The sequence below is a fragment of the Kitasatospora sp. NPDC097643 genome, assembly GCF_040302625.1.
Lineage (GTDB): Bacteria > Actinomycetota > Actinomycetes > Streptomycetales > Streptomycetaceae > Kitasatospora.
The window spans coordinates 51,853-97,063 of record NZ_JBEOSA010000031.1 but is presented as its reverse complement, the minus strand read 5'-3'; the positions used below and the strand labels follow the sequence as shown (position 1 = coordinate 97,063).

The following is a 45,211-nucleotide window of genomic DNA, read 5'->3' as shown; positions in this document are numbered from 1 at the left end:
CATCGACCAGGGCGACCTGGTGGCCCTGGTCGGCGCCTCCGGCAGCGGCAAGTCCACCCTGCTCACCATCCTCGCCGGGCGCCGACCGGATCGGCTTCATCACCGGTGCCAGGTGGGTCGAGGAGAGCGTCGGCACCAACGGCATCGCCGTCGCGCTGCCTGGGGGGCCACCTGAAAGGGGGATCAGGCGGGTACGGGGGCAGGCCCGCGGTGGTGGGCGGTCAGGCCGGTCACCAGCTGGTCGCGGATGCGGGCCGGCACCTGGGGGGCGAAGCGGGCCAGGTAGTGCGCCAGGTGCGTCTCGTCGCCGGTGAGGAACGGCAGGTCGAAGACGAGGAGCTTGCGCACCGCGAGCAGCGGCACCGGGGCGCGCAGCGGCCGGAAGGAGTGGTTCCACAGGCCCGGTTCCTCGCACACCGGGTGGAACTGGCCGATCATCAGGCCCTGTTCGACGAACTCGTCCTTGGCCTTGCGTTGCAGCTCGTCCAGCACGGTGGAGTCGGAACGGTCCAGCTGCGGCAGCAGGAGCAGCACGGTCAGCAGCTCCCGCTCGTCCTCCCCGTCCAGGCCGGCCAGCAACTGCTCGTAGTGGCTGCGCAGTTCACCGACGAGGGCCGGCAGGTCGGCGCCGGTGGCACTGCCCGAGCCACCGGCGCCGGCAGCGGCGAAGTCGTCGGCGACGGCGATGTGGAACAGACCGCGGCGCAGCGAGGGCTGGGTGTAGGGGCAGACCGGGCCGCTGCGGCCCAGGTCGGGGTGGGCGGTGGTGAGGAAACGCCGGCTCCAGGCGAGGATCTCGGCGGCCTCGGGGTGGGCGTGGGCCGCTCCGGCGTCGATCTGGTCGGCGGAGTAGACCCGCAGGGCGGCGCTCATCGAGGACCCCGCCACATGGGGTGCAGGCGCGGCCCGCCGCCGGGCAGGGCGATGGCCTCACCGAAGCGGGTGAAGCCGCCGATGTCGGCCAGGTGGGCGCCGCCGCGGGAACTGGCCTCGGTGTAGGCGGCCTGGCCGGAGGCGTCGATCTCGGCCATGACGGCGGCCAGCAGGGCCGCGCCGGCGCCGCTGTGACGGGCGTCGGGGTGCACACCGAGGAACGCCAGGTAGTAGTGCGGACGGTGACGGGGGTGGCGGCGGGCCTGCAAGTGGGTGATGGCGGCCAGGCGGCGCGCGGACTCGGGGTGGGCGGCCGCGTCGATGGCCGCGTCCAGGGCGCGGGCGGCGTGGTCGGCGTCGTCGGCCAAGTGGCTGGGCTGCTCCCACACGCCGGGGGGCAGGAACAATAACGCGGCGTCGACGGCGTCGGTGGTCAGGACGCCCTGGTGGGCGAGGCACTGGTCGACGAAGACGCGGAAGAAGGCGGGCAGGATACGGGCGCGGTAGGTGTCGTCGGGGAAGGCCCAGCGGGTGAGCGCGTCGTCGTGGAAGGCGACGGCCAGGACCTGGGCCAGGGTGGGCGCCTCCTCGGCGCGGGCCGGGCGCACACCAGGGACGGCGGCGGCCGGGGTGGGGGCGGGGGCGTCGGGGCGGACGGCGGCGGTGGTCAACGGGCACGCTCCTTCGTGGGCGTCAAAAGGGGTCAACAAGGGTGAGCAGGGGAGGACAGGGGAGGGCAGGACCGGCGCACGGCCGGCCCGCACAGGCACGCAAGCCGATGCGCCGCAAAGACGGCAGAGCCAAACGGCAGGCAGCAAGCAGCAAACAGCGGGCGCCGGGCGCGGGTTCAGGCCCGCCCGGCGTCGGCCGCGAGGTCGGCCACCCGCGCGTGCAGCAGCGGCAGGTAGTCCTCCGCCTCGGGCTTGATCAGCACGCTGCGCAGCACCCGGGCCCCGTCGGCGTCGGCAAGCGCACCCGCGTGACGGCGGGTGAAGTCGCCCGCGTCCACGCGCAGCAGGCTCAGGTAGACGGGGTCGTCCTCGGCGGCCATACCGCTGCGCAGGACGTGCTCGCTCGCCGCGTCGACGGCGGCCATCGACAGCGGGCCGCACGGGCCGCCCACGGCGGGGAAGTAGGTGACGATGTCCAGCTGCGGGCGCTGGTGGAGGGTCAGCTGCGGACTGTCGTCGATCATGCCCGCCCAGGCCAGCGCCGCGCGCCGCGAGCCGGCCAGCACGGTGCCCAGGCCCGCCGCGGTGAGCGGCAGCAGTTGCAGGGTCAGCCACAGGGCGGCCGCGGACGCACCGGCCCGGGAGCACTCCAGGCTGATCTCGCCCAGGTGCAGCTCGGCGTCGGTGAAGTAGGTGTAGGGCGAGTCGTGGGCGAAGTGGCGGCCGATGGCGGGGTCGGCGAACAGCACCGCGCCGCAGCCGTACGGCTGAAGGCCGTGCTTGTGGGGGTCGACGGTCACCGAGTCGCAGCCGGCGATCGCCCGCCACGGCGCGCTGTCCAGCCCCAGCGCCGCGGCCTGCGCCCCGTCCCTGCCCAGCAGCGCGAAGAACCCGCCGTAGGCGGCGTCCACGTGCACCCGCACCCCGTACTCGCGGGCCACTGCCAGCACCTCGTGCACCGGGTCGACGGCGCCGGTGCCGGTGGTGCCGGCGGTGACGACCACGGTGCCGACCCGCCCGGTACGCAGCAGCTCCTGGAGCGCGTCGACGTCCATGCGCCCCTCGCGGTCGGCGGGCACCGCGTGGCCGGTGACACCCAGCACGTGGCACATGCGGCTGTGCGTGTAGTGGGCCTGCGCGCTGTAGGCGACGCCGCGCCCGGGGTGGCTCTGGCGGGCCACGTACAGCGCCTCCAGGTTGGCGATGGTGCCGCTGCTGGTGAGGTGGCCCACGTGCCGGGGCAGGCCGAACATCCCCGCGAGCTGCGCGACGCACTCGCGTTCCATGTCGCTGGTGGCCGGGCCGCCCTCGTAGGCGTGGTTGTTGGGGTTGAACCGCATCGCCGTCAGGTAGCCGACGATCGCGGCCGGGTGCGGGGGCTTGACCATCTGCCCGGCGTAACGGGGGTGGAAGAACGGGTAGTTGTGTTCCAGGCGCTTGGCGAAGCGCTCGAACGCGGCGGCGAAGTCCGCGTCGTCCACCTGGTGCGAGGGGTGCTCCGCGAAGGGCCCGAAGCGTTCCCCCCACCGTTCGGCCACCTCGGCCGCCGCCTGTAGCCAGTACCCAAGGTCCACGGCCCCCGCCCCCCTCGTGTCGTCGAGCGATCTCGTCGAGTGATCCTCCAGTGCTTCCTGAGCAACCGTGACCGGTGCGGCGCAAGGCGCGCGCAACACCCGCAGCTCACCGCCGTCCCCCGCCGCCGCGACCCCGCTACCGGCCGGTAGGCCACAGCGGGACCCCGCCATCGCACTAGGCGGCGCTGCTGCAATCACCCACGACGACCCGGCAACCACCCACGACGACCCGGCAACCGCCCCGGCCCGGTGCCGGGTCCGGCCGGACCCGGGGCACGGCCCGCGAAAGGAACGCACGCATGGTGACCAGACGCAGGATGATCGGCGCCGCCCTGGCGACCGGGGGAGGGCTCCTGCTCATGCGCGCCACCGTGCGCCCGGCCGACCCCGCCACCGCCGCCACCGCCGCCACCGCCACCGCCGCCGACGCCGACGCCGACGCGGCCGCCCTGGCCGCCGCCGGACACGACCACGCCGGCCCCACCGACCCCGGCCCCGACCCGGGCCCCGACACCGGACCCGCACTGGCCCCCAAGTTCACCACCGCCATGCCCGTCCCACCGCTGCTGTCCCCGGTGTCCACCGACGGCGGCGCCGACACCTACGCCGTCACCATGCTGCGCTCCTCCGCCCGCCTGCTGCCCGGGCGGCGCACCGACGTCCTCACCTACAACGGCGCCTTCCCCGGCCCCGTCATCCGCGCCCGCTCCGGACGCAAGGTGGTGGTACGCCAGACCAACCTCCTCGACGAGCCGGTCTCGGTCCACCTGCACGGCGCCCGGGTGCCCGCCGACAGCGACGGCGGCCCGATGAGCCTGATCACCACCGGCCGCACCCGCACCTACACCTACCCCAACGACCAGTCCCACGCGAGCCTGTGGTTCCACGACCACGCCCACCACCTGGAATCCGAACACGTCTACCGCGGCCTGTCCGGCTTCTACCTGCTCACCGACGAGACCGAACGCGCCCTGCCGCTGCCCGCCGGCCAGTACGACCTGCCCATCGCCCTGCGCGACGCCCGCTTCGACGCCGACGGCAACCTCGTCTACCGCATGGACGACCCGTTCAACCGCACCACCATCCTCGCCAACGGCCGCCCCTGGCCCCGCGTGGAGGTCGCCGCCCGCAAGTACCGGCTGCGCCTGCTCAACTCCGCCAACCTGCGCTTCTTCTCCCTGCGCCTGGCCGACGGCGGCCCGATCACCCAGATCGGCTCCGACGGCGGCCTGCTGGAACGCCCCTTCGTCACCGACACCATCGACCTCTCCCCCGGGGAGCGCGCCGACGTCGTCATCGACTTCTCCCGCTACCCGGTGGGCACCAGCGTCACCCTCACCAACACCCTGCCGCCCGGCCCCGCCGAACACGTCGGCCAGGTCCTGCGCTTCGACGTCACCCGCACCGCCCACGACCCCAGCTCGGTACCCGCCGTGCTGCGCACCCTGCCCGCCCCCGGCCCGGTGGTACGCGAGCGCACCATCGTCCTCCAGGCCGACGAGGACGGACGCGCCGAACCGCGCGGCATGATCGACGGCAAGACGTACGACCCGGCACGGGTGGACGCCCAGGTCGCCTTCGGCACCAGCGAGATCTGGACCGTCACCAACGCCAACCAGCAGATCCCGCACAACTTCCACCTCCACCTGGTGCAGTTCCGCGTCCTGGCCCGCAACGGCCGCCCGCCGTCCCCCGCGGAGGCCGGCCTGAAGGACACCGTGCGCCTGCTGCCCGGCGAGAGCGTGCGCCTACAGGCCACCTTCGACGCCTACCGCGGCCGCTACCCCTACCACTGCCACCTGCTCGACCACTCCGCGATGGGCATGATGGCCCAGATGGAGATCACCTGACCCGACCAGGCCGCCGGCGACCCCCGTGACCCCCACCCGTAGCATGTAAGGCATGAGCGAGACCACTGGCCCTTACGAGCTCGGTGACCCCTACGAGCTGCGGGTGGGCGTCCCCGACGTCGCCACCTTCCGCCACCTGCGCACCGCCGCCGGCATGACCGACCGCCCCGCCGAAGCCGTCGCCGCCGGCCTGCCCCGCACCTGGCACGGCGTCACCGTCCACCACGACGGACACACCGTCGGCATGGGCCGCATCGTCGGCGACGGCGGCACCGTCTACCAGGTCACCGACGTGTGCGTGCTGCCCGAACACCAGGGCCGGGGCCTGGGCCGGCGCATCATGGCCCACCTCGACCACGCCCTGCGCACCCGCGCCGTCCCCGGCGCCTACGTCTGCCTCATCGCCGACGGCCACGCCCACCACCTCTACGCCGAGTACGGCTTCGTCCCCACCGCGCCGCACTCCATCGGCATGCACCGCTTCGTCTGACCCCCGGGGCCGGGCCCGGGGCCGGGAGAAGGCGGCCCTCCTCCCGGCCCCGCCCCACTCAGGCCCCGCCGCCCTGCGGCGCCTCCTGCGGCGTCTCCTCCGGGGCCCCCAGCTGCGCCAGGCCCTGCAACGCCTGCCCCAGCACCTTCGCCCGGTACGGGTACCCCTCCGGCAGCACCAGCGCCGCCGCCACCGCCTCCTGAAGCAGCGCCCGCCGCGCCGCCGGCAGCTGCGCCACCTGCGCCGAGTGGCTCTCGCGCACCAGCACGTGCGCCAGGCGCGTGGCGTACACCTGCGGGCTGACCGTGAACAGCACCCGGTACACCCACAGCCCCTCGCGCCCGCGCAGCACCCGCCCGTCGTGGCTCAGCAACCGCATCCGCGCCCTCAGTACCAGGTCCTTGTGCACTCGCACCCTCGCATCCCCCTTCGTCCGCTCCACCTGCTCCACCCGCCCCCGGCCCGCGGCGCAGCACGACGCGCGCACCGGCCGCCCGGGTCGGGCGTCCGGCACGTGGCCGAGGAAGTGGATGCGGACGAGTCTGCGGGGCGCACCGGTGCGCGGACAAGGGAAAGCCCACGTGCCCTGCGTCCTACCGCAACCCCCCTGCGACCTGGCAGGATAGGGCCCGCACACACACCAAAACCCCTCCCCGGAAAACCGGTTGCCGCCCCCGCGCGCCGTGCGACAGGCTGGTCGCAGACGACACCGAGCGCCGCACAGCGACCGCGAAGGAGGGGAACGCGCGATGCCCACCACGACCACCAGTGACCGCAGTTATCGCCGCCCGCGTCCCCCGCGCGGCAGCGGCGTCAGTTATCCGACGACGCGGTAGAAGCGGCCCTTCGGCCGGTCAACCACCGCGTGCGTCCATCCGCCGGGAGAGTTGGCCGAGTGGTAAGGCAGCGGCTTGGCTCAAACCGTCGTCGGGGTCACACCCGCGCGCGTTCGATCCGCGTACTCTCCGCGCCGCATGCGCATGAAGTTCCTTCCGCCTCAAGGAAGTTGACGTAGCCCCAGGGCGAGCTGGGCAGTGGCGAGCCCAAGGGCCTGTAAAGCCCCCGCTTCGGCTGTGGCGGTTCGACTCCGCCCTCGCCCACCCCGTACCCCCACCCCGCGCCCCGCCCGTGCCCGGTCCCGTGCCCCCGCCCCGTGGCCGGGTTCGGGGCGCGGGCTAGCCTGGGGGCATGTTCGTACTGGAGCTGACGTACACCGCCCCGCTGGAGCGCATCGACGCCGCCCTGCCGCAGCACGCCGCGTGGCTGCGCGCCCACTACGAGGCGGGCACGTTCCTGGCCTCGGGGCGCAAGGTGCCGCGCGACGGCGGGGTGATCATCGCGGTGGGTCAGGACCGGGCCGCGGTGGAGGAGCTGATCGGCACCGACCCGTTCTTCCGCGAGGGCCTGGCGACGTACCGGGTGACGGAGTTCCTGGCCACCGTCACCGCCCCCGCGCTGGACGCCTACCGCCAGCAGCTGCCCGCCTGAGCCGCCCGCCCGGGCCGTCGCCCGTTCGGGCCGCCGCCCGCGGTCGGCCGCCTGCCGTCCGCTGGCCGTCGTCGGCCGTCCGCCGCCGCGTCGCCGTGTCGTCGCCGGCGCCGTGTAGTGTGCCCCGTCCCGGGTTGCCGGGTACGGGGCACGGTCGCGTTCTGGCTACGATCGGTGACACGGGGCAAGGACGTGTCGGGAAGTGGCGGGAGAGACGGATGGCGCACGAACGGGCCGGGCAGCCGGCGCAGCCCGGTGATCTGGTGGATGTGGCGCGGCTGGTGACGGCGTACTACGCGCTGCACCCGGATCCGCAGGAGGCCGGTCAGCGGGTGGCGTTCGGGACTTCGGGGCACCGGGGCTCGTCGCTGGACGCGGCGTTCAACGAGGACCACATCGCCGCGACCACGCAGGCGATCTGCGAGTACCGGGCGCAGCAGGGCGTGGCGGGCCCGCTGTTCCTGGGTGCGGACACGCACGCGCTGTCCGAGCCGGCGAAGACGACGGCGGTGGAGGTGCTGGCGGCCAACGGGGTGCAGGTGCTGCTGGACGCCGCCGACGGGTACACCCCGACGCCGGCGCTCTCGCACGCGATCCTGGCCCACAACCGGCGCAGCCCCCGGGCGCTGGCGGACGGCATCGTGGTGACCCCCTCGCACAACCCGCCGCGCGACGGCGGGTTCAAGTACAACCCGCCCAGCGGGGGACCGGCCGGTTCCGAGGCCACCGGCTGGATCCAGGACCGTGCCAACGAGCTGATCCGCGAGGGTCTGCGCGGGGTCAAGCGGGTGCCGTACGCGCGGGCGCTGGCGGCCGCGACCACCGGGCGCCACGACTTCCTGACCGCCTACGTCGAGGACCTGCCCGCGGTGCTGGACCTGGACGCGGTGCGGGCGGCGGGCCTGCGCATCGGCGCGGACCCGCTGGGCGGGGCGTCGGTGGCGTACTGGGCGCGCATCGCCGACACCCACCGCCTGGACCTGACGGTGGTCAACCCGGTGACCGACCCGACCTGGCGGTTCATGACGCTGGACTGGGACGGGAAGATCCGCATGGACTGCTCCTCACCGGCGGCGATGGCCTCGCTGATCGGCCGGCGCGCGGAGTACCAGGTCGCCACCGGCAACGACGCGGACGCCGACCGGCACGGCATCGTCACCCCCGACGGCGGCCTGATGAACCCCAACCACTACCTGGCGGTGGCGGTGGACTACCTGTACCGCCACCGCGGGGACTGGCCCACGGACGCGGCGGTCGGCAAGACGCTGGTGTCCTCCTCGATGCTGGACCGCGTCGCCGCCGATCTGAAGCGGGAGCTGCTGGAGGTCCCGGTCGGCTTCAAGTGGTTCGTCGACGGGCTGCTGGAGGGCTCGATCGCTTTCGGCGGCGAGGAGTCCGCCGGGGCCTCGTTCCTGCGCCGCGACGGCGGGGTGTGGACCACCGACAAGGACGGCATCCTGCTGGCGCTGCTGGCGTCCGAGATCACCGCGGTGACCGGCGACACCCCCAGCGCGTACTACCGGGAGCTGACGAACCGCCACGGCGCCCCGGCCTACGCCCGGGTGGACGCCCCCGCCGACCGCGAGCAGAAGGCGCTGCTGTCGCGGCTGTCCCCGGAGCGGGTGCGCGCCGACGAGCTCGCCGGGGAGGCGGTGACGGCGGTGCTGGCCAACGCGCCGGGCAACGGGGCGGCGATCGGCGGCATCAAGGTGTGTACGGACAACGCCTGGTTCGCGGCCCGGCCCTCGGGCACCGAGGACGTGTACAAGATCTACGCCGAGTCCTTCCTGGGCCAGGACCACCTGGCCCGGGTCCAGGAGGAGGCCCGCGCCCTGGTCGGCGAGGTCCTCGGGGCCTGAGCCTTTCGTGCCTGCCGGCCGGTGCCCCGACGCGCCGGTGCCCCGGCGCGTGGGGGGGCTCAGGGCGGCGGCTCAGGGGGTGGTGAAGGGGCCCTGCTCGGTGAAGCGGCGCAGGGCGCGGGCGAAGACCTCGGCCTCCCCGGGCGGCCAGGAGGCGAGGGCGTCCTCGATGCTGCCGGCGAGGCGCCGGTGCATGAGGGCGACGGTGTGCGTCCCGGTGTCGGTCAGGGCCAGCAGGGTGGCGCGCTGGTCGCGCGGGTCGGCCTCGCGGCGCAGCAGGCCCGCGGCCTCCAGGCGGGTGGCGCGGCGGCTGACCCCGGAGCGGTCCAGGCCGATCTCGGCGGCCAGGTCGGCGGCGCTGCGCGGGCCGGTACGGGCCAGGCCGCTGAGCACGGGGTAGGTGACCTCGTCCACGGCCTCGCCCAGGCCCTCGGTGAGGCGGCGGTGCAGCGCGGCGCGGGTGCCGCGGCGCAGCAGGGTGCCCAGGGCGTCGGCGACGGCGTCCCCCAGGCCGGGGGCGTTCCCCGGGGCGGGGGTGGCGGGGGTGGTGTCGGGGGAGTGGTTCACCCCCCGATCATAGCGTGCGCAGCGCACGCATCCTGGCTCGCCAAACACCCGGCGACCGGTGGATGATGATCAAACCATTCACCGTCCACCATCCACCGTTCATCATTCACCATGCACCATTCGCCGTGCGTCACGTGAGGACCAGCGCCATGACCGACGACGAGCGGCTGCCCCAGCCCGCCACCCCCGACCTCGACCTCGTCACGGTCCTGCACGCCCTCGGCGACCCCGTGCGCCTGCGCCTGCTGCTGCGCTACTCCGACGGCGCCGAACACTCCTGCGCCCTGCGCGACCTGGGCCTGGAACACCTCCACAAGTCGACCGTCTCCCACCACATGCGGGTCCTGCGCGAGGCCGGTGTCACCAGCACCCGCGTCGCCGGGCGCAACCGCTACGTCAGCCTGCGCCGCACCGACCTGGACACCCGCTTCCCCGGCCTGGTCGACGCCCTGCTGGCCGCCGCCCCGCCCCACGACGCGGTCGACCCGGCGGCGTAGGGCGCGGCAGGGTCAGGGGCCGGTGGTCCGCCCCTGGGAGTGGGAAGTCGGACCCGCCGACTTCCCACCCGGCCGGGGCGGTTGGGGTGACGACACAACCCCGCCGCCCCGGGCTGCGGGGCGGCGGGGCGGCGTTCCCCGGTCGGGGTGTTCCCCGGCTCAGCGCGGGGCCGTCACGGCGAGGGGGAGAGCGCGGCGGACCCGGACGGCGAGGCGGGCGAGGCCGCGGACCCGGACGGCGCCGGCGACGAGGCCGGTGAGGCCGGTGAGGCCGGTGAGGCCGAGGGGGAGGCGGGCTTGGGCGCGACCTGTAGCCCGATGACGTGCCCGTCGGCCGTCAGGAAGTACTGCAGCCCGGCGTAGCCCGGCGTGACCAGGATGCCCTGGGTCATCTTGGGGAGCTGGCTGGAGCGGGCCAGTTCGCTGCCGGTGCGGGCGTCGCGCCACACCACCTGCTCGGTGGTGTACTTCTTCAGGCCCTGGAAGAACTTCACCGGGATGTCGGTGCCGATCAGCACCCGCTGGTCCTTGGGGCCGAGCAGGGTCGTGAAGCTGAGCGTCGTCTGGTCCTGGGACCACGCCACCGACAGCGTGCCGTTCGCCAGGTCGATCCCCGCCAGCTTGCCCGCGCCGGCGTCCATCGCGTAGACGCGGTTGTTCTCCGGGTCGACCGAGACCATCGAGGGGATGAAGCTGTTCTTGCTGCCGCTGTTCGCGAACGGCTGGACGGTCGCCACCTTGGTCGAGTCGGCCTGGGAGACCGCCACCACGCTCATCGGCGTCGGCGTCGGCTTGCCGCCGTTGGTCATCGTCACCACGTAGTCGTTGATGACGGCCATCGCCGACGCCGCGGTCTGCCCGTTCTGCAGGTAGGACACCGGCCCCCAGCCCTGGTCGGGGGTGAAGGCGGCGTTCCGGTAGGAGTAGCGGTAGAGCTTGGTGGCGCCGGGCAGGTAGATCTGCGGGGTGTTGTCGAACGTGGTCGTGGTGATCCGCCCGCCCATCATCTCCGGCAGCGTCACCTGCGAGATCACCTGGAGGGTCTTCGGGTCGATCGCCACCATGACCGAGGGCGGCACGGCGGTGGGGTCGGGGCAGTTGAGGAAGGCGCTGAACCCCTGCTCGGTGCAGCCGGGCTGGCGGTTCACCGTCTTGGCGACGATCGTGCCGTCGGGCAGCGCGTCGTAGCCGTTGTAGGCGGTGTCGCGCGGGTTCGACTGCCCGGTCGGCAGCGTGGTGCGGGCCACGACGTTGCCCGTCGCGGGGTCGATCTTGGCGATGTGGTAGCCGTAGATCACGACCAGGCTGCCGTCCGCGAGCGTGTTCAGGACGCCCGGGTAGTCCCACTCGTCGGTCGCGTTGGTGTTGATGAGCACCCGCCGCCACACCTCGGTGAACGTGCCGGGCTCCACCCGCGAGACGAACGACCCGGACGCGGCCGGGTCGTCGCCGTACCCGCCGCCGTACACGTACAGCTCGTCCGGGCCGCGGTCCACGATGTTGTACGGCGTGACGTACACCTGGTCCGAACTGTGCGCGAAGACCTGGTTGTTCGACGCGGCGCCCTGGAAGTGCGCGCACGCGTACAGGTGCGTGCGGTTCGAGTCGTGCACCTCGAACGCGGCGATCGTCGGGAACCACGGCGCGTTGACCTCCGCGCCCGCGCAGGCCTGCTCGTCCCCGACCAGGCCGGGGTTGCCGACCAGCGGGCCGCCCGCCGCCGTCTCGTCGGCGGGCGGCGAGGAACTCGACGCCAGCGGGCTCTTGACGGAGTCCGAACTGGAACACCCGCACAGCCCCACCAGCAGCGCCAGCAGGGCCAGCACGGCGGCTGCCCGCCGCACAACGCCGGACCGGGTCATCGACGGCTCCTCGCCTTCGCTCGGGGACACCCGGGCATCCGGGGGACACGTGGGCATCCGGGTGCCGGCGCGTCGACCGGCCGGCCGACCGAACCGGCACCCGATCGACGGACAGGCTGTCAGCCCACCACCACCGCCCCCTCCCTGACGCGCCGCCCACCCCGCCCACACCCCGACACCTCACCCAGGTGGACCCCCACCGACACCCCGCCCGTCCCGCCGTCACCCGCCACTCCGCCCGGACGCCATCCGCCCCCACCCGGGCCCGCTCCCCGCCCGGGCCTCGGGACTCCCGCCGTCCCCCACCCGCTCCCGCCCAGCCGCCATCCACCCGCCCACCCGGGCCCGCGCCCCACCCGCCCACCGGCACCCCGCCCCCGGGGTACCGGTGGGCGGAGGCGGCGCGTGGGAAGTCGGTGGGGCCGACTTCCCACGCCGCACAGCCCGGCCCGCGCGGGCGGATGCCGTGATGGCCAGGGGAGGAGCTTCTTCAGGACCGCGCGGCAGCGGGCGTCGGTGGCGTGTCCGGCAACCGCCAGCATTGCTGAACTCGACCGCTGACACGTGCAGTTGGCGTGCGCGACCAGGCCCGCCGCCGGCTATCCGGGGAGGCGGTCGCGGCATGTTGCGCGGGTGGTGAAGCGATTTGGGGGGCGGATGGGCTCTGGAGGGGGTGAGGAGGTGTCCGCGCGGGTGACCGGCGGGACGCCTCCGGGACTGCGGAACGTGATGACGACAGGAGCTTCGGTATGAACGGGAACAGCGAGCGGGGCACGGCCGGGGACGGGTTCACCGGGGCGGTGCCGTTCCAGGAGGTCCTGGCCGGGAGCCTGCGGCCGAAGCGGCGACGGGCGTGGACGGGAGCCGCGGCGTTCGGGTCGGCGGCGGCGCTGGTCGGCGGCGGGATCGCCCTGGACCACCTGCCGTCCGCAGCCGCGGCCCCGGCGAACCTGACCGCCGCCGCCGCGCCCGCCGCGCCCGCCGCGCCCGTCGCGTCCACGGGGGCCCTGTCCGCCGCCCCAGTGGCGTCCTCGCCGGCGGCGGCCGATCCGTTCACGCCGGTGCGCACGCTGGTGGGCCAGGGCGAGGCGGACGGTCACCGGTGGCAGGCGTGGGCGGCGCTGTGGCCGTGCGCGCCGGACGCGGAGCAGGCCGTGCACCAGGCCCGGCTGCTGTGGCAGGAGCAGCGGGCGGCGGGGTCGGACGCGGCCGAGCCCACCGAGGACTTCGTGCGCCGCTACCGGCAGGTGGGCCAGGACACGGTGGACCTCTACCTGGTCGTGGACGGGGTCCGGGTGGCGCAGGACGCCACCTTCACCACCCCGGTCACCGCCGCGCCCGGGTGGCACGCCGCGACGCTCAGCGGCGCGCTGGTGGGCCACCGGGGCAAGGACGGCACGCCGCCGCCGGTGGACGTGGTGATGGCGCAGGTCGGCCCCGAGGTCACCCGGGTGGCGGTGGACTGGAGCGACGGCACCACCACCGAGCCCGCCCCGGCCGCCCTGGGCACCTCCCCGGTACGGTGGATCGCCCTCGCCCGCCCGGCCGCCGGGGTGCGGGCCCTCTCCTGGAAGCTGTACGGCGCCGGCGGCGAGCCGATCGCCGCCGACGCCGCCGCCTGGCTGAAGAACTGACCGGCTGACAGCCCGGCCGCCCCCGTCACCCGCGCCCGTCACCCGCGCTCGCTAGCGTGGCGCGGGCGACGGGGAGCGGGGAGAGCGGCAGCGCCGCAACGGTCCTGGTGGTGCTGCGCGGCAACAGCGGGTCGGGCACGTCGAGCATCGCGGCCGCCCTGCGCGAGCGCGACGAGCCGGGTGCGGCGGCGGTCGGCCTCGTCGACACGGCCGCATCGTCAGCGACAACACGCGGCTCGTGATCGCAGTCAACGGGCGGAACGCACTGCCAAATATGCGCCCGCTGGCCCGCCGGGCCGTCAGGACCGCCGCCTCGCAGCGGGAGGGCGCCCGTCGACGACGACCCTACTGCGCACCGATGGCAGCAGCCTGCGTGCGGCAACGTTCCAGCCCCGCCGTCACCTCTTCCTGGTCCAAGCCGTCCCTGCCCGCCAGTAGTTCGCCAGCCGTGGTCATGGCGGCCCAGAAGTCGGGCGGCGAGCCCCGTCCGTCCCGGAACCGGGTCTTGGCGAAGTACAGGAAGATCTTTGTGAGCTCCCCGGAACGAAACCACCCGAGCAGGCTGCCGGGATAGCCTCCGCGCGCACCGGCGGCGGTTTCCAGCAGGCTGCGGATGTGCTCGTCGTGCTCGTCAAGTACCCGGTCCACGATGAACACGTGCCCCATGGTGAGAACGGTGGCGACGAGTTCCTCCTCGCCCACGGAGAATTCCGCGAAGAGCGGCTCGACCTCGCGGAGGCGCGCCTGTGCGTCCGGCCGGGGCACGCCCAGGGCCAGGCACACGGCCAATGCGCAGACACCCCACGCGCCCGTCCTCGCGGCGAGCTCAGCGAAGATCTCCTCCTCGCTCCGCCCGGCCGCAAGCAGCTCCTTGGCCTCCGGAACCAGTGCGTCCTCGCCCTCCCCACGATTCATGGCCGGAGGCTACCGCGACATGCGACGACGGCCGGGGTCGGCCTTGGTCCCTCGGTCACCGAGGTACCGCCCGCCGTGCCGTCATGGCCCGTTGCTCAGGAGGCGGCGTACCGCCCAGGGCAGGACGAACCACAGGGCGGTGAAGATCAGGGCGACGACGGTGGCGATCGCCACGGCCAGTGCCGTTCCGAGGACGACGTCCAGGACCAGGAGCACGGCGCCGGTCAGTGCGGAGGCGAGCAGCAGCAGGCCCACTTGGGCGACGCGGGCGGAGACGGTGACGATCTGCGCCTTGCCGGGGTGGCGGTACAGGCCGCGGTGCAGTGCGACGGGGGTGGCGAGGACGGCGGAGGCGACGACGGTCAGCAGCAGGGTGGCGACGTAGATGTCCTGCTGGGGGTCGGTGAGGTCGGCGAAGCGCGGGGTGAAGGCGACGCCGAGCAGGAACGCGAAGACGATCTGCACGCCGGTCTGGAGCACCCGCAGCTCCTGGAGCAGTTCCACCAGGCGCCGGTCGGCCCGCACCGCCGGGTTCTCCCACCCCGGTGGCGAGTCCGGCTGCGGGTCCGGCTGCGGGTCGGGATCGGGCTGGGAGGGGGGAGGCGTGCTGGTCATGCGTCACATTGTGCTGGCGCTGCGCCACCGGGTGCGGACAGTGTGCGGGCGCACCTCGAAGTCCTGCCACTCCACCCGCTCGCTCTCGTAGGCGCGCAGGCCGGGCAGGGGCAGCGGGCGGGCGGCGGCGCGGTGGGCGAGGGCGACCTTGCACGGGCCGCCCTTGACGGTGCGCCGCTCGGCGGTGACGGCGGTGACCTGTTCCCAGGGCACGAAGCGGTGCCGTACGGGGCCGCGCAGGTGCAGGCCGTGCGGGGTGAGCCCGGTGGAGCCGTACAGCGCGGCGGCCGTCACCAGCACCGGCGGCAGCCACAGGCCCGCGAGGAGCACGCCCAGCTGCCAGTGGAGGAACCACGGCGGGCCCAGCAGCACGACGGTCATCACCGCCGCCGGGACCTCGGTACGGCGGCGCTGGTGGCGGCTGAGCGTGAATCCGAAGGTCTCCACCGGGCGCATGCTAGGCGCCCGCCCCCGGCGCGGACAGGGGCGCGGACGCAGGAGCGGGCGCCGCTGCGGTGCCGTCGAGGCGGTGCTGCCAGGTGGCGAGGAGGGACTGCAGGGCGGCGGCCTCCTCGGGGCTCAGGAGGGAGAGCAGGCGGTGCTCGTTGCGCATGTGGGCGGTGAACGCCTCGTCGATCAGGTGCCGGCCGGCGTCGGTGAGGGCGACGACGCGCCCGCGCCGGTCGTCCACGGCCGGGCGGCGGGTGACCAGCCCCGCGCGCTCCAGCCGGTCGATCCGCTTGGTCATCGCGCCGGTGGTGACCATGGTGTGGGCGGCCAGTTCGCCGGGCGCCCGCTCGAACGGCTCGCCGGCACGGCGCAGCGCGGCCAGCACGTCGAACTCGCCCTCGCCCAGGCCGTAGCGGGCGTAGACCAGGGTGAGCTCGCCGGTCAGGCGGGCGGCCAGGCGGTGCAGGCGCCCGATCACGGCTTGCGGGGAGACGTCGAGGTCGGGGCGTTCGCGCCGCCACTCGGCCTGGATCTGCGCCACGTGGTCGCAGGGGGCGCCGGGGCCGGAGAGGTCGTCGTGGCCGAAGGGGTCGTTGTGGCCGGAGGTGTTCGGGCGGGGCTCCATGCCCGCCACCCTACCCCGATAGCTTCCCGGGAAGCTATATTGTCTTCCATGGAAGCCAATGTGCGGTGGGTGCTGCTCACCGCCCTCGCCCCGCTCGCCTGGGGCGCCAACTACTACGTCACCCACGCCTACCTGCCCGCCGACCGCCCCCTGTGGGGCGCCGCACTGCGCGCCCTGCCCGCGGGCCTGCTCCTGCTCGCGCTGGCCCGCCGCCGCCCCCGCGGCGTCTGGTGGTGGCGCAGCGCGCTGCTCGGACTCCTCAACACCGCCGTCTTCTTCGTCCTGCTCTACCTCGCCTCCCAGCTCCTGCCCACCAGCGCGGCTGCCACCGTCATGGCCGCCTCCCCGCTGACCATGCTGCTCACCGCCTGGGCGCTGGCCGGCCAACGCCCGCGCCGCGCCCACCTGGTGGGCGCGGCGGTGGGCCTGGCCGGGGTGGCGCTGACCCTGCTCGGCACCGGAGGCGCGGCGGGCACCGGCACCGGCACCGGCGCCGGTGCGGTCGGGGCGGCGGGGCTGGCGGCGTCGGCGGCCGCGATGCTGGTCTCCTGCGTCGGCTACGTGCTGGCCGCCCGCTGGCGCGAGGGCGCCGACCCGCTCGCCGCCACCTCCTGGCAGCTGACCTTCGGCGGCGTCCTCCTGCTGCCGGCGGCCGCCGCCGTCGAAGGCCCGCCCCCGCCCCTGGATGCCCCCACCGCCCTGGCCTTCGGCTACACCGCCCTGGTGGCCACCGCCCTCGCCTTCGCCCTCTGGTTCGCGGGCCTGCGCCACCTGCCCGCCGGCACCGTCGGCCTGCTCGGCCTGCTCAACCCCCTCGCCGGCGTCCTGCTGGGCGCCACCCTGGCCGGCGACGCCCTGGGAGCGCGCCAACTGTGCGGCCTGTCCCTGGTCCTGACCGGCGTCCTCCTCGCCCGCCCCCGCCCCCCTGCGCCCGCCCCCACTCGGGCCCCGGCACCCGAGCCGGATTCCCGTTGCCGGACACGTAGTTGACGGTCCATCGGACAGTGGAAGTCGTGTGTCACCATCGCGATGGGGGAGCGGCATCGATGGGGGGCGCGTGAGGGGGTTTCTCGGTGCGGCGGCGGACGGTTCTTGCGGGCCTGGTGTTCGGGGCCTGCGCGTGCAGCGGGGCGACGGCCGGGGAGCACGGGGCCGCTGCGCCGGACGTGCCGACGGCGACAGCGGCCAAGGAGGCCGGCGCCGGGGCCACTTCGCGGCCGGCGTTCCCCGAGGATGCCAAGCGGGAGGTCATTCGGATGGCCAAGGAAAGTGGAAGGTTGCCGGTTCGTGGTGAGTTCTCGTTGGTCGAGTGCGACGGGGGCTACGGACCCGAGTTGATCTGGCAGGCTGAGAAGACCGGCGAGATCTGCACCCCAGAGGAAGCCGGAGCGGCCCTGACGCGCGGTGTCCCTCCTCCCGGCCCGGGAGGAGGGACACCGTTGGGAGGTGACCCTGCTGCCTGCCGTGTGCCGGTCGCCCAACTGGCCTCCGCCGATGGTGAGCTGAGGTGCGAGAGGTATTTCCAGTACTCCAAGTGGCAGGACGGGGAGTGGCTGACGATGACCGGCGTGGACGCTGGTCAGGAGCCGTTCGTCCGGCAGTAGTCCGCCGGCCGTGCGCGCGCGGGAGGCGGCCGGGGGCTGGTGGGGAACGTGGGGCGGGGGTGGGGCGTTGACGGGCGGCATGGGAGTGGAGTGACTCGGGGAGTGGAGCCGTCATGGGAAGCGTTGACCCGTCGTACCGGCACGTCCGGAAGCTGATCGTCGCCGGGGAGGGGCTGGACGTCCCCGGGGCGGGGCTGAAGTGGTACGACCTGCACCGGCCCGAGGTGGGGATCGGGGACGGGGTGCGGGAGAAGGCCCGGGCGTTCGTGCGCGCCGAGGCCGGGGCGGGTGCGCTGGAGGCAGACGGGGAACTCGGCTTCGTGATCCTGCACCGCGTCCACGACGCCTACCTGCTGCTGGTGATGACCTGGCGCAACGAGAACGAGCTGTGGGAGACGGTCTACTCCGACCCCGGCACCGGCGAGGGGTTCACGCGCATGGACTTCCCCGGCGTCCGCAAGGGCACCTACTGCGTGTGGGAGCTCGGGGTCGTCGGCCACGAGCAGCAGGCCTGGATCCGCTACCTCTTCAGCGCCCGGGACGAGGGGGCCCGCGCCGACTACCTCGCCGACCGCCTCCTGGAGGCGCAGGTCTGACGAGGAGGGAACGGGAGACGACGGGGGAGGGGGAATGCGACACGGGCCGAGCCGGCTGCTTGGGCATGTCCGGCGGCCCAGCTGGTGGTATTGCTTCTTCGGCCGCTTCTGACGACTGCGTCGCGAGGGACAGAGCGGTGCCGGTAGGGCGGCCGTCGACCCGGTCCGGGTGGGCGGTGCTGGATCTGCACAAGGGAAGAGCTGGGGTGATGAGCTCGTGGACGACATGGCATGGAGGGGTTCGGATCGGTCGCGTCTCGCGATTTTTGCTTCGATCGTCGTCGCGGTCGTATGCGTCTCGGCCTGCACTTCGAGTCAATCGACCGCACGGCCGACCGCCGCATCGACGCGAGCGGCCGAGGTGCGCCAGGACGTCGAGCCGCTGAAGCGCCGCTTCCCGCAGCTGGGCGAGTTGTCGGCTGCGAGGTGGGTTGGCCAGGCCCTGGGAGGGGCTGCGGAGACGAATCCCAGGCTGGATGTTCCCGGACCAACCGATGTGGCGTTGGATGGGATCGCCTGGATTGAATCGGGCGTGATGGCGACGATCACCGCGACTGGGGAGTGGCACGAGGAGAGCATTGCGTGCGATGTCCCGAACGTGATCGCCACCGAGATCGGGAGCACCAAGGCCTGGCTTCACAGCGATTCATTCGACCGTGAAGTGACGCGGAGCCAGTACTCGGGGAGCTTCTATTTTGAGAAGCAGGGCAACCGTGTCTACTTCTGCACGGTAAATCCCAAGTTGCGCATTGATTGACAAGTCGGTCAGTTTCCGTGCTTGGGGCGATCCTTTCCCGGATGCCCGTTGCCGGACACGTGGTTGACGATCCGTCGTTGGTGGTCGTGTGTCACCATCGCGATGGGGGAGCGGCGTTGGATGGGGGGGTGGGCCGCGTGAGGGGTTTCTCGGTGCGGCTGCGGACGGTTCTTGCGGGCCTGGTGTTCGGGGTCTGCGCGTGCAGCGGGGCGACGGCCGGGGAGCGCGGCGCCGTCGCGCCGGACGTGCCGACGGCGACAGCGGCCAAGGAGCCTATAGTCGGGGCCACTTCGCGGCCGGAGTTCCCGTAGGACGCGAAGCGGCTGATCCTGCGGACGGCCAAGGAGAACGGAACGGCGCCGGCAGGTGAGGAGTTCACGCTGGTCGAATACGACGGCGGCTACGGGCCGGAGCTGATCTGGCGGGCCGAGAAGGCCGGTGAGATCTGTGTTGCCACGGAAACCGTTGTGGCCAGCGGGTGCTACACGCACACGGAGATCACCGCGAGGCCTACCCCCGGGGTCGGGATCTTCATGGGGGCAGGGCTGTTCAACGACCACGGCAACTCGGCGTGGGGTGTGATGCTGATGGCCAGCGGCGAGACGGTCGACCATCTCTCCTGCCAGGGGCGGGACTTCCCGGTCCGGGCGGCGTACTCGGCCTACGTCGGCGGCGTGCTGCGCACCGTCTACACGGTCGTCATCCCGCGCAGCCTCCAGGGCGAGTACCGGGTGGCCGTCCGGCGCGACGACCAGCCGGTGGAGGAGCATCTGGCGCTCAACCTGGACAAGGGCGACGCCGTGCAGTGCTGAGCGGCGCGGAAAAGCAGGTGCCGCGCCCGCCTCCGTCTCCCTACACTCGCCAACGCAGACGCGCGCCGCCGCCCCCAGGGCCCCGGCGTGCCCCCGTGACGACGTGTGAGAGGAAGGGACCGGCCGTGCCGAAGCAGTGCGCCGCCGTTGCCGCCGTCTCTCCCGCGTCGCGGTACGAGGTGATCCTGGTGTCCCCGTCCTCCCGGTGCCCGCTGCGCGGCCGGCACCGGAGGAGTGCGACGACCGTCTGAGCTCGGAAATGCCCTGTCGTCACAGGGCGGGTTCCCGTACGAACCACGGCCATCCGACGTGTCGTCGGCCAAATCGCGCGCCCCCCTTCGAACCTGCGGAACACCTTCCGAAAGGCACCGGGCCATGCGCACCGACACCACCACCAGCACCACCGCCACGACCACCGCGACCGCCATCGCCGCCGTCCGCAACCTCGGCATCCTCGCCCACGTCGACGCCGGGAAGACCACCGTCACCGAGCGGGTCCTCTACCTCACCGGCACCACCCACAAGCGCGGCGAGGTCCACGACGGCACCACCGTCACCGACTTCGACCCGCAGGAACGCGACCGCGGCATCACCATCTTCGCCGCCGCCGTCAGCTGCGCCTGGGACGGGCACCGGATCAACCTGATCGACACCCCCGGCCACGTCGACTTCGCCGACGAGGTCGAGCGTTCGCTGCGCGTGCTGGACGGCGCGGTGGCGGTGTTCGACGCGGTCGCCGGCGTCGAGCCGCAGAGCGAGTCGGTGTGGAGGCAGGCCGAACGGCACGGCGTGCCCAGGATCGCCTTCGTCAACAAGCTGGACCGCGCGGGCGCCGACCTGGACCAGGCCGTCGCCTCCATCCGCGAGCGACTGCACCCGCACCCGCTGGCCGTGCAGCTGCCGATCGGCGCCGAGGACACCTTCACCGGCGTCGTCGACCTGCTCACCCTGCGCGCCCTGACCTGGGACGACGACGGCCTGCACGAGGGCCCGGTGCCCGAGCGCCTCGCCGAGGAGGCCGGGCGCCGGCGCCGCGCGCTGGAGGAGGCGGTCGCCGAACTGCACCCCGGCGCCCTGGAGGAGTTCTGTTCGACCGGCGGCCTCACCGCCGCCACCCTCGCCGCCGCCCTGCGGGAGCTGACCCGCAGCGGCGAGGCGGTGGTGGTGCTGTGCGGCTCGGCCTACCGCAACCGCGGCATCGAACCGCTCCTGGACGCCGCCGTCGCCTACCTGCCCTCCCCGCTCGACGTCCCGCCCGTCCGAGCGGCCGACGGCACCGGCGAGCAGCGCGCCGCCGACCCCGACCAGCCCTTCACCGCCCTGGCGTTCAAGGTGAACGCCGCCACCACCGGACGCCTCACCTACCTGCGCGTCTACGCCGGCACCCTGCGAAAGGGGGACACCGTGCTCGACACCACCACCGGCCGCACCGAACGCGTCTCCCGCATCCTGCGCGTGATGGCCGACCGCCACAGCGAGAGCGACCACGCCCTGGCCGGGGACATCGTCGCCGTGATCGGCCTCAAGGCCGCCCGCGTCGGCGCCACCCTGTGCGCACCCGGCGCCCCGATCCTGCTGGAGGCCCCGGTCAGCGCCGAACCCGTCGTCACCGTCGCCATCGAGGCCCGCCGCACCACCGACACCGACAAGCTGGCCGCCGCGCTCGCCCGCCTCGCCGAGGAGGACCCGTCGCTACGGGTCGCCACCGACCCCGAGACCGGCCAGCGCACCCTGTCGGGCCTGGGCGAACTGCACCTGGAGGTCGCGGTGGAGAAGATCCGCCGCGAGCACGGCATCGACGCCGTCGTCGGCCGCCCGCAGGTCGCCCTGCGCGAGAGCCTGGTCGAAGGCGTGTCCGGCTTCGTCTACCGGCACGCCAAACAGGACGGCGGCGCCGGCCAGTTCGCCCACCTCGTCCTCGACGTCCAGCCCCTGGACGGCCCCGAGGACGGCTCCGACCACGGCCCCGAGGACGGCCCCGAGGGCGGCGACCGATCCGACGACGACACCGGCACCGAAGGGGGCTTCGTGTTCACCTCCACCGTCACCGGCGGACGCGTCCCGCGCGAGTACGTGCAGGCCGTCGAGGCCGGCTGCCGCGACGCCCTCACCGAGGGCCCGCTCGGCGGCCACCCCGTCACCGGCGTGCGCGTCACCCTCACCGACGGCGCCACCCACGTCAAGGACTCCTCCGAGCTCGCCTTCCGCACCGCCGCCCGCCTGGGCCTGCGCGAGGCGCTGCGCGCGGGACGGCTGCAACTGCTGGAACCCCTGGCACAGGTGACGGTCACCGTCCCCGAGGACGCGCTGGGCACCGTCCTCGGCGACCTCGCCGCCCGCCGCGGCCACGTCCAGGCCACCACCAGCGACGCCCGCACCGGCGCCGCCACCGCCCAGGTCACCGCACTCGTGCCGCTGGCCGAACTCTTCGGCTACGCGACCCGCCTGCGCTCGCGCACCCAGGGCCGCGGCACCTTCACCACCCGCCCCGCCGGCTACGCCCCGGCCCCGACGGCCTGACCCGCCCCCGCCCGCCCCCGCCCGCCCGGCGGGGGCGGGCACCCGGGCACCCGGGCACCCCCAAAGCCGCAGCGGCCGCACGAGCGTGCCGCACCCGGTGGTGGGCCCGGCCCGGACCTGAACCGCGGGCACCCGGACGTCATCCGCAGCCCGTAGGCTGGGCCGGGCCGCCACGAGCACAGACCATCACCAGTGCCCACAAAAGCGGACAAACGGCATTCGGAAAGCGGAACAGGGACGGGTCAGGGGCATGCAGTTCGACGACGAGGGCGACCTCGACACCTCTCAGGTGGACGACCGGCGCGGGATCCCCGGCGGGAAGGTCGCCATCGGCGGCGGCGCGGTGGGCCTGGTCGCGGTGCTGTTCGCCGTCCTCCTCGGCGTCGACCCGGCCCTGCTGGGCCTGTCCTCCGGCAGCTCCGGCAGCTCCGCCGGCAAGGGCGCCGGCACCGGCGCCCGCCCCGCCGGCGACGTCCAGCAGGCCTGCAAGAGCGGCGCGGACGCCAACAAGCGCCAGGACTGCCGGATCGTGGCGGTCACCAACAGCCTCCAGGACTTCTGGCGCACCGAACTGCCCAAACGCACCAGGACCGCCTACCGCAACGCCGAGACCGTCCTGTTCACCGGCCAGGTCTCCACCGCCTGCGGCGCCGCGACCTCCGCCGTCGGCCCCTTCTACTGCCCCGCGGACCAGAAGGCCTACCTCGACCTCGGGTTCTACAACGAGCTGTCCAGCCGCTTCGGCGCCAAGGGCGGCCCCTTCGCCGAGTCCTACGTCCTCGCCCACGAGTACGGCCACCACATCCAGAACCTCACCGGCACCATGCAGAAGGTCGGCTCCGACCGCCAGGGCGCCAACAGCGCCTCCGTGAAGCTCGAACTCCAGGCCGACTGCTACGCCGGGGTCTGGGCGCACCACGCCACCACCACCCCGCAGCCCTCCACCGGCCGCCCGCTGATCGCCTCCCTCACCGACCAGGACATCGCCCAGGGCCTGGACGCGGCCGCCGCCGTCGGCGACGACCGCATCCAGCAGCAGGCCACCGGGAAGGTCAACCCCGACAGCTGGACCCACGGCTCCTCCGAGCAACGCAAGAGCTGGTTCACCACCGGCTACCGCACCGGCGACCTCGCCCAGTGCGACACCTTCGCCAAGCCATGAGGCCAGCGGGGTGAGGCCTGAGGCGTGAGGGGCAAGGGGGAAGGCCCGGCCCGGCGGCGGGACCCTGTCAGATGTCAGGGACCGCCGCCGCCACCGCGTTCCTAGGCTGCTGAGCACCGACCCGCACCCCCGTGCCGGGCCCGCTGACACACCAGCCGTACGTGCTGGCCAAGGGAGACGAACCCCATGCGCAGGATCACCCACGTCGCCGCCGCCCTCGCCCTCGCGGCCGCCGCCCTGACCACCCTGACCGCCGGCAGCGCCGGCGCCGCCGACGGCTCCTGGGCGAACTGCCCCTACGGCGCCGTCTGCGTCTACCCGCAGAACCAGGACCCGGCGGCCAGCCCCAGCGCCGTCTACTGGAGCTACGGCGCCCACAACCTGAGCAACCAGTACGGCAACCACTGGGTCCTCAACAACCAGTCCGGCGGCGCCCACGCCCACCTGTGCCGCGGCTCCGGCGGCGCGGACTGCGTCTACGACATCGCCGCCCAGCACGGCGTCTGGTACGACCTGGGGCCGATCAACTCCATCACCCTCGACCGCCCCTGACGAACCGTCACAACCGCCACAACCGTCACAGCCACGGTTGCCCGCCGCGCGGGGGGCGGCGGGCAACCACACGACCTCAGGCGCCCCAGGCGGTGACCGCGAAACCCGGCCCCTCGCTGCGCACCCGCACCGCCCCCGCCCCCGCGAAGTGCGCCGGCACCACCAACTCCCGCTCCGCCACCGCCCGCTGGAGCACCCGCAGCCGGCTGGCCGCCGCCTGCGCCGGATCCGTGCAGAAGCAGCTGCTGCACGACGGGTGCGCCAACTGCACCGGCGAGTGCAGCAGATCACCCACGAACACCGCCCGCTCCCCGCGCGAGTGGACCCGCAGCACGGACGAACCCGGCGTGTGCCCGGGCGCCGCCTCCAGCTCCAGCGCCCCGTCCAGACGCAGCGACCCCTCCCACTCCACCGCCTGCCCCGACGCCACCACCGGCGCCACACTGTCGGCGAACATCTGGTCCCACTGCGCCCACATCGCCGCCGCCGCCCCGCCGCCCGCCCGGGCCGCCGCCCGCGCCGGGTGCCCGGCCGCCGGGTCGAAGAACGCCCGGTCCGCGGCCGGCAGGTAGTACACCGCATTCGGGAACGTCGGCACCCAACTCCCGTCCTGATCCCGGGTGTTCCACCCGACGTGGTCGGCGTGCAGATGGGTGTTGACCACCACGTCCACGTCCTCGGGCCGCACCCCCGCGGCCGCCAGGAGCTCCAGGAACTGCCCCTCGCGCCGGTGGAACAGCGGGGTCACCGGCCGTTCCCGCCCGTTGCCCACCCCGGTGTCCACCAGGATCGTCCGCCCGCCGCTGCGCACCACCCAGGTCTGCAGGGCGGCGAGGTAGTCCCCGGTGACCGGGTCGAGGTGGTCGGGTGCCAGCCACGGCCGGGCCTGCTGCCAGCCCTGCTCGTCGACGCCCGGCACGATCGCCGAGGCCGGCCCGAACGCCCCCTGCCACTCCACCACCCGCGTGAGCTCCACGTCCCCCAGCACGATCCTGTCCATCGTGTCCACGGCCCCTGCCCCCGTTCCGTCCTGTTTCGTTCGATTCATGACGTTTGCTTCGTTTCGTCCGGTCCGTGCGTTCCCCGGCTCCGGCGTGTCACCGAGCCTAGGAACGCGGCGTGAGCCGTTCAATGCGCCGACGGCTCACCGCGATACGCGTACGGCTCACAGCGGGCGGGGTCGGGGTCGGGGGGCGCTTTACGATGGCCGGATGGACGTGGTCAGCGACGCGATCGCCGCCGTACGCAGCGGGCGGCCCTCCTCCAACCGGCTGCGGGTGGCCGGACGCTGGGGCGCGCGGCTGCCCGCCTACGCGGGCGCGGGCTTCCACGTGGTGCTCGCCGGCTCCTGCTGGCTGATGCTCGACGACGGCAAGAGCGGCGGCGGGGGTGGTGGCAAGGGCGGCGGCGAGCCGGTGCGGCTGGAGCCGGGGGACGCGGTGCTGCTGCCGCACGGCGCCGGACACGCCCTGGCCGGCGAGCCGCTGACGGCACGTCAGGTCGCGCTGCTGCCCGAGCTGGACACCCTCCTGGCGCCCGGGCGGGCCCCCGTCCGGCCGGTGGGTGGGACGGCGGGGCAGGCGGAGGGCGCGGTGGAGGGGGCGGCGGAGCTGCTGTGCGGCAAGTACCGCCTGGACCACCGCCGCGGCCACCCGCTGATGCGTGAGCTGCCCGCCCTCGTCCACCTGCCCACCCGCTCCGGTGAACACCCCGAACTGGCCGCCGCCGTCGGCCTGTTGGGCGCCGAACTGGCCGGCGAGCGACCCGGCGGCGCACTGGCCGTGCCCGGGCTGATCGACCTGCTGCTGGTCTACCTGGTGCGGGCCTGGACCACCCGCCGCGGCGCCGACGGCTGGGGCGCGGCGCTGGCGGACCCGGTGGTGGCGGCCGCGCTGGCCGCCGTGCACGAGGACCCGGCCCGGGCCTGGACCGCGGGCGCGCTGGCCGAGCAGGCCGGTGTCTCCCGCGCCACCCTCACCCGCCGCTTCACCGCCCTCGCCGGCCGCCCCCCGATGGCCTACCTCACCTGGTGGCGGATGACGAGGGCGGCCGCCCTGCTGCGCGAGAGCGCCGACCCGCTGGAGACGGTCGCCCGCCGGGTCGGCTACGCCAGCCCGTACGCGCTCTCGCACGCCTTCGCCCGCGAGTTCGGCACCACCCCCGGCCGCTACCGCGCCGCCCGCGCCGCGGCCTGAACCGCGCGTATCGCGCGTATCTCCCGCACCGCGCAGTCGGGCCGCCCGCGTTCGCTACGTGCTCGAAGCGCCGTGCTGTCGCACCACCTGACGCAAACCTGACATGCCGTCATGTGGATCACTTCTTGAACGGTGCCCCCACCGACCCCCACCAGCCCCCGCTGTCACCTGCCACCACCCTCGCGTTTGTAGGTTCCTCCAGGTTTCGATCTCCAGCAAGCGTTCACAAAGATAACGAACTGAGCCAGATCTCGTCCCTCTTGGTTTTACTTATTGACGACATGTGCGCGTGCAGGTTTAACTCCCCACACCCCGCCGCAGAGTCGCGGCGACCTCTGGGAGGCACCCCCTTATGAACGCAACGCTGCGCCGCGCCGTCATCGCCGCCACCGGCATCTCGCTCGCCCTGTCCATGGCCGCCTGCGGCAAGGCCGGCGGCGACAAGGACTCCGCCGCCGGCGGCGACGGCAAGTCGATCGGTCTGCTGCTGCCCGAGAACGCCTCGTCCACCCGTTACGAGTCGTTCGACAAGCCCTTCATCGAGGCCAAGGTCAAGGCCCTGTGCGCGGACTGCAAGGTCCTCTACAACAACGCCGAGGGCAGCGCCGCCAAGCAGAAGCAGCAGTTCGACACCCTCATCGCCCAGGGCGTGAAGGTGATCGTGCTCGACGCCTACGACGCCAAGTCCACCCAGGGCTGGGTCCAGGAGGCCGCCGCCAAGGGCGTCAAGGTCGTCGCCTACGACCGCCTGGCCACCGGCCCGGTCGCCGCCTACGTCTCCTTCGACAACGAGAAGGTCGGCGAACTCCAGGGCCAGGCCCTGCTGGACGCCCTCGGCGCGCAGTCCGCCGACGCCAACATCGTCATGATCAACGGCGACGAGGCCGACCCCAACGCCGCCCAGTTCAAGGCCGGCGCGCACAAGGTCCTCGACGGCAAGGTCAAGAAGATCGTCTACGAGCAGTCCGGTGAGTGGAAGCCCACCGTCGCCGGCCAGAAGATCGGCGCCGCCGTCACCCAGTTCGGCAAGACCGGCTTCCAGGGCGTCTACTCCGCCAACGACGGCATGGCCGGCGCCATCATCACCCAGCTCCAGGGCGCCGGCATCAAGGTCCCCGTCGGCGGCCAGGACGCCGGCCTCGACGCCGTCCAGCGCCTCGTCACCGGCGACCAGGCCTACACCATCTACAAGGCCTACCGCCCGCTGGCCGACAACGCCGCCGAACTGGCCGTCGACCTCCTCCAGGGCAAGGACGTCAAGACCGTCGCCACCGCCAGCGCCGACAGCGCCACCGACAAGGGCATCCCGGCCAAGCTCCTGGACGCCAAGGTCGTCACCAAGGACAACATCGCCGCCACCGTCGTCGCCGACGGCCTCTACAAGGTCGCCGACATCTGCACCGCCGACTACGCCGCCGCCTGCGCCACCGCCGGCCTCAAGTAGCCCGCGCCACCGCCGGCCTCACGCCGCCACCGGCTCCGAGCAGCCCGCCGCCGGGCCCACGCGGCCCACGCCGCCGGGCCCACGCCGCCGGGCCCACGTCGCCGGGCCCACGTCGCCGGGCCCACGTCGCCGGGCCCGGGGCCGCCGGGCCCGCGCACCGGCCGGCACCACGGTCGAAAGACCCCACGCACCCCACCCCTAGAAGAAGGTTCATGTGACAGGCGCGCCCGTCCTCCAGCTGCGCTCGGTCTCCAAGCGCTTCGGTGCCGTCCAAGCCCTCACCGACGTCGACCTCACCGTCCACGCGGGCGAGGTCGTCGCCCTCGTCGGCGACAACGGCGCCGGCAAGTCCACCCTCGTCAAGACCATCGCGGGCGTCCACCCCGTCGACGAGGGCGTCATCACCTGGCACGGCAACCCGGTGCGCCTGACCCGTCCCCAGGACGCCACGGCCCTCGGCATCGCGACCGTCTACCAGGACCTCGCCCTGTGCGACAACCTCGACGTCATCGCCAACCTGTTCCTCGGCCACGAGAAGCGCCGCAGCGGCCTCCTCGACGAGGTCGCCATGGAACAGAAGGCCCGCGAACTCCTCGACACCCTCGCCATCCGCATCCCCGACGTGCGCACCCCCGTCGCCGCCCTCTCCGGAGGCCAGCGCCAGGTCGTCGCCATCGCCCGCGCCCTGGTCGGCGACCCGGCCGTCGTCATCCTCGACGAGCCCACCGCCGCCCTCGGCGTCGAACAGACCGCCCAGGTCCTCGACCTCGTCGAACGCCTGCGCCAGCGCGGCCTCGGCGTCATCCTCATCAGCCACAACATGGCCGACGTGCGCGCCGTCGCCGACACCGTCGCCGTGCTGCGCCTGGGCCGCAACAACGGCGTCTTCCCCGTCGCCGAAGCCACCCAGGAACAGATCGTCTCCGCCATCACCGGCGCCACCGACAACGCCGTGACCCGCCGCCAGGCCCGCCTCGCCGAGGAGGAGGACGCCGCATGACCACTCCCACCACCCCCGCCGACGCCACCCCCGCCCAGGCCCCCGTGCCCGCGCCGCCGGCCGTCGACCCCCGCCTGCACACCCAGGCCGCCGGCATCGCCGGCTACCTGGACACCGCCCGCCGCCGCCTGGCCGCCGGCGAACTCGGCTCCCTGCCCGTCGTCGTCGGCCTCGTCCTGATCGCCGTCATCTTCCAGTCCGTCACCGGCCACTTCCTCCAGGCCGACAACCTCACCAACATCGCCCGCTACATCGCCGGCCCCGGCCTGATCGCGGTGGGCGTCGTCTTCGTCCTCCTCCTCGGCGAGATCGACCTCTCCCTCGGCTCCGTCGCCGGCACCAGCGCCGCCATCGCCTCCGTCCTCGCCGCACGCCAGGGCGTCAACGAATGGCTCGCCGTCGCCGCCGCCCTCGCCGCCGCCTGCGCCATGGGCGCCCTGCACGGCTTCTTCTTCGCCCGCATCGGCGTGCCCGCCCTCATCGTCACCCTCGCCGGCATGCTCGCCTGGAGCGGTCTGCAGGACTACGTCCTCGGCCACCTCGGCACCGTCAACAACCGCCACGACGGCCTCATCGCCACCCTCGACACCGCCTTCCTCGGCGACGGCGACATCATCTACGCCTGGGCCCTCGCGATCCTCGCCCCCGCCCTCTACCTCGCCGCCCAACTGCGCACCGCCCAGCGCCGCCGCGCCGCCGGCCTCACCGCCCGCGCCACCGGCGACATCGCCCTGCGCACCGGCGCCCTGGCCGTCCTCGCCCTGCCGCTGGCCTACGCCCTCAACCAGGACCGCGGCCTGCCCCTGCCCCTGGTCGTCCTGCTCGGCGTCGTCGTCCTCACCGACTTCGTCCTGCGCCGCACCCCCTACGGGCGCCAGGTGTTCGCGGTCGGCGGCGGCGTCGAGGCCGCCCGGCGCGCCGGCATCAACGTCGCCTGGGTCCGGATCTCCGTCTACATGATCTCCGCGACCCTGGCCGCGCTCGGCGGCCTGTTCATCGCCTCCCAGCAGGGCTCGGCCGACAAGCAGCTCGGCGGCGGCAACGTCCTGATGTGCGCGATCGCCGCGGCCGTCATCGGCGGCACCAGCCTGTTCGGCGGACGCGGCAAGACCTGGTCGGCGCTGCTGGGCATCCTGGTCATCCAGTCCATCACCACCGGACTCGACATGGTCCACGCCGCCCAGGCCATCCAGTACATGATCACCGGCGCGGTGCTGCTGGCCGCCGTCGTCCTGGACTCCGTCTCCCGCCGCACCCGCGCCTCCGCGGCCCGCACCTGAGGCCTGCGCGTGCCTGATGGTGCGCGCACCTGAACCCCGTGCGGCCCCCGGGCCCGCACGGCCCTCAGACCCCCCGGCTCTGAGGCACCCCGGCCCGTCCCCGCCACCCGGCGGGGGCGGGCCGGTGCCGTTCACGTCCCGGTGCCGTTCACGTCCCGGTGCCGTTCACATCCTGGTGCCGTTCACATCCCGGTGTCGTTACGCCGTGCCGCCTTCGGCCAGTTCGGCGAGGTCGGCGGCGATGCCCGGCAGCGGGGCGCGCTCACCGGTGGAGGCGAACCAGTCCCACAACTCCAGCGCGTGGTACAGCCGGTAGAGCGCGAGCAGGTCCTCCAGCTCCCCGGCGGCGACCGGCAGCGGCCCGTAACCGGCCAGCAGCGCCTCGCGTTTGAGCGCGTCGCCGCGCACCGCGTAGTAGTCGGTCTTGGCGAGGTCCAGCACCGGGTCCGCGGCCACCGCGTTCTCCACGTCCACCACCCCGCTCACCCGCCAGCCCCGCGACCCCCGCACCACCAGCACATTGCCCTCGTGCAGGTCGTTGTGGCACAGCACCGGCGCCCGGCCGTGGTCCAGCAGCGCCCCGCGGCGCGCCACGAACGCGCCGAGCGCCCGGCCCAGTGACGCCTCGCCGCCCAGCTCCGCGAACTCGGCCAGCTTGCGGGCGAACTGGCGGCGCATGTAGGTGCCGTTGTCGGGCACCGGGTCCAGCACCCGGGTGGTCACGTAGCCGAAGCCGTCCAGCCGCAGCCGGTGCGCCGTGGCCAGCGCCGCGCCCACGCTGCGGTACAGCGCCCGGGTCCGGTCCGGGCCGGGCGCGGGCGAGGCCTCGGACAGCGGCACACCCGGCAGCAGGCCCAGCACGGTCGCCGCCCGCCCGCCCGGGCCGCCGTCGCCCGTGTGGTGCAGCACCGCCGGCCCCGGCCAGCCGTCCACGCCCGCCAGCAGGCCGTGCACGTAGACCTCCTTGGCCTGCTTCCACCGCCACTGCTCGGCGTACACCTTCACCACCGCCGCGTGCGCGGGATCGGCGCACCGCACCTCGTACACCGCGCTCAACTGCCCACCGCTGCGCGGCAGTACGTCCATCACTTCGGCGTCCGGGTGCGCCGCCCGCAGCAGGGCGGCAGCGGTCGCCAGGGTCAGGGCGGGGGAGTCGGGAGGTGTGGTCACGGCCGCATGGTAGAAGCCTGCCCACCGCCCGGGCGAACGGATTTGACGCCACCTCAGGCGCGGCGGCGTGGCCCGGCCCGGGCGTACCGGGCGGCGGCCTCAGTGCCGCGCCCCGCGGTCGGCGCGGTCCGCGCGGGATCGGTCGGTGCGGGCACGGGCGCGGGCGGAACGCCGGACCGCGCACCGGACGGCGAGGGCGCGCCGGGCCTCGTACCCGAGGCCGTCGACGGCGAGCACCCCCAGCGGAACCGCGAGCAGGCCCTGCGTCACCGCAGTCACCGGCAGGCCCGCCCACCAGAACCCGGCCGTCGCCGCGGCGGACAGCGCCGCGCCGCCCACGAACGCCGCCTTCAGCCGGTCCGGCCCCCGCCGTACGGGCGCCGGCCGGCCCTGCGCGGCCCAGCCGCGCATCCCCTCGGCCAGCCACGCCCACGCCACCGCGCCCACCACCACCCCCGCCAGGACGAGCGCGCACACCACGTCGACCGCCCACGCCACCCACACCGTCATCCGCCCATCCTCCCGCATCGCCACCCACGCCCGCCCGGCCACCTACCGCACATCGGAAGACACTGATGCACCGTCAATCCAGTTGTCGTCATGGCAGGATGAGCCCCGTGGAGCCACCGTTGTTCGGGCCGGGGCTGCGGGAGCGCCTCGGTACCCCGTGCCGTTCGCACCGGATCCCCAGCAGCCCGCGCTCGCGGGTGTGGCGGTCGCAGCTGTCCGGTGCGCCCGTCGTGATCAAGCAGCTCGTCGACGGCCCCGACGCGGCCGACCGCTACGCCCGCGAGGTCGCCGCCCTCACCCTCGCCTCCCGCCTCGACCCGCCCGTCGTGCCCAGGCTGCTGGACACCGACGCCGACGAACGCCTACTGGTCCTCGAGCACTTGGAGCACCGCCCGCCCGCCGAGGACTGGACCGTGCACTACGCGACCGCGCTGGCCCGCCTGCACGCCGCCACCGCCGACGGCTCGGTCGAGGGCTCGGTCGACGGGCGGCCCGAGGTGCGTGCCCTGCCCGTCTGGTCCCCGCCGAAGCGCCGCGACGCCGACTCCTTCCTCGCCCTGGCCCGCGCCCTCGGCGTCCCGGTGCCCGCCGCCGTCGACGCCGAACTCGACGCCCTGCTGGAACGCCTGGCCCACGCCCCGGGCCGGGCCCTGCTGCACGGCGACCCCTGCCCCGGCAACGACCTGCACACCGCGGGCGGCGTGCGGTTCATCGACTTCGAGCAGGCCTCGCTCGGCAGCCCCCTGGTCGAACTCGCCTACCTGCGCATCGGCTTCCCCACCTGCTGGTGCGTCACCGCCCCCGCCCCCGCCCTGCTCGCCCGGGCCGAGACGGCCTACCGGGAGGCCTGGCGCGCCGCCACCGGCACCGACCTGCCCGCGCAGGGCCTCGGCGACGCCTGCGCCGGCTGGCTGCTGCGCGGCGACGCCCTGGTGGAACGGGCCCTGCGCGACGGCACCGACCACCTGGCCGCCGTCCCGGCCCGGGACTGGACCTGGGGCACGGTGACGGCCCGCCAACGCCTCGCCCACCGCCTGGCCGCCGTCGCCACCACCGCCCGCACCACCGGCGAACCCGGCCCCGCCCTGGGCGAGCTCGCCACCACCATGCGCACCGCGATGCTCACCCACTGGCCCGCCCTACGGCCCCCGCCCCGGCGGCGCCCCTGACGCGCGCCGGCCGGGTCGACGGGTCGGCCCGCCGTTCGCCAACCGGCACTGGCGGGCGTGGTGTTGTGCGCATCGTGGTGCTCGCCCGCCGGCCCGCCCTGCTGCTGCCCTGACGCGCCGCACACCGCCCCCACCTCCACCCGTCTGGCCTCCTGACCCTGACCGAGCTGCCGACCTCCCCTCCACCTCACCTGGCCCCTCACCCCCGGCCACGGCCCGAGGTGGAGTGGGAAGTCGGCCGCCCCGACTTTCCACTCCACCCGGTGGGTCAGGCGCGGGTCAGGCGCCGAAGGTGACCTGGTCGACCGTCCAGAACGCGCTGTTGGTGCCGGTGTAGCGGAACTGGAGGCGTGCGGTGGTGGCGCCGGCGGGCACGGTGACCGGCAGCTGCTCGACGGTGTTGACGTCCGCGCGGTAGGACTTGACGAGCTGCGGGGTGCCGGAGTCGAACACCACGTACACGTCGCCGGTCTGCGGGCCGTCCACCTTGTAGTTCGTCGCGAAGGACAGCGTGGCGCGGCTCAGGCCGGCGACCGGGTAGGCGGGGCTGATCAGGGTGGAGTCGAACTGGCCGGCGCCGTGCGCCTTGTCGTCCCACTCGTCGGAGTCGGCGACCGCGAAGACGTTGCGGGCGCGCACGTTGGTCTCGCGGGACTGGCCGAGCTGGGTGGCGGTCCAGAACTCGTCGGTGGCGAACGCCCAGCCGCGCCACTCGCTCACGCCGCCGCTGGGCATCCGGGAGTTGTCGATGCTCCAGCCGGCCGGCGGGGTGTGCGTGAAGCCCTTGACGCTCGCGCCGATGCCGCTCTCGTCGACGCGGGTCTGCAGGGCGGGGCGCAGCGCGTCGAAGGCGTCCGGGACGATCTCGTCGATCGGCCGGCCGTCGAGGTGCCAGGCGGGGTCGACGGCGGCGCCCTCGTGCTTGAGGACGGTGGGGGCGAGGTCGACCGCCTTGACGTCGTAGCGCCGCGAGCCGGGGGTGTGGCCGGTGCCGTCGGCGATCAGGAAGGTCTGCCGCTCGGCGGCGCTGTTGCCGCCGTGGCCGCCGGCGTCGGTGTGGCCGTGGTCGGTGGTGACGAGGATCAGCCAGTCCTCCGAGCCGTAGGTGGGGCGGGAGGTGACGGCCTGCACGACCTGGCCGACCAGCGCGTCGACGCCGTGGATGGCGGCCGCGTACTGGGTGCTGGCGCCGCCGAAGCTGTGACCGGCCTCGTCGACCTCGTCGAAGTGCAGGAACGTCGCGTCCGGGTTGCCGTGGGCGAGGTAGTCGGCGGCGTCGGCGGCGGTCTTGGCGTCGTCCTCGTTCTCGGCGGTGCGCACGTCCGCCGTGCCGTTGAAGACGTTGGCGGTGATCGGGTTCCAGGAGCCGAGGACCAGCGTGGAGGTGGCGGGGTCGGCGTTCTCCAGGCGGGTGGCGAAGTCCGGGTACTGGTCGAAGCGGGCGCCGGCGAAGGTGTTGTCCTTCACCAGGTGCTTGTCGGGCCACACTCCGGTGGCGATGGTCGACCAGCCGGGGCCGGACAGGGTGGGCGCCATCGGGTTGGCGTACAGGTTGCTGGTGGCGGTCATGCCGGCGGCCATCAGCGCCTTGAGGTGCGGGGCGTCCGCGGTCAGCAGCTTGTCGTAGCGGGTGCCGTCGATGCCGATGACCAGGGTCTTGGCCTGCTTGACGCCGTCCGGCAGGCCCTTGTACGGGCCGCCGGCGGCACTGGCCGCACCGGCCGAGCCGGCCGTACCGGTCGTACCGGCCGCATCGGCGGTGGGGGCGGTGACGGCCTGGACGGGCAGCAGGACCGCGGTGACGGCGGCGGTGGCGACGGCGGTCCGCAGCGAGCGGGAGAAGCGCACGGGGGCTCCCAGAGGGGGGGTGAGGAAGGAGGCGGTGCGGTGCGGTGGCACCGCACAGGAGGATCCGCGCGGCGGGCGAGGCCAGGCTCTCCCCGAATCCACGGTTGTATGAACAACTGCCGAAATTCAGTCCAGACCGGTTATCAATCCGTGACCTTCGGCCGGTCCGCGGTCCCGCTCGATAGGGTGCACCGGTGAACCACGGCACCCCCCGGGCCCACCTCGCCCCCGCCCGCTCCGGCGTCCCCGAACACGGCCGGGTGCCCAAGTACTACCTGGTCAAAGCCCAACTCGAAGACCTCATCACCGAGTTGGGACCCGGCGGGCGGCTTCCCACCGAAGCCGAACTCGCCGAACGCCACGGCGTCGCCCGGGCCACCCTGCGCCAGGCCCTGCGCGAACTCCTCCTCGAAGGACGCCTGCGCCGCCGGGGCCGCGGCACCGTCGTCGCCGGGCCCAAGATCGAGCAGCCGCTCGCCCTCGCCAGCTACACCGAAGGCGTCACCCGCCAGGGCCTGCGCCCCGGCCGCACCCTCATCGCCCTCGACCGGCTGCCCGCCGACGCCGTCCTCGCCGAACGCCTCGGCATCGACCAGGGCCGGCCCCTCTGGCACCTGGAACGCGTCCTGCGCGCCGACGAGGAACGCGTCGGCCTCGAATCCACCTACGTCCCCGTCGCCCGCGTCCCCGACCTGGAGCGCGACTTCGACCCCGAAGGCTCCTTCTGCGGCTACCTGCGCGAGCGCGGCGTCCACCTCGGCGGCGCCGAGGAACGCATCGAGACCGTCCTCGCCACCCCCCGCGAGGCCCTGCTCATCGGCACCCCGCCCGCCCTGCCGATGCTGCTGCTGCACCGCCGCTCCCGCGACGCCGCCGGCCGCCCCCTCGAACAGGTCCGCACCCTCTACCGCGGCGACCGCTTCAGCTTCACGCTCGACCTGCACGCCCCCACCGCCGAGTAGCCGGCCCCGGTGCTTCAGACGCTTCAGGCGCCTGAGGTGCTTGAGTTGCTGAGGAGTTCGGCGAACCGCTCCAGGGCCGCCCCGATGCGCTCCCGGTCCCCGGTGGTGGTCAGGTCGAACAGCAGACCCCGCACGACGGCCATCACCAGCGTCGGGGTGGCGGTGTCGTCCGGGCCCGTCGTCACGTCGGCGAACAAGGCACCCAGCGTCTCGAACCAGTCCGTGACCGCCCCGGCCTGGTCCGGATAGTTCTCCGGATGCGCCAGCAGATCGGCGTGCACCTCGAAGAACAGCCGCACGAACGGGGCCCGCTCCGGCGCGCTCATCCACACCCAGATCCCGCGCAGCCGCTGCGCCGGTGAGGCCGCCTGCGAGGCCGGCCGCGACACCGGCGACGCCGGTCCGCAGGCCAGCCGTGCCGCGCCCCGGCGCCGGGCCTCGGCGAGGACGGCGGCCACCAGCTCCTGCTTGCTGCCGAAGTCGTAGAGCAGCATCCGCGGGCTGGTGTCGAGGGCCGCGGCCAGCGGTCGGAGGCTCAGCCCGGCCAGGCCGTGCGCCAGCACGTAGTCGGTCGCCCGGGCGAGCGTGCGCTCGCGCCGTCCGGCATCCGGCGGCCGTCCCATGGCGCATCGTCCCTTCGGTGGCGCGGATCTGAGGCTGTGCCAGTATATGACACACCTGTTTCAACAAAGGGGGGCACACCATGACCAGCACCGAACCGCGGGCCACCGAACCGCAGGCCACCGCACTGCCGGCCACTGCACTGCCGTCGACCGGCCGCGCACTCGTCCTCGGCCCCGGCGGCTACGCCGGCACCGCGTGGACCGCAGGCCTGGTGGCCGGCCTGCGCGAGGCCGGCATCGACCTCGCCGACGCCGACCTGATCGTCGGCACCTCCGGCGGCGCCATCGTCGGCGCCCTCCTCGCCACCGGCCAGGACCCCCGCCGCCTCGCCGACCCCCTTCCCGCCGACGCCCTTCCCGCCGGGCCGACTCGCGCGACCGCGCCCCGCAGGCCCGACCCGGCGCTCACCGGCGCCGTCCACGCCGTCCTGGGTGACCGCACCCTGACCCCGCAGGAGGCCCGACGCCGCGTCGGCCGCCTCGCCCTGGACGCCGCCGACCCCCACGACCCGCGCACCCACGAGGCCCAGCAGACCCTGCTCGCCCACCGCCGCGCCCTGATCGGCGCCGACACCTGGCCCCGGCGCCGCCTGCTGCTCACCGCCGTCCAGGCCGAGACCGGCGAACCCGCCGTCTGGGACCGCACCAGCGGCGTCCCCCTCGTCCACGCCGTCGCCGCCAGCAGCGCCTTCCCCGGCGTGGAACCGCCCGTCGCCGTCGACGGCCACCACTACCTCGACGGCGCCCTGCGCGCCGGCGTCAACGCCGACCTCGCCACCGGCGCCCGCACCCTCGTCGTCATCGCCCCCCTGGCCCACCGCTTCCCCCGCGAGGAACTCGACCGCCAACTCGCCGCCACCGGCGCCCCCATCACGATCGCCGTCACCCCCGACCCCGCCTCCATCACCGCCCTCGACGCCCCACCCCACGACCCCACCACCTGGCCCACCGCCTACCTCGCCGGCCACCGCCAAGCCACCCACACCGCCCCCCACCTCCACCCCACCTGGCCCTGACCCCCACCCCGGCACCCGCACCCTCCCTCCCGCTCGTCCTTGTGGCGGGCGGTGGCGCGCGGCGGGAGTGGGAAGTCGGCGGGCTCGACTTCCCACTCCACTGGCAGCTTCCTTCCCCGTACGTCCTTCCCGCCCCTTCGCCGCCACGGGGCCTTGCCCGCCCGCCCCTTCGCCGCCACGGGGCGTGGTGGGAGTGGGAAGTCGACAGGTCCGACTTCCCACTCCAGTGCCCGCAACCTCCCTGCCGCCGGCCTTTGTTGCGGGCGGCGCTCCTGCCCTGGGAGGTCGGGGCGGGGGAGTGGGAAGTCGACGGGTTCGACTTCCTGTTCCGCCGGCCGCCTCCCCCCGGCTGACCGGGGGATGGCCGGGTGCGGGAGGTCGGCGGGTCCGACTTCCCACTCCAGTGCCCGCAACCTCCCCGCCGCCGGCCTTTGTTACGGGCGGTGCTCCTGCCCTGGGGGTCGGGGCGCGGGAGCGGGAAGTCGGCGGGGCCGACTTCCTGCTCCGGGGGTGCGGAGGCGGGGCGGGCGGCTGCGGGTGGGTGCTTGGGTCAGGGGTGCCTCCGGGTTGGGATCAGGGACAGTCCGGAGGTGGTGGGGCTGCTGGGGGCCGTAGTGTCGGCGCGGCGGGTGGGCGATCCCTCCCGACCGGGTTCCCGTGGAGAAGGCGAGAGAGTGTTCCGGATCAGGACAGCAGCGTCAGGCGTCGGCACGGCGGGCACGGGGGAGGGGGAGATGGTCAGCCTCACCGGCGTGCACAAGGCGTACGGACGGCACGACCGCCGGGTCACCGCGCTGGACGGGGTCGACCTGTCCTTCCGCGCCGGCACCTTCACCGCCGTCATGGGCCCCTCGGGCTCGGGCAAGTCGACGCTGCTGCAGTGCGCGGCGGGCCTGGACCGCGTCGACGCCGGGCAGGTCCTGCTCGACGGCACGCCGCTGCACCAACTCTCCGAACGCGCCCTGACCGAGCTGCGCCGCGAGCAGATGGGCTTCGTCTTCCAGTCCTTCAACCTGATCCCGGCCCTGACCGCCCGCCAGAACGTGGAGCTGCCGCTGCGCCTGTCCGGGCGCGCGATCGACGCGGCGGCGATCGACCGCGGGCTGGCCGAGGTCGGCCTCGCCGAGCGCGGCGGGCACCGGCCCGCCGAACTGTCCGGCGGCCAGCAGCAGCGGGTCGCCATCGCCCGCGCACTGGTGACCAGGCCCAAGGTGGTCTTTGCGGACGAGCCGACCGGCGCACTGGACTCGCGCACCGCGCGCGAGGTCCTGGCGCTGCTGCGCGACGTCGTCGAGCAGCACGGCCAGACAGTGATCATGGTGACGCACGACCCGGTGGCCGCCTCCTACGCGCAGCGGGCGGTGTTCCTCGCCGACGGCCGGGTGGTCGGCGACCTGGCCGAACCGACCGCCGAGGCCGTGGCCCTGCGGCTGACCGCCCTGGAACCCGCCGGGCAAGAGAGCAGGGCGGCCGCGAACGGCGCCGCCACGAACGGCGCGCAGCCGTGCTGAAGATCGCCGCAGCCACCCTGCGCCACCGCCTGACCGGCTTCGCCGGCGCCTTCCTCGCCCTCACACTCGGCACCGCGATGATCGGCATGATGACCCTGACCCTCGCGGCCACCTTCGGCACGCCGCACCCGGGCCCGCAACGGTTCAAGGAGGTCAAGGAGACCCAGGCCGTCCTCGCACCGCAGGGCTTCGACGGGCAGCCGATGAAGGCCCCCGCCGTCCTGCCGCCCGACGTCGTCGCCCAGGCGAGCGCCACCGGACACGCCACCCCCGACCGCAGCTTCCCCGTCCGACTCACCTCCCGCCCGGGGGACCTGACCGGCCACCCCTGGACCTCCGCCGCCTACGCCGGCTACCGCCTGCTGGCCGGCCACGCACCCCAGGCCACCGACGAGATCGCCCTCGCCGGCGCCCCCGAGGAACTGATCGGACACCAGAGCGACGTCACCACCAACGACGGCACCGCCCACTACCGGGTCGTCGGCGTCACCGACACGCGCTGGTTCGAGAACGCGGTCTTCTTCACCCCCGCCGAAGCCCAGCGCCTGTCACCCGGCGTCAACGCACTCGTCACCGACCGCCCCGCACCGCACCAGCCACCCGCACCCGCCGACGGCCGCACCGTACTCCTCACCGGCGACGACCTCACCCGCATCGACCCCGACCCCACCGGCGGCGCCCAGGCCCTGGCCAACGCCCAGGCCATGGCCGGCAGCACCACCGGACTCGCCGCATGCGTCGCGGTGTTCGTCGTCATCGCGACCTTCGCCTTCGCCACCGAACAACGCCGCCGCGAACTGGCCCTGCTGCGCCTGGTCGGCGCATCCCCCCGGCAACTGCGGCGCATGGTGCTCGGCGAGGCCCTGCTGATCGGAGTGGCCGCGGCCGCCGCCGGCTGCCTGCTCGCACCGCCCGCCACCCTGCCGCTGCACACCTGGATGCTCGACCACCAGGTGGCCCCGCCCTGGTTCACCATCCCCCTCACCCTCCCCTCCACCGTCCTGCCGCTGCTGCTCTCCTTCGCCATCGGCGTCACCGCCGCCCTGGCCGGCTCGGCCGCCACCCTGGTCCGCGTCTCGCTGATCCGCCCGATCGAGGCACTGCGCGAGAGCGCGCTGGAACGCCGCCCCATGACACCGGTCCGCTGGCTGCTCGGCGCCGCGATGCTGGCCGGCGCCGTCGCCACCGGAATCTTCGTCGCCCGCACCGAGCCCCACCTCGCGGCCAGCGCCCGCAAGTACCAGGCGGTCCCGCTCCTGTACGTCGGCGCGCTCACCCTGCTCGCCCCCGTCCTGCTGCGCCCGGTCACCCACCTGCTGACCAGGCCGCTGCGTAGATCCGCCAAGGCCGGGCCGCTGCTGGTGCGGGAGAACATCCTCACCTCCCGGCGTCGCACCGCCGCCACGGTGACGCCGATCGTGGTGGCCGTCGGGCTGGTCGCCGCCCTGCTGACGATGCAGGAGTCCGGCGACGCCGCGCTGCTCGCCCGTCAGCAGCAGGAGATCCACGCGGCGGACGTGGTCGTGCCCGGCGGCGGCCAGGGGGCCGGCGGCGGGCCGGGGATCGACGGGCTGACGCTCGCCCGCCTGGCGGCCGTGCCCGGGATCCGGGTCACCCCGGTCACCTCGCTGAACATCCGCATCGGCACCACCGCCGGCGACCAGATCGACTCGCTGAGCACGAAGGCGGTGCCGGCGGCGGCCCTGGGCACCGTCGTCACACCGCCGGTGGTCTCCGGCTCGCTCGCCTCGCCGCCCGGGAACTTCCTGGTCATCGACGAGCACGCGGCCCAGTCCGACGGCCTGGCGGCCGGAGACCGGGTGGTCACCCTGCTGCCGACCGGCGAAAAGGTCCCGACCGTCATCGCGGCGGTCATCGCACACGGCCTCAACGGCGACGACACCTACCTGTCCTCGGCGCTGACCGGCGCGCTGACGCCCGGCCGGGTCTACCTCGACTCCGCCACGGGCGCGGGCACGCCGCTCGACGCGCAGCAGACGGCCGCCGTGCAGCGGGCACTGGCCGGCTCCGGCGCACACCTGGTGACCTACGACGCCCAGCTCGCGGCCGAACGCGCCAAGGCCGCGCAGCAGACCGACAACGCCGCGGTGGTCATCCTGGGGATCGCACTGGCCTACGCGCTGATCGCGGTCGCCAACACCCTGATCATGGCGATGGCCGGGCGGCGGCGGGAGTTCGCCCTGCTCACCCTCGCCGGCGCGGTGCGCGGCCAGATCGTGAAGGTGGCCGCCGCCGAGTCGGCGGTGGCGGTGGTCGTCGCCACCGTGCTCGCCGCCGTGGCGACCGCGCTGGCCGCCCTGACCCAGCACGCCTCACTGGGCCGCCTCGTGGCCGGCGCGCCGATGGTGGTCCCGTGGACGCGGATCGCGGAGACCGTCGTATTGTGCGCCTTCGTCACCGCGGCCACCGCGTGGGCCGCGACCGACCGTGCGACCCGCCGCCGGGCGGTCGAGGCCGCAGGCACCCGCGAGTAGCGGGGCTGCGGCCACCGCGTGGGCCTGTGGCGGGAGTTGCGGACGAGGGCCGCGTTCAGGACGGTGAGGAGGACGCAGGCCGACGTCGGCAGGGTCGAGCGGACGGCCAGGGCGGTTTCGCCGCCCGGGGCGGGCCGCCGTCAGAACGAGCGGAAGACGCCCTCGGGGTCGCTGCGCGCCGACCGCATCGTTGCGCGGTCGGCGAGGAAGGACGACGCTCAGGTCCTCGTCGCCGGAGAGGGCCGCCACGGCATCCTCATGGGCCGTCCTCTCCGGGTGGGGTGCTCAGGCGGTGAGGGCGGTGAGGGCGGCGAGGGCGGCGAGTTCGGTGTTGGCGCGGGTGGTGACGAGGGCGAGGACGCGGGCGGTGGCGGCCAGGTCCTCGGCGGGGATGTCGCCCCAGATGCGGGCGGAGACGGGGGCGGTTTCGGCGGTGACGGCGGTGAGGAGGTCGCGGCCCGCGGGGGTGGGGCGCAGGTGGGGGCCGTCGGTGGTGAGGAGGTGGCGGGCCAGCAGGTCGTCGAGGGTGGCGTGGAGGTCGGCCGGGTCGGCCTTGAGGGAGGCCTGGACCTGGGCGACGAGGCCGTCCGGGGTCTGCGGGGTGCCGGCGGCGTCGGCGGTGACGGCGGCGCGCAGGGCGACCTGCTGCTGGAAGGTGACGCCGTGCCGGGCCAGGACGAGCTCCAGGACGCCGCGGGCGGCGTAGTGGGCCAGGCCGAGGGCGCGGGCGTCGGCGAGCGGTGCGGCGGTGGGTGCGGTGCTGGTCATGGTGTTGCCCCCTGAGTGCGGTCGTCGTCGTGCGGTTCGGACACTGCGGACACTGCGGATGGTTCGGACGTTGCGGACGGCTCGGACGGAGCCAGTGGTACGTCGAGCAGGGCGGTCAGTTCGGCCGTGAAGGCGCGGGTGCGGTCGGCGTCGAGGCCGCCGAGCGGCTCCAGCAGCTGCTGGAGCAGTTCCTGGACCACCGCGATGGCCTGCCGCGTGACGGCCCGGCCCTGCTCGGTGAGGGCGAGCTGGACGGCGCGCGGGTCGCGCGGGTCGCGGGTGCGCTCGATCAGGCCGGCCGACTCCAGGGCGCGCGCCAGCTTCGAGACGTACAGCGCCTCCAGGCCGGTGTGGTCGGCGAGGCGGCGCTGACTGGGCCGCTCGCCGGCGCGCTGCATGCCGTGCAGCGACGCGACCAGGCAGTACTGCGCGTGGGTGAGGCCCAGCGGGGCCACCGCCCGATCGACCGCGACGCGCCACTTGTTGGCGAGCCGCCACACCAGGAAGCCGGGCGTGGGGCCCGGGGAACCCTTGCCCGGAAGGTCCTTGCTCGTGGAAGCCGTGCCCGTGGAACCCTTGCTCATACCAGATAGAGTACATGGCTACTATGTCCATGGCTACTATCCGGGGCCGTCGCGATAGGGTCGGCGCCATGGCGGGTGACGAGGGACGGCAGCCGGACCTGGACGGGATCGAGGAACGGTTCGCCGCGTTGTGCGAGGGCCGGCTGAGCCGGGAGGAGGCCGACCGCTGGGCGATGCGGTGGATCACCGACGACGCCCTGGAGTGGGACGACCTGGCGTGGTGGGCCCTGGACCTGCTGGCCGGCGTCGACCTCCCGGCACTCGGCGGCGGCCACCTGCACGGCGACGACCAGCTGCGCGGCTGGCTGGACGAACTGCGCCACCGCCGCCGCACGACCTGACCGGCGCGAGGCCCCGGAGTGGGAAGTCGGCCGGTCCGACTTCCCACGACGGCCGACGTCCCACTCCGCAGCCGTCAGCGCGCGTCGCGGTCGAGCTCGGCGCCGAGCTCGGCGATCCCCATCGCCCAGGCACGGAAGGCGGGTTGCCCGGCGGGCGGCACCCGCAGCTCCTCGGGGATCCAGTCCGCGTGCGCCGCGTCCAGCAGGTCGGCCAGGCCGAGGCCGCACCAGTCCCAGTGGAGGCCGTTGTAGGCGCGCATCAGCGGGCCGACCTGCGCGCGGATGTCCGAGACCCGCGCCTCGCCCAGGCCGGCCCGGCCGAGCCGGGACAGGGTCGCGGCCTGGCGCGCGGGCGTGAACTCGGTGTCGACGAACGGTTCGAGGAGATCGCCCCACACGTCGTACCGGGCCCGCACGGGCATCCGGTGCTCCCGGCAGTAGGCCTCCAGCTCCTCCCGGTGGACGGACGACACGAACACCGTCTCCCCGGCCCGGGTGCGGATCTCCGGCGGCGCCGCGGTCGGGTCGACGTCGCGCACGGTCGAGGCGGGCGGCAGCGTCAGGTCCGCAGGGATCACAGAGCTCACAGGGCACCCCCGCCGAACCCGCCGGTCCCGCCGCGCACGTTCCCGCCGGCCCCGCCGAACTCGCCGCCGCGCACGGCCGCGACGAAGGCCTGCCAGGCGGGGGAAGGGAAGAGGAGCACCGGGCCGCCGGGGTCCTTGGAGTCGCGCACGGGCAGGACGCCGGGAACGCCGTCGGCGACCTCCACGCACCCGTCCGACCCGCCACTGTACGAGCTCTTGCGCCAGGCGGTGATGCGGCTGGTGTCCATCGCGGTTCCCTCCTGATGTGACTGCGTCAACTGCTCTCCACCGTACGCCCGGTGCGCCCACCCGCTGCACCGGGCCCGGCCCGCGAGGAGGGTCCGAGGCCCTCTCGGCAACGCGGCGGCCGTCCTGCTTGAATGTGGCCGTGAAGGACGACCTGGTGGTGCTGATAACGGATCACGGTGAGCGCGAGGGCAGCCGTGCCGTCCTCGCCGAGGCGGTGCGGCAGGTGACCGGCGCCGCGCCCGTCGACCTCGACGCGCGGGACTTCACCCCGACCGGCCCCGGGCGGGCCCGGCTGGCGGGGGAGCGCCTGGTGCTGGAGTGCGGCGCGCTGCGGGTGGACACCCCGGCGGCCGTGATCGTCTACGAGATACCGCCCGACACCCGCACCGGCCTGGAACCCCTTCAGGACGTGCTGGCCGCCTCCCGCGTGCCCTGCCTGGGCACCGGCGCCGCCGCCTGGCGGGTGGCCAGCGACAAGGAGGCGATGGTCAAGGCCTTGGAGGTGGCCGGCGTCGCCCAGATGCCCTCGCTCGCCCTGCCGCCGGACGCCGGCCACGCCGCCGCCGAGGCCGCGTTCCGGGAGCTGGGCTCGGACGTGTGGGCGCGCCCGGTCTCCGGCATGGGCGGCCGGGACGTCTTCCACGTCACCACCGTCACCGCCCTGCACCGGGCCGCCGCCCGCTACGAGGCCCAGGGGCAGCGCTGGTTGCTCACCCGCGACGCCCGCAACACCAACGCCGACGGGCTGCGCCACCAGTACCGGGTGGTGGTGCTGAACGGGCGCGTCCTCTGGGTCGCCGAGCACGTCCAGCCGGACCACGACGCCCCGTGCAACGTCGCCCAGGGCGCCACCTCCACCCCGCTCGACCCGCGCCTGCTGCCCGAGCACCTGCACCGGCTGGCCGCCGCGGCCGCCGAGGCGGTCGGGCTGCCGTTCGCCGGGGTCGACCTGGCCGCGGAGAGCGGCGGCGTGATCTTCGAGGTCAACGTCCACCCGGCCTTCGGCGCGCCCGGCGCGGACCGGGGCATCGCCGTCCCCTACGTCCGGGCCCACCTCCCGCAGGCCCGGCACCAGATGTCCGGGCCGGCCGTCAGCGAGCCGGCCGTCAGCGGGCCGTGAGGTCCAGCACCATGCCCTCCTCGGCGGCGCTCACCCCGCCCGGGAACGCGCCGCGGGCCTCGGCGACGGAGCGGGTGCGGTCGTCGCCGGGCCAGAAGTGGGTGAGCAGCAGGTGCCTCGCCCCGGCCCGGGCGGCCCAGGCGCCGGCCTCGGCGGCGCTCATCAGCTGATGATCGCCGCTGCCGCTGCCGCTGCCGCTGCCGCTGCCGCAGCCGTCACCGGCACCGGTTCCCTGGAGCGTGGCCCCGGCGATGAACAGGTCGGCGTCGGCGGCCAGTTCGGCCAGCGCCGGATCCGGCCCGGCGTCGCCGCTGTAGGCCAGGACCAGGCCCGGCGCGCTCAGCCGCACCCCCGCGTGCGGGACGT

General features: G+C 74.3%; 46 protein-coding genes and 2 tRNA genes (1 of these 48 cut by a window edge). 27 read left to right on the top strand and 21 right to left on the bottom strand.

The features are described from left to right. Window position 1: 1 nt before the first annotated feature. The gene (locus ABTY15_RS21130; protein WP_350594982.1) at window positions 2–175 is read left to right on the top strand and encodes an ATP-binding cassette domain-containing protein; all 174 of its coding nucleotides are present in this window, start codon (window positions 2–4) and stop codon (window positions 173–175) included. 8 nt (window positions 176–183) lie between these two features. On the opposite strand, the gene ABTY15_RS21125 is transcribed toward ABTY15_RS21130, so the two are convergent. From ABTY15_RS21125 to ABTY15_RS21115, 3 genes are all read right to left on the bottom strand, one after another. Next, a complete protein-coding gene (locus ABTY15_RS21125) occupies window positions 184–873 on the bottom strand; it encodes a DUF6875 domain-containing protein (protein ID WP_350594934.1) in 690 nt (229 codons plus the stop codon). After that, window positions 870–1,544: a hypothetical protein gene (locus ABTY15_RS21120; protein ID WP_350594921.1), complete on the bottom strand. Its 675-nt coding sequence runs from the start codon at window positions 1,542–1,544 to the stop codon at window positions 870–872. Before ABTY15_RS21120 ends, ABTY15_RS21125 begins: the two co-directional genes overlap by 4 nt. Before the next feature lie 176 nt (window positions 1,545–1,720). Next, window positions 1,721–3,118 (bottom strand): pyridoxal phosphate-dependent decarboxylase family protein, encoded by a 1,398-nt coding sequence (locus ABTY15_RS21115; protein ID WP_350594916.1) that lies wholly within the window; start codon window positions 3,116–3,118, stop codon window positions 1,721–1,723. A 299-nt stretch (window positions 3,119–3,417) separates the two neighbouring features. On the opposite strand from ABTY15_RS21115, the gene ABTY15_RS21110 reads away from it, so the two are divergent. Beyond that, a complete protein-coding gene (locus ABTY15_RS21110; RefSeq protein ID WP_350594905.1) occupies window positions 3,418–4,968 on the top strand; it encodes a multicopper oxidase family protein in 1,551 nt (516 codons plus the stop codon). Between the two features lie 52 nt (window positions 4,969–5,020). After that, window positions 5,021–5,458 (top strand): GNAT family N-acetyltransferase, encoded by a 438-nt coding sequence (locus tag ABTY15_RS21105; protein ID WP_350594896.1) that lies wholly within the window; start codon window positions 5,021–5,023, stop codon window positions 5,456–5,458. Window positions 5,459–5,516: 58 nt separating this feature from the next. On the opposite strand, the gene ABTY15_RS21100 is transcribed toward ABTY15_RS21105, so the two are convergent. Continuing rightward, window positions 5,517–5,873 carry a hypothetical protein gene (locus tag ABTY15_RS21100; RefSeq protein ID WP_350594884.1) on the bottom strand — a complete coding sequence of 119 codons (357 nt, stop codon included), beginning with the start codon at window positions 5,871–5,873 and terminating at the stop codon, window positions 5,517–5,519. A 466-nt stretch (window positions 5,874–6,339) separates the two neighbouring features. Between ABTY15_RS21100 and ABTY15_RS21095 the strand changes: the two genes are divergently transcribed. From ABTY15_RS21095 to pgm, 4 genes are all read left to right on the top strand, one after another. Further along, a tRNA-OTHER gene (locus tag ABTY15_RS21095) sits at window positions 6,340–6,426 on the top strand. A 52-nt stretch (window positions 6,427–6,478) separates the two neighbouring features. Next, window positions 6,479–6,558 (top strand) — tRNA-Tyr (locus tag ABTY15_RS21090). An 88-nt stretch (window positions 6,559–6,646) separates the two neighbouring features. After that, window positions 6,647–6,946: a YciI family protein gene (locus tag ABTY15_RS21085; RefSeq protein ID WP_350594878.1), complete on the top strand. Its 300-nt coding sequence runs from the start codon at window positions 6,647–6,649 to the stop codon at window positions 6,944–6,946. A 218-nt stretch (window positions 6,947–7,164) separates the two neighbouring features. Further along, window positions 7,165–8,805, top strand: a complete 1,641-nt coding sequence (gene pgm / locus ABTY15_RS21080) for a phosphoglucomutase (alpha-D-glucose-1,6-bisphosphate-dependent) (protein ID WP_350594871.1) — start codon at window positions 7,165–7,167, stop codon at window positions 8,803–8,805. A gap of 72 nt (window positions 8,806–8,877) precedes the next feature. On the opposite strand, the gene ABTY15_RS21075 is transcribed toward pgm, so the two are convergent. Then, window positions 8,878–9,372, bottom strand: coding sequence for a MarR family winged helix-turn-helix transcriptional regulator (locus tag ABTY15_RS21075; protein WP_502893552.1), 495 nt, complete (start codon window positions 9,370–9,372; stop codon window positions 8,878–8,880). 149 nt (window positions 9,373–9,521) lie between these two features. Between ABTY15_RS21075 and ABTY15_RS21070 the strand changes: the two genes are divergently transcribed. Then, window positions 9,522–9,869: an ArsR/SmtB family transcription factor gene (locus ABTY15_RS21070; RefSeq protein ID WP_350594862.1), complete on the top strand. Its 348-nt coding sequence runs from the start codon at window positions 9,522–9,524 to the stop codon at window positions 9,867–9,869. A gap of 173 nt (window positions 9,870–10,042) precedes the next feature. Here the strand turns inward: ABTY15_RS21070 and ABTY15_RS21065 are convergent, their stop codons facing one another. Next, window positions 10,043–11,731 carry a hypothetical protein gene (locus ABTY15_RS21065; RefSeq protein ID WP_350594857.1) on the bottom strand — a complete coding sequence of 563 codons (1,689 nt, stop codon included), beginning with the start codon at window positions 11,729–11,731 and terminating at the stop codon, window positions 10,043–10,045. Window positions 11,732–12,480: 749 nt separating this feature from the next. Here ABTY15_RS21065 and ABTY15_RS21060 point away from each other — a divergent pair. After that, window positions 12,481–13,365, top strand: a complete 885-nt coding sequence (locus ABTY15_RS21060; protein WP_350594848.1) for a hypothetical protein — start codon at window positions 12,481–12,483, stop codon at window positions 13,363–13,365. A gap of 25 nt (window positions 13,366–13,390) precedes the next feature. On the opposite strand, the gene ABTY15_RS21055 is transcribed toward ABTY15_RS21060, so the two are convergent. The 5 genes from ABTY15_RS21055 to ABTY15_RS21035 all read right to left on the bottom strand — a co-directional run bounded on the left by ABTY15_RS21055 (window position 13,391) and on the right by ABTY15_RS21035 (window position 15,970). After that, window positions 13,391–13,573 carry a hypothetical protein gene (locus ABTY15_RS21055; protein WP_350594985.1) on the bottom strand — a complete coding sequence of 61 codons (183 nt, stop codon included), beginning with the start codon at window positions 13,571–13,573 and terminating at the stop codon, window positions 13,391–13,393. A 137-nt stretch (window positions 13,574–13,710) separates the two neighbouring features. Beyond that, window positions 13,711–14,280, bottom strand: a complete 570-nt coding sequence (locus ABTY15_RS21050) for a hypothetical protein (protein ID WP_350594841.1) — start codon at window positions 14,278–14,280, stop codon at window positions 13,711–13,713. An 81-nt stretch (window positions 14,281–14,361) separates the two neighbouring features. After that, window positions 14,362–14,895, bottom strand: a complete 534-nt coding sequence (locus tag ABTY15_RS21045) for a DUF6328 family protein (RefSeq protein WP_350594836.1) — start codon at window positions 14,893–14,895, stop codon at window positions 14,362–14,364. Window positions 14,896–14,898: 3 nt separating this feature from the next. Continuing rightward, a complete protein-coding gene (locus tag ABTY15_RS21040; RefSeq protein WP_350594826.1) occupies window positions 14,899–15,342 on the bottom strand; it encodes a PH domain-containing protein in 444 nt (147 codons plus the stop codon). Window positions 15,343–15,352: 10 nt separating this feature from the next. Continuing rightward, window positions 15,353–15,970, bottom strand: a complete 618-nt coding sequence (locus ABTY15_RS21035) for a MarR family winged helix-turn-helix transcriptional regulator (RefSeq protein ID WP_350594817.1) — start codon at window positions 15,968–15,970, stop codon at window positions 15,353–15,355. 48 nt (window positions 15,971–16,018) lie between these two features. Here ABTY15_RS21035 and ABTY15_RS21030 point away from each other — a divergent pair, with 48 nt between their 5' ends. The 7 genes from ABTY15_RS21030 (at window position 16,019) to ABTY15_RS21000 (ending at window position 23,973) form a co-directional block, all read left to right on the top strand. Next, window positions 16,019–16,960 (top strand): DMT family transporter, encoded by a 942-nt coding sequence (locus ABTY15_RS21030; protein WP_350594806.1) that lies wholly within the window; start codon window positions 16,019–16,021, stop codon window positions 16,958–16,960. A gap of 727 nt (window positions 16,961–17,687) precedes the next feature. Further along, a complete protein-coding gene (locus ABTY15_RS21025) occupies window positions 17,688–18,170 on the top strand; it encodes a hypothetical protein (protein WP_350594798.1) in 483 nt (160 codons plus the stop codon). A gap of 217 nt (window positions 18,171–18,387) precedes the next feature. Further along, on the top strand, window positions 18,388–18,927 hold the full coding sequence (locus tag ABTY15_RS21020; RefSeq protein ID WP_350594792.1) for a hypothetical protein: 540 nt from the start codon (window positions 18,388–18,390) through the stop codon (window positions 18,925–18,927). A 533-nt stretch (window positions 18,928–19,460) separates the two neighbouring features. Further along, window positions 19,461–19,739, top strand: a complete 279-nt coding sequence (locus ABTY15_RS21015) for a hypothetical protein (RefSeq protein WP_350594785.1) — start codon at window positions 19,461–19,463, stop codon at window positions 19,737–19,739. 375 nt (window positions 19,740–20,114) lie between these two features. Continuing rightward, entirely contained in the window at window positions 20,115–22,259 is a 2,145-nt protein-coding gene (locus ABTY15_RS21010; protein ID WP_350594779.1) for an elongation factor G, read from the top strand. Between the two features lie 250 nt (window positions 22,260–22,509). Then, the gene (gene ypfJ, locus ABTY15_RS21005; RefSeq protein WP_350594773.1) at window positions 22,510–23,421 is read left to right on the top strand and encodes a KPN_02809 family neutral zinc metallopeptidase; all 912 of its coding nucleotides are present in this window, start codon (window positions 22,510–22,512) and stop codon (window positions 23,419–23,421) included. Window positions 23,422–23,607: 186 nt separating this feature from the next. Continuing rightward, window positions 23,608–23,973 (top strand): hypothetical protein, encoded by a 366-nt coding sequence (locus tag ABTY15_RS21000; RefSeq protein WP_350594768.1) that lies wholly within the window; start codon window positions 23,608–23,610, stop codon window positions 23,971–23,973. A 76-nt stretch (window positions 23,974–24,049) separates the two neighbouring features. Here ABTY15_RS21000 and ABTY15_RS20995 read toward each other — a convergent pair whose 3' ends face one another. Further along, window positions 24,050–24,973, bottom strand: a complete 924-nt coding sequence (locus tag ABTY15_RS20995; RefSeq protein WP_350594763.1) for an MBL fold metallo-hydrolase — start codon at window positions 24,971–24,973, stop codon at window positions 24,050–24,052. A gap of 211 nt (window positions 24,974–25,184) precedes the next feature. Here ABTY15_RS20995 and ABTY15_RS20990 point away from each other — a divergent pair, with 211 nt between their 5' ends. The 4 genes from ABTY15_RS20990 (at window position 25,185) to ABTY15_RS20975 (ending at window position 29,892) form a co-directional block, all read left to right on the top strand. Then, on the top strand, window positions 25,185–26,168 hold the full coding sequence (locus ABTY15_RS20990) for an AraC family transcriptional regulator (RefSeq protein ID WP_350594757.1): 984 nt from the start codon (window positions 25,185–25,187) through the stop codon (window positions 26,166–26,168). A 352-nt stretch (window positions 26,169–26,520) separates the two neighbouring features. Continuing rightward, window positions 26,521–27,612, top strand: coding sequence for a sugar ABC transporter substrate-binding protein (locus ABTY15_RS20985; RefSeq protein ID WP_350594749.1), 1,092 nt, complete (start codon window positions 26,521–26,523; stop codon window positions 27,610–27,612). Window positions 27,613–27,826: 214 nt separating this feature from the next. After that, window positions 27,827–28,612 carry an ATP-binding cassette domain-containing protein gene (locus tag ABTY15_RS20980; RefSeq protein WP_350594740.1) on the top strand — a complete coding sequence of 262 codons (786 nt, stop codon included), beginning with the start codon at window positions 27,827–27,829 and terminating at the stop codon, window positions 28,610–28,612. Then, a complete protein-coding gene (locus ABTY15_RS20975) occupies window positions 28,609–29,892 on the top strand; it encodes a sugar ABC transporter permease (protein WP_350594728.1) in 1,284 nt (427 codons plus the stop codon). The genes ABTY15_RS20980 and ABTY15_RS20975 overlap by 4 nt, the downstream gene beginning before the upstream one ends. A 198-nt stretch (window positions 29,893–30,090) precedes the next feature. On the opposite strand, the gene ABTY15_RS20970 is transcribed toward ABTY15_RS20975, so the two are convergent. Then, window positions 30,091–31,062: a phosphotransferase family protein gene (locus ABTY15_RS20970; protein WP_350594722.1), complete on the bottom strand. Its 972-nt coding sequence runs from the start codon at window positions 31,060–31,062 to the stop codon at window positions 30,091–30,093. A gap of 99 nt (window positions 31,063–31,161) precedes the next feature. Continuing rightward, window positions 31,162–31,572, bottom strand: a complete 411-nt coding sequence (locus ABTY15_RS20965; RefSeq protein WP_350594715.1) for a hypothetical protein — start codon at window positions 31,570–31,572, stop codon at window positions 31,162–31,164. A 98-nt stretch (window positions 31,573–31,670) separates the two neighbouring features. On the opposite strand from ABTY15_RS20965, the gene ABTY15_RS20960 reads away from it, so the two are divergent. Then, window positions 31,671–32,741, top strand: coding sequence for a phosphotransferase family protein (locus ABTY15_RS20960; protein WP_350594710.1), 1,071 nt, complete (start codon window positions 31,671–31,673; stop codon window positions 32,739–32,741). Window positions 32,742–33,020: 279 nt separating this feature from the next. On the opposite strand, the gene ABTY15_RS20955 is transcribed toward ABTY15_RS20960, so the two are convergent. Beyond that, window positions 33,021–34,589 (bottom strand): alkaline phosphatase family protein, encoded by a 1,569-nt coding sequence (locus ABTY15_RS20955; protein ID WP_350594702.1) that lies wholly within the window; start codon window positions 34,587–34,589, stop codon window positions 33,021–33,023. A gap of 194 nt (window positions 34,590–34,783) precedes the next feature. Here ABTY15_RS20955 and ABTY15_RS20950 point away from each other — a divergent pair, with 194 nt between their 5' ends. After that, window positions 34,784–35,551, top strand: a complete 768-nt coding sequence (locus ABTY15_RS20950) for a GntR family transcriptional regulator (protein ID WP_350594692.1) — start codon at window positions 34,784–34,786, stop codon at window positions 35,549–35,551. A 23-nt stretch (window positions 35,552–35,574) separates the two neighbouring features. Here ABTY15_RS20950 and ABTY15_RS20945 read toward each other — a convergent pair whose 3' ends face one another. Next, a complete protein-coding gene (locus ABTY15_RS20945; RefSeq protein ID WP_350594679.1) occupies window positions 35,575–36,174 on the bottom strand; it encodes a TetR/AcrR family transcriptional regulator in 600 nt (199 codons plus the stop codon). A gap of 80 nt (window positions 36,175–36,254) precedes the next feature. Here ABTY15_RS20945 and ABTY15_RS20940 point away from each other — a divergent pair, with 80 nt between their 5' ends. From ABTY15_RS20940 to ABTY15_RS20930, 3 genes are all read left to right on the top strand, one after another. Next, window positions 36,255–37,190: a patatin-like phospholipase family protein gene (locus ABTY15_RS20940; protein ID WP_350594670.1), complete on the top strand. Its 936-nt coding sequence runs from the start codon at window positions 36,255–36,257 to the stop codon at window positions 37,188–37,190. A gap of 734 nt (window positions 37,191–37,924) precedes the next feature. Continuing rightward, window positions 37,925–38,701: an ABC transporter ATP-binding protein gene (locus ABTY15_RS20935; RefSeq protein WP_350594664.1), complete on the top strand. Its 777-nt coding sequence runs from the start codon at window positions 37,925–37,927 to the stop codon at window positions 38,699–38,701. Beyond that, the gene (locus tag ABTY15_RS20930) at window positions 38,695–41,196 is read left to right on the top strand and encodes an FtsX-like permease family protein (protein WP_350594653.1); all 2,502 of its coding nucleotides are present in this window, start codon (window positions 38,695–38,697) and stop codon (window positions 41,194–41,196) included. The genes ABTY15_RS20935 and ABTY15_RS20930 overlap by 7 nt, the downstream gene beginning before the upstream one ends. 285 nt (window positions 41,197–41,481) lie before the next feature. On the opposite strand, the gene ABTY15_RS20925 is transcribed toward ABTY15_RS20930, so the two are convergent. Then, complete coding sequence (locus tag ABTY15_RS20925) at window positions 41,482–41,964, bottom strand: winged helix DNA-binding protein (RefSeq protein WP_350594646.1); 483 nt, start codon at window positions 41,962–41,964, stop codon at window positions 41,482–41,484. Continuing rightward, window positions 41,961–42,548: a MarR family winged helix-turn-helix transcriptional regulator gene (locus ABTY15_RS20920; protein WP_350594637.1), complete on the bottom strand. Its 588-nt coding sequence runs from the start codon at window positions 42,546–42,548 to the stop codon at window positions 41,961–41,963. The genes ABTY15_RS20925 and ABTY15_RS20920 overlap by 4 nt, the downstream gene beginning before the upstream one ends. A 68-nt stretch (window positions 42,549–42,616) precedes the next feature. On the opposite strand from ABTY15_RS20920, the gene ABTY15_RS20915 reads away from it, so the two are divergent. After that, window positions 42,617–42,889: a YxzC family protein gene (locus ABTY15_RS20915; RefSeq protein WP_350594629.1), complete on the top strand. Its 273-nt coding sequence runs from the start codon at window positions 42,617–42,619 to the stop codon at window positions 42,887–42,889. 74 nt (window positions 42,890–42,963) lie between these two features. On the opposite strand, the gene ABTY15_RS20910 is transcribed toward ABTY15_RS20915, so the two are convergent. Together ABTY15_RS20910 and ABTY15_RS20905 are read right to left on the bottom strand one after the other, a co-directional pair. Next, window positions 42,964–43,476 (bottom strand): hypothetical protein, encoded by a 513-nt coding sequence (locus ABTY15_RS20910; protein ID WP_350594626.1) that lies wholly within the window; start codon window positions 43,474–43,476, stop codon window positions 42,964–42,966. Beyond that, complete coding sequence (locus tag ABTY15_RS20905) at window positions 43,473–43,724, bottom strand: DUF397 domain-containing protein (protein WP_350594618.1); 252 nt, start codon at window positions 43,722–43,724, stop codon at window positions 43,473–43,475. Before ABTY15_RS20905 ends, ABTY15_RS20910 begins: the two co-directional genes overlap by 4 nt. A gap of 140 nt (window positions 43,725–43,864) precedes the next feature. Between ABTY15_RS20905 and ABTY15_RS20900 the strand changes: the two genes are divergently transcribed. Next, a complete protein-coding gene (locus tag ABTY15_RS20900) occupies window positions 43,865–44,845 on the top strand; it encodes an ATP-grasp domain-containing protein (protein ID WP_350594610.1) in 981 nt (326 codons plus the stop codon). Here ABTY15_RS20900 and ABTY15_RS20895 read toward each other — a convergent pair. Then, window positions 44,832–45,211, bottom strand: partial view of an MBL fold metallo-hydrolase gene (locus tag ABTY15_RS20895; RefSeq protein WP_350594600.1) — the final stretch only. It continues 412 nt past the right edge of the window; only the last 380 of its 792 coding nucleotides appear in the window; the start codon falls outside the window, past its right edge; the stop codon is at window positions 44,832–44,834. The genes ABTY15_RS20900 and ABTY15_RS20895 overlap by 14 nt on opposite strands.

Bases quoted from the DNA above. Each gene is read 5' to 3' on its own strand.
- ABTY15_RS21105 (WP_350594896.1), top strand. From the start codon at position 5,021: ATGAGCGAGACCACTGGCCCTTACGAGCTCGGTGACCCCTACGAGCTG.
- ABTY15_RS20920 (WP_350594637.1), bottom strand. From the start codon at position 42,548: ATGAGCAAGGGTTCCACGGGCACGGCTTCCACGAGCAAGGACCTTCCG.
- ABTY15_RS21000 (WP_350594768.1), top strand. From the start codon at position 23,608: ATGCGCAGGATCACCCACGTCGCCGCCGCCCTCGCCCTCGCGGCCGCC.
- ABTY15_RS20925 (WP_350594646.1), bottom strand. From the start codon at position 41,964: ATGACCAGCACCGCACCCACCGCCGCACCGCTCGCCGACGCCCGCGCC.
- ABTY15_RS21015 (WP_350594785.1), top strand. From the start codon at position 19,461: ATGGGGGCAGGGCTGTTCAACGACCACGGCAACTCGGCGTGGGGTGTG.
- ABTY15_RS21030 (WP_350594806.1), top strand. From the start codon at position 16,019: ATGGAAGCCAATGTGCGGTGGGTGCTGCTCACCGCCCTCGCCCCGCTC.
- ABTY15_RS21050 (WP_350594841.1), bottom strand. From the start codon at position 14,280: ATGAATCGTGGGGAGGGCGAGGACGCACTGGTTCCGGAGGCCAAGGAG.
- ABTY15_RS20965 (WP_350594715.1), bottom strand. From the start codon at position 31,572: ATGACGGTGTGGGTGGCGTGGGCGGTCGACGTGGTGTGCGCGCTCGTC.
- ABTY15_RS21065 (WP_350594857.1), bottom strand. From the start codon at position 11,731: ATGACCCGGTCCGGCGTTGTGCGGCGGGCAGCCGCCGTGCTGGCCCTG.
- ypfJ (WP_350594773.1), top strand. From the start codon at position 22,510: ATGCAGTTCGACGACGAGGGCGACCTCGACACCTCTCAGGTGGACGAC.
- ABTY15_RS21070 (WP_350594862.1), top strand. From the start codon at position 9,522: ATGACCGACGACGAGCGGCTGCCCCAGCCCGCCACCCCCGACCTCGAC.
- ABTY15_RS20990 (WP_350594757.1), top strand. From the start codon at position 25,185: ATGGACGTGGTCAGCGACGCGATCGCCGCCGTACGCAGCGGGCGGCCC.
- ABTY15_RS20960 (WP_350594710.1), top strand. From the start codon at position 31,671: ATGAGCCCCGTGGAGCCACCGTTGTTCGGGCCGGGGCTGCGGGAGCGC.
- ABTY15_RS21125 (WP_350594934.1), bottom strand. From the start codon at position 873: ATGAGCGCCGCCCTGCGGGTCTACTCCGCCGACCAGATCGACGCCGGA.
- ABTY15_RS21060 (WP_350594848.1), top strand. From the start codon at position 12,481: ATGAACGGGAACAGCGAGCGGGGCACGGCCGGGGACGGGTTCACCGGG.
- ABTY15_RS21010 (WP_350594779.1), top strand. From the start codon at position 20,115: ATGCGCACCGACACCACCACCAGCACCACCGCCACGACCACCGCGACC.
- ABTY15_RS21035 (WP_350594817.1), bottom strand. From the start codon at position 15,970: ATGGAGCCCCGCCCGAACACCTCCGGCCACAACGACCCCTTCGGCCAC.
- ABTY15_RS21025 (WP_350594798.1), top strand. From the start codon at position 17,688: ATGGGAAGCGTTGACCCGTCGTACCGGCACGTCCGGAAGCTGATCGTC.
- ABTY15_RS20995 (WP_350594763.1), bottom strand. From the start codon at position 24,973: ATGGACAGGATCGTGCTGGGGGACGTGGAGCTCACGCGGGTGGTGGAG.
- ABTY15_RS21110 (WP_350594905.1), top strand. From the start codon at position 3,418: ATGGTGACCAGACGCAGGATGATCGGCGCCGCCCTGGCGACCGGGGGA.
- ABTY15_RS21085 (WP_350594878.1), top strand. From the start codon at position 6,647: ATGTTCGTACTGGAGCTGACGTACACCGCCCCGCTGGAGCGCATCGAC.
- ABTY15_RS21045 (WP_350594836.1), bottom strand. From the start codon at position 14,895: ATGACCAGCACGCCTCCCCCCTCCCAGCCCGATCCCGACCCGCAGCCG.
- ABTY15_RS20940 (WP_350594670.1), top strand. From the start codon at position 36,255: ATGACCAGCACCGAACCGCGGGCCACCGAACCGCAGGCCACCGCACTG.
- ABTY15_RS20935 (WP_350594664.1), top strand. From the start codon at position 37,925: ATGGTCAGCCTCACCGGCGTGCACAAGGCGTACGGACGGCACGACCGC.
- ABTY15_RS20985 (WP_350594749.1), top strand. From the start codon at position 26,521: ATGAACGCAACGCTGCGCCGCGCCGTCATCGCCGCCACCGGCATCTCG.
- ABTY15_RS20945 (WP_350594679.1), bottom strand. From the start codon at position 36,174: ATGGGACGGCCGCCGGATGCCGGACGGCGCGAGCGCACGCTCGCCCGG.
- ABTY15_RS20905 (WP_350594618.1), bottom strand. From the start codon at position 43,724: ATGGACACCAGCCGCATCACCGCCTGGCGCAAGAGCTCGTACAGTGGC.
- ABTY15_RS20975 (WP_350594728.1), top strand. From the start codon at position 28,609: ATGACCACTCCCACCACCCCCGCCGACGCCACCCCCGCCCAGGCCCCC.
- pgm (WP_350594871.1), top strand. From the start codon at position 7,165: ATGGCGCACGAACGGGCCGGGCAGCCGGCGCAGCCCGGTGATCTGGTG.
- ABTY15_RS20915 (WP_350594629.1), top strand. From the start codon at position 42,617: ATGGCGGGTGACGAGGGACGGCAGCCGGACCTGGACGGGATCGAGGAA.